The organism is Shewanella vaxholmensis, assembly GCF_031932135.1.
Lineage (GTDB): Bacteria > Pseudomonadota > Gammaproteobacteria > Enterobacterales > Shewanellaceae > Shewanella > Shewanella hafniensis.
This window is the reverse complement of the sequence record NZ_JAUOEV010000015.1, coordinates 1-57671: the sequence shown is the minus strand read 5'-3', so window position 1 is coordinate 57671 and position 57671 is coordinate 1. Positions and strand designations below refer to the sequence as shown.

Sequence of the window (57671 nt, the reverse complement as noted above, 5' to 3'; positions counted from 1 at the left end):
CACCTTCATAAATTGGCGCTTTCGTTTTGTCAGCGCCAATTTCACTGCCTATGATGGGATATCCGAGTAACAAGCTAAGGTATTCCAATGGGCGCAGCCACACTACTTACGGGCAAACTCCTGTACGAACACCAGACCATTGCCGCAATGGTGGCGATTTATTGCAAAGCGAAACACCAAGGCCAAGATTCAACAGGTCTATGTGCAGATTGCATCGAGCTATTGGATTATGCCGCGACACGCCTAGATCGCTGCCCCTACGGACAAAGCAAACCCACCTGCAATAAATGCCCAGTACATTGCTACAAACCCGCGCAAAAACAAATCGTCAAAGAGATCATGATCTTCTCCGGTCCTAGGATGCTGTTACCGCATCCCATTCGCGCAATCAAACACTTACTCGCGGAACGCATTCCCGTTCCCAGCGTTGTGCCAGAGGCGGCTTCAAATCGTCATCGGCGCATAGCAAGCCAGCAGAAAAACTAACAGCGATACTTTTACCGAGCCGATTTCCCTGATATAACAGGGCTCGAGGTATCGCATATGAACGATTTTAATACTTTTTTCGCTCAAGCTTACTGGTGGTTGTCGTTATTCGGAGGCGTACATTGCCTCGCGTTAGCTATTTATATTCGCTATTTCTATCACCCAGACGGTAACCAAAAACTCCTCGCCGCTTTCTTAAGTCTCATCGCCCTGTACTTCCTAACGGGTTTGTTGAACCGCGATAACAGTCCAATTCCGATCCATATTCTATTCAACCTGATTAACCCTATCTATTTTTTGCTTATGCCTTTGCTCTATCTCTATTGCAAACGCAGCTTAGTACCAACTAATAAACCACTAGGGTTTTCAAAACATTACTGGCCATCGGCTTTTACCTTGGTTTTCGCCATTCTAGATATCGGCCTAAGATTAAGCGCACATCCCAACGGGGAGTGGCAACCTTTAACCCAGATGCTGAAGGAAATTAGCATTAGCCAATGGGGCGCCATACTGCCCGCACTGCTATCAATACAAACCTGTTGTTACTTTATCGCGCTGTGGGTGCTGTTTCGTCGGCATAAACGCAATCAAAGCGATGCCACACTAACCCAAGAGGCGCTCGGTACCATTCGGTTTCGGTGGCTGATAGGTTTGACTTTAGCCATGTTGTTGAACTGGCTGATCCGCGTGTTTGTGGTGATTTTGCCCTTCTATCTTGGTGATCACTTATCGTTGCTATCCCATGCGTTGCCAAGACTCACCTTACTGCTGAGCATGTATATGTTGGCCGTATACGGCCTGAAACAAATCACCCGCTCTGCCTACCTAAAAGGTCGCCTAGCTAAACCCCAACCACAGCCACGCCCGATCGCGATTGAAAATGTGCTCACCCCTGAGGAGTATGAATTCTTACATCAAATTCAGCAGGACGACGCAGAAAAACCCCAAGCTTCTTCACCACCTAAGAACTAATTGGCGAAACCACACTCCAATAATCACCATCAATATCACTCCAACCATTGAGTCGAACACTGAACCTAAGCTGACACAGGAGTCACTTTGGGCTGTCATTTGTGTAGATAAAGGCTAGTCTGGAGCAACTGAAGACTTGAAGAGGCGTTACCATGAAATCATTTTTAACTGCCATTGCGGCATCGACATGCCTTATCGTGAGCCTATTTGCGGCGCCCACTGCACATGCGGATGAAAGCTATGATCAGGCGGTAGTCAATTTCCAAAAAGCGAAAGAAACCAGTAAGTTTTTCGACACAGCCTATGGCTATGCGTTATTCCCGACTGTGGGTAAAGGCGGCATAGGCATTGGCGCAGCCTATGGCAAGGGCCGAGTCTACCAAGGCGGTGTTTATATGGGTGATTCGAGCCTGACTCAATTATCCATCGGTTTTCAATTAGGTGGCCAAGCCTACAGTGAGATCATCTTTTTTAAAGATGCGAAATCATATGAAGCCTTCACGAGCGGCAGTTTCGAGTTTGATGCCCAAGCCTCAGCAGTTGCCATCAATATGGGTGCAAGTGCTCAAGCGGGAACTACAGGCAACTCAGCAGGCGCAGGCCAATCGGGTGGCAATCGCTCGGCCAGTGGCTCTTACATTAACGGTATGGCGGTATTTACCGCAGCGAAAGGCGGTTTGATGTTTGAAGCAGCACTCGCGGGTCAAGCCTTTAGCTTCGAGCCTAAAGCTAACTAACACGAGCCATTAAACGGTTAAATCAAACGGCGAGCCTCAGTGCTCGCCGTTTTGTAAGATATGCTCTAACCTATGGTGCAAAAGTGCGCGCGACACTACTCATGCCCCCAAGGTTTTGGCGGTAATGCGACGGGTTGAGTGAGATCAAAATCGACTTTGAAATCGCGGTTTTCGCGCGTGAGTTGATAGCTAAACGTCGTTGGGGTGATTTCCATGTGCCACACATTCGTGATCGACTGGGTTAGCCCATTCTTAACGAAATTATCGATAGATTCCCTATCAATGGGAAACGACTGTTTCAGCACTGTCCCGTCATTCATGGTATCGCCGCCATACATAGTCACAGCATCTTCGCTGCCATCTTGATGGCGATGGTCGTGTTTCAACTTAAGCCCTTGCTGCGTTTTAGTTAGCACCCAAGTACGTGAATGGTCATCACCCACATGGAACGGGATCTTAAGCTCAGTGTCGCCGCATTCGCGCACGTGCATAACTAAAGACTTACCGCTAAAGGCCGAGTCCGCAGTGTCACCCGAAACTACTTTGCCCGCAAAGGCTTGGCCGCAATGGGCGGCGATTTGCGCAAAGAAAGTATGCTGCGTTTCAGTGAATAAGGGCTCAGCTTGAGCCGCTATGGATGGTAAGGCAATCGAAGACAAACTGGCGAGCGCGAGACTCTGTAAGGCAATTCTGGACTTCATCTTGTTCTCCATTTTTTAGATGAAAAACACCCTAACACTAGGAAATAAATTCAAACTGAATTTTCCCTAGTGTTAGTGATGATAAGCCAAGTGATTACCAGCCGATGTAGGTACGTGAACGGTTACCGAGACGCTTTTTGATAAAGCGAGCCGCCATAATACTGCCTACCATCATGAAAATGAAAATCCCAGCGGAAAAGAGCACGCTAGTCACAGCAGAACCTGGTGGGAAGCGGAAACGCATTAAGGTCGCGGTGGCGTTAAACATCATGTCGAACAGCGGATGAATAAAGAAAATTGCAAAACTCATCTCAGCCACTTCCACTAACCAAGGCAAACGACTTCGTCCCGACAACCATTCACAGAAATTCAGCACTAATACACATAAACAAAGTTTCTGAATAAACTGCCAATCGATACCGTTATACTCAAACGGTGCCTTATGATAATTACCAATATGCTGCACTATGTAAGTTTGCTCGACTAAGCTCACCACTAAAAAAATCATCGCGAGGGCAGTAAAGATAGACCCAAAGCGCGTCACAATATGTTCATCTTGTGAATATAAAATACCAATCAAATAGAAAGGCATAAAATACACCACTGAGTGGATGAAATTGACGTTGCCTATGGGTCTATGCAGCAGAATAGCCACCACACAACTCAGTACAAATAGCGTCCAGCGCATCTGCTGTGAGCAACGGATAAACCATAAAAATATCGGCGAGAATAAAAATACCGCCATGATGAATGGAATATACCAATGCGGATACAGGATATAACCGTTACGTACCGTATAAAAAATACTCAGCAAGAGTTTGTCGAGCGACTGGTGCTCCATAAAAATCCAGCGCAAACACAAACAGAATAAACCGATCAGAGAGACGACTAAAAAAGGATAAAGTACGTTCTGTACTTTGTTCTTCATGAACTTGCTGTAGTCGAAATCCTTATAAAAAATACGATGGAAAAAGTATCCCGAGATAAACACGAACAAGGCCGTGCCACCGCGTAATAGGTTTTCCAATAACAGCGGGAAACCTTCTCCAGAGTTGTAAATACTGTGGCCAAGCACGATAAAGATAATCGCAATGCCACGCATGTAGGTAAATTCGAGCTGATTTTTTCTCATTATTAATTCATCGCACAGTAGAGGGTTCTTCCATCAACAACACTCGCAGAAACCCTAATAGTTCCATGGACTTCTGCTTCATTGAATACCAGATACTGACCCTCACGCTGAAAGGGGAATGCCAAAGGTAACAGAGTTGCAGCCTCAATGCCCTCACAATAATTTTGTACAGGAACATCGAGTAATGGACTGCCACTCACTGACAAGTTACTAAATTGCGCGCTCATCCCTAGGTAGGCTTGTGTCATTTCATCTTGGTACGGCACAACATAAAAACCAGAACGCACATCACCCACATCAATAAAACTACTGCTATCGCTCACGCTCGGCATAACCAATAACGGCACCCTAACGTCCTGCGCATTCAATAATAGCTGAGACAATTTCGCTTGAGTGGCAGGATAATACGCTAGCATTTGCTGTAACGGCTTCTTCTGTTTATTGTCTTTTCTTTCCACCGGCGGCACTGGTTTCACGCGATTTAACAGTAAATCTAGCGGTAACATGCCCGACATGACAGACTCTTTCCACACATAAGGGTCTTGAGTGCTATCCAACAATATACCCGCCAAGGCGCCGATATTTTCCGCCTCCGCCGTCCAACCACCCAACATTTTCCTCTGCTGGTAATAGTCGTGCACATATTGGGTCAGTATTTGCTGATAACCGAGTAAGGTTTGATTTTGGCTTAAGATACGTGCGCCAGCGGCCAATTCCACATACTTAGCGCTGCCTTCGACGAGGTCGTTGATGTAACCGACTCTATCCTCGTTCGGCGCAATTTGACGCCATTGCAGCAACCAATAGGCCGCATGGCTCAAGTGTAATGACTGCTGTTCGGGCTGTGCCAGCGCCGCCATTAAGGTATCAAATAACTGTAAACGGTAATAGCGGGCATCGAGGCTGAGCGGGAACACTTCGCCCTCGTAACGCCTCCCCTCTTCTAACACGCGCCATTCGGATTGTGCATAAAAGTGGAAAGCTTCATGCAGACCATTACTGGCCCAGATTAAAAAGGCTAAATCCGTGGGCTTAGTGTCAGCGCTAAATTGGATGTTTGGCGCTTCGAGTTGGATTAACACCCCAGGTTGACCTTGATATTGCGGGAAGCCGAAATTAATCGACAAGCCAGACTGTAGGTTAACCGACTCTAAGACGCTGTTATCTTGGATGATTTCACCGCCTGGCTGACGTAGCCAAACGTTGCCGCCATAACTAAAGAGGTGCACTTTATCTTCGAGGCGAAAACCCGGCCACAGAGCTTCGCTCTGGCGACTATTCTGCGCCATAAAATCGAGGTAAAGACGGGCGAGTTGTTCCGGAGAGGCTTCATCGGCAAACGCGGGGGTAGCGGCAGAGACACCTAAAAGCCATAGGATCACTACCATAATATTTTTCATTTATCTGCCTAAACAAACACAAGGGGTTTACAAAACAGCGCTAGCATATAGCGCAATCAAGCAATAGTGAAACGTTTGCAAAAAAATATTTTTCCCTTAAAAAAGCTAAGGTAAAACCAAATCAACGACTCCTAATAAAATCATATTTTTAGCGCAATTTAGTATCACTTAGGTCTTGGCGAGCACATTAGGCTTAAACCTTAGGTTCCGTCGGTTTATCGCCAAACCAGAGTGCCAGTTTATCCGCCGCGAGGGATTTGACTTCGTCATCAATATATAAGGTCACCATAGTCAAAGCGGCGGCAAGCGCCCCTAAATCGTCGGTAAAACCCACTAAAGGTGTGAGATCGGGGATCGCATCTAAGGGAGAAATAAAATACGCCAAGGCGCCGAAGATGACAGACTTGGCCCATTTAGGGGTATTTGGCTGCTGCGCAGCATAATAAAGCCACAGGGCACGCTCGATCACTTCCCTGCCCGCCTGACGGCTAAAAAGTTTAACCTTGTTCCAAAATCCGCTGTCGGTAAATTGTTCATCCACCATCATATCGCTCCTGCAGCTTGAGATTGTTTGAGTATCAATCTATTCCTTCTCACAGTGTACGACGATAAGCCGCTGGGGTCAGGCCAAATTGCTGCTTAAAACGTAAGGAAAACTTTTCCGCCGATTGATAACCACAAGCTAAAGCCACTTGTAGTAATGGCTCGCCCGAGTTTTGCAACATGGCCAAACCATGGCTCAGCCGGACTTCAACTAATAATTGCCTGAAACTGGTGTCTTCTAATGCCAATTTACGCCTAAGGCTGGCCGTGCTCATGTGTAACTTGTCGGCAATATCCTCCTGCTGCCATGACGCCGAAGGACTCACACTCATCAAGGCCAAGGCCGCTTGAGTCACGCTGCGTTGGGTGTGTCCATACAACCAGTTCACACTGCGTTTATCTGGCAAACTTAACAGTAATGCAGCCAAATAATGCAGTTGAACAGGATCGGCCAGAGACAAGGTCAAACTCTGTAATAGCGCATTCCAAGCTAAGTCCACCGCGCGTGATATATTTTGGACTGGCATAGGGTCACGCCAATCGGTAGCACTTGATAAAATGCCTTGGGGTAAATCGTGGGGGAGTAATAACTGCACCGCCCGATAACGCCCAAGAAAAGGTCGATTAACAAAGCTAATATGCGAACCAGCAGGAATTAACAGTAACTGCCCTTGGCCTACTAAAACAGATTCATCTTGCCAGAGCAGAGACTTTTCACCATAGATAACCCGAATAATCGACGGCTGATGTACAGGGACTTGAGATAAAGATTGTGCCTGCTTCGAATCATATTCAAACATACGGATCATGACACCAGCCTAATTATCAATGGATTATCGATTATATACCGCAGTCAACTTGGCGCTGCCGAGCGCTTGTGCCCTGAGCATAAAGCCCAATAAGGCAGGGCTAGCATCCTTTGGCAATTCTAAAGCACTGGGTAATGCCCACACAGTAAATTCATACCTGTGAACGCCATGACCTTGGGGCGGGCATGCGCCACCAAAATTTGTAGTGCCAAAATCGTTCTTCAAGGCAATAGCACCTTTGGGCAGTGCATCAACATGCGAGCCCGCACCTTGTGCGAGCGAAGTTTGCGCTAAGGGTAAGTTATATACGGCCCAGTGCCACCAACCGCTGCCCGTTGGTGCATCAGGATCATAAGCTGTCACTGCAAATGCTTTAGTTCCTGTGGGCACGTCAGTCCAAGTCAGTTGCGGCGAAATATTTTCCCCTTGGCAACCAAAGCCATTAAACACTAATTGCGATGTCAGTTTATTGCCCTCGCTCATATCTTTGCTCGTTAATGTCATAGCACTTGCCTGTCCAACGAATAACCCAAGCACTAAACTCGCCCCTAACCACCCTTTATTCATGTCTATCTCCTATTCATGTTCGACCTGACTCACTTTACGTCAATCAAAAAAATAACATCTGCCCTAAAACGACAACTTTCTGCCCCAAATGCTCAAATGTGAGAAAAAAACTGTCATTTTTGCAATTTTTTAGCATGAAGGTGATTTTGAAAAGAGAATTTATGCATAACCATGCAAGGGTGGCATGCGGTATAAATCGAGATACTTATTACCACAGCATGTTAATTAAGATTAGAAAAAAGCAATAAGAAAATTTATGCAAAAAAATATTACTTAAATAACACTGACAATATTTACTTTCATAATTTAGATAAAGATACTTAAGTATGATTGACTCAATTTAATATTGATAAAACAAGTTAAATTTAAGTGCCAATTATTAAAAAGTAAGACATAGGTCATGATTTTATTTATAACTCGCATATAAACTTCACTACGTAATAAAACCTAACTGTTTTCTCTAAGTCATAATGGAGTCGTATATGAAGAGGAAATCTAAAATAATGGCGCATATCCGGCGCACGCGGCATATCATGATGCCTAGTCAACGTGACTATTTCGATCATTCCTTTATCTTCCTCCGCTAATCTCAGCGCAGGTTGTAGGCCAATAAACAGGTCTAAAGTGCTATTGCTCTAAATTTTGCAAACACTTAATGTACTGTCTTTTTTTTGGTTTATTATCTTGCGTCACTATCAAAGCATTCTTTTATCAGTGCAGTTTTACTGCGGCTAAGCTATTTGTACGCCCAATAAATATATTTTAGTTTTATTTATTTCGCGACATTGGCATAACCACATCTAATTTGCACACGGAATAGCTATATCTAATTTTCATGCCATTAATGTTTTTAATTAGGTATAGGCACACTTGTATCTATTTTTTAAAAAGTAAAAGGGAAATTAACTATGAAATCATTAAAAGTAGCCGCTAGCTTATCTGTTAGATCTTGTTTCGATATCGACAGAGAAGTCGTCAATGTACTAACCACAGATTTTTGTGATGTGGGCGCGGCTGTAGTCTCTGTTGATGATGTTAGAAATGGTATTGTTGAAAAGATTAAAAACACCGGATTGAAACTACCGATATTCGTTTCAGTTTGCTGTGAAGAAACTTTCCCGGACGATGTTTGCTCATCGATTACTGGGGTATTTGAACTCTGCGGCGATAACACTGACTTCTACGGAAAACAGGTTGAAACGGCAGTCAATAAATATGAACAAGCACTATTACCGCCTTTCTTCGGCACCTTGAAAAAGTACGTTGAAATGGGTAATTCCACCTTTGCTTGCCCGGGTCATCAGGGCGGACAATTCTTCCGTAAGCATCCTGTGGGCCGTCAATTCTTCGACTTTTTTGGCGAAACGATTTTCCGCGCCGACATGTGTAATGCCGACGTGAAATTAGGTGATTTACTGATCCATGAAGGCGCACCACTCGATGCACAAAAATATGCAGCCAAAGTCTTTAATGCCGATAAAACCTATTTTGTACTTAACGGCACTTCATCCTCAAATAAAGTGGCGACTAATGCGTTATTAGCTAAGGGCGATCTCGTTTTATTCGACCGCAATAACCACAAATCAAACCACCATGGCGCGTTAATTCAAGCAGGTGCCACGCCGATTTATTTAGAAACCGCGCGTAACCCCTTCGGATTTATTGGCGGCATCGATGCCCATTGCTTCCAAGAATCCTATTTAAGAGATCAAATTCGCGAAGTCGCCCCAGAAAGAGCCGATGAAAAACGCCCCTTCCGTTTAGCGATTATCCAACTCGGCACCTATGACGGCACTATCTACAATGCTCGACAAGTTATTGATCGTATTGGCCATCTTTGTGACTATGTCTTATTCGACTCGGCTTGGGTCGGTTATGAACAGTTCATCCCTATGATGAATGACTGCTCGCCACTCTTGCTCGAACTGACGCCTGAAGATCCTGGCATTATCGTGACTCAGTCGGTGCATAAACAACAGGCGGGTTTCTCGCAAACATCGCAAATCCATAAAAAAGACAAGCATATCAAAGGACAAGATAGATATTGTAACCATAAACGCTTCAACAACGCTTTTATGATGCATGCCTCTACTAGCCCCTTCTATCCATTATTTGCGGCGCTAGATGTGAACGCGAAAATGCACGAAGGCGCGAGTGGTCGTTATCTGTGGCGTGAAGCGGTAAAAGCGGGTATTGAAGCACGTAAGCTATTGCTCAAAAAGTGTAAATATATCAAACCATTCGTGCCAACAATGATCGACGGCCGTCTATGGCAAGACTATGAAACCGAACAAATGGCCGATGACTTACGTTTCTTCGAATTCGAACCCGGTCAGAAATGGCACTCCTTCGAAGGTTATGAAAAAGGCCAATACTTTGTTGACCCTTGTAAATTCCTATTAACGACACCCGGTATAGATGCAGAAACCGGTAAATATACCGAATTCGGTATTCCAGCAACTATTCTGGCTAACTTCTTACGGGAAAATAATATTATTCCTGAGAAGTGCGACTTGAATTCAATTTTATTCCTGATGACACCTGCAGAAGATATGGCCAAGATGCAACATCTGGTCTCGCAAATATCTCGTTTCGAGAAATTAGTCGATGAAGATGCGCCTTTATCTGAAGTATTACCTAACGTCTACAACGCGAATAAAGCACGTTATCAAGACTATACCATCCGCCAACTTTGCCAAGAAATGCACAATCTTTATGTCAGTCATGACGTAAAACAACTGCAGAAAGAAATGTTCCGTAAAGCGCATTTCCCAACCAAAGTGATGGACCCACAGGAAGCAAATCTAGAATTTATTCGTGGCAAAGTCGAACTCGTTCCGCTGTCGCAAATTGAGGGAAGAATTGCCGCAGAAGGCGCGCTTCCTTATCCACCAGGTGTGCTGTGTATGGTACCGGGTGAAATTTGGGGCGGTTCGGTGCAACGTTATTTCCTCGCTCTCGAAGAAGGTATCAACCTATTACCTGGATTCTCGCCAGAACTGCAAGGTGTTTATCTTGAAAATACCGCAGACGGCAAAATTCAAGCTATGGGATATGTATTAAATAAATAATGAAAACTGACTGCAGAGTTAATTAACCCCGCTCTGCAGTCAATTTCAAACCTCCTATAATAAGTCACCTAAATTAGGTTATTAATATGAGTAAATCAGCAAATAAAATTGGTGTAATCCAATTAACGATTATCACCATAGTCAACATGATGGGCTCAGGCATTATTATGCTGCCAACCCAACTCGCTCAAGTCGGTACCATTTCAATTTTATCTTGGCTAGTCACAGCGGCGGGTTCTACAGCCCTCGCGTTTGCTTTTGCCAAGTGCGGTATGTTCAGTAAGAAATCCGGCGGTATGGGCGGTTATGCTGAATATGCTTTCGGCCGCTCAGGCAACTTTATGGCCAACTATACCTATGCCGTCTCGCTGCTCATCGCCAACGTCGCGATTGCGATCTCGGCTGTGGGTTATGCCGCCGTATTGCTCGAAGTCAACTTAAGCCCTATGGCAATTTGTCTTGCGACCATTGGCGTACTTTGGCTAGCAACCGTTGCCAACTTTGGCGGTGCTCGCATCACGGGCCGTGTGAGTAGCGTGACGGTATGGGGGATCATTCTGCCCGTGATTGGCGTGTCGTTAATTGGTTGGTTCTGGTTCGACATCGACCTCTACAAAGGCGCATGGAACCCGCATGATATGCCATTCTTCAAAGCGTTAGGCGGTTCTATCGCGATGACTTTATGGGCATTCCTCGGTCTAGAATCGGCCTGCGCCAATTCAGAAGCCGTCGATAATCCAGAGAAAAACGTCCCTATCGCTGTGATGGGCGGTACCTTAGGTGCGGCGGTGATTTATATCGTCTCTACTAACGTGATTGCAGGTATCGTACCAAACGCTGAACTTGCCATGTCGAATGCGCCCTTCGGTTTAGCCTTCGCGCAAATGTTTAATCCTGTGGTCGGTAAAATAGTGATGGCCTGTGCCATTATCTCTTGTACTGGCTCACTTTTAGGTTGGCAGTTCACTATTGCCCAAGTGTTTAAAGCCTCTGCCGATGAAGGATTCTTCCCTAAAATCTTCTCTAAAGTCAGCAAAGCCGATGCGCCAATTTGGGGCATGACAATTATTGTTTCTATCCAAACCGTCCTTTCATTAATGACTATTAGTCCATCGCTAAGTAAGCAATTCGAAGCCTTAGTGAACCTCGCCGTTGTCACCAATATTGTGCCTTACATACTGTCGATGGCAGCCCTTGGGGTAATGCAAAAACAACTTAAAGTGCCTGCCCATAAGGCCCGTATTGCTAACGTAATTGCCGTGATCGGTGCTTTATATAGCTTCTATGCCCTGTATAGCTCAGGCGAAACTGCAGTAATGCTTGGCGCCATGGCCACCTTCTTCGGTTGGACTATCTTCGGTGTGATTTCCAACAAAGCAACGGTTAACGATACACGTCCAGCCTAAATCCGGCTAACGCACTATCAAAACGATTAACAACAGCATCTAAAAGAACGGTTACTCAGGGATCATAGGCTAAGCCTATGATCCCCTGGAGAATACTTGCTCATTATCGGGGGATTTATGAATAAGACTTGTCTTGCTTTAGTGTTACCTATGCTATTAACGGCCACCAGCAGTCAGGCGGTTGAGCTTTATAAAGATCAAAAAAACACATTAGATTTAACCGGTTGGTTGGGGTTTGCCGCCTTGAATGACAGCCACGACACCTCGGTTATCGACGATTCATCACGCTTAAGATTTAGCTTCGAGCGCAGTGAGAGAAATGGCTGGACTGCCTTTGCTACCACGGAGTGGGGGATCAATATGGTCTCCAGCGACGATGGTTTAGTGATGCAAGGGGGCAAGCTCGCCGCCGAAAAGACCGATGATTTTCTCTATAACCGCTTAGGTTATGTTGGCATGTCCCACGATGTCTGGGGGAGTTTGAGCTTTGGTAAACAATGGGGCGCCTATTATGATGTCGCCGGCACCACAGATTTACCCAACGTTTTCGCAGGTTACAGCGTTGGCGCTTACACCTTTGGCGATGGCGGCCTCACAGGCACAGGCCGTGCCGACTCCGCCTTTATTTACCGCAATAGTGTCGGCCCAGTGCAAATTGCCCTGCAATATGCCGCCAAAACCAATGGCGATGTCAGCTTAAAAAATGATGACGGCAGCGAGATGAGTAACTCTGAGCTGAGTTTCGACAGCAGTTATGGCGCCAGCATCACCTATGCGGCAACCGACAAATTCAAGCTACTAGCAGGCTTTAACCGCGGTGATTTTGAAGGCCACTTAGGTAATACCCAAGTCGATGAAACCAATGAAATCATCGGCATTGGTGCCATGTATGGTGACTACTACCACTATGCCGAAGGACGCGAAGCCAGCGGTCTTTATGTGGGTTTTAACGCTCACCAAAGTAAGAGTAATGAACTGGTCAATGGTGATCTCTACGACGCCACTGGTGCCGAGTTGATGACAGCCTATCAATTCGACAACGGTTTTGTGCCTATGGTCGTGCTCAGTTATTTAGATTTAGACACAGATGCAACTACGCCCATCCAAGGTAATTGGACCCGCCAATTTGCCATGCTGGGACTGCACTATCGCTATAGCAAGGATACTGTGATGTTTGCCGAAATGAAGTTAGATTTCAGTGATATGGATGATGCCGCACTCGAAGCACAGGAAGACAACAGCTTCGCAGTCGGGATTAACTACTTCTTTTAAAGCTTAAGGAAATCTAGCCAAGGTGACGACAGCACTTATTCGACTTTGACATTCCTTGGTCGTAAATAGCAGGACTGTTTTGAATAACAGTCTTAAGTGGCTGTTTTAGTCACATGTTGAATTGAACCATGTTTTGCAGGACAGGCAGCTCGCGTCATCGCTCATATGCGTGGGCTTATTTGAGGCTGAGGTGCGGCGCACGTTCCGTCTACAACGCTCGCTGTAACACTCATTGGATGGTACCGCAGGCTTACCATTATCTCTACGCCACTCCAAGTCAGTTTCTGGAGTGGCTTTTTTTCAATAAAGAACTGCCAGATCCACGTTTGCTACGATCTTCAGCGGTACTTTAAATCCCGACGACTGTCGTTCAGCTCCCCTTCGCGTTAAAGGCTAATCTGCAACAGATTGATAAAGCAGCCAAGCCTAGCTTTAAGAGCCAATGACTTGCCTAGGCTTCGCCATTTATCGCATTGATACAGCGCTGAACCACGTCTTCAAAAGTACCATCTATGCTGACTTGGATAACGTCAGCTTCATCGGTCGCGGGCATCTCCAGCGTGTCGAACTGACTCTTGAGTAGTTCAATCGGCATGAAGTGGGCTTTTCTGGCAAACATGCGCTCTTTGACTAATTCAAAATCTCCGTATAGATGAATAAACACCAGCTTGCTGTTGTTCTGACGGATCAAGTCACGATACTGGCGACGTAGCGCAGAGCAAACAATCACCCCCTGTTCACCTTTTTGTTCAATGCTATACACAGCATCATTGATGCGCTCAAGCCAAGGAGCCCGATCGCTGTCATTAAGCGGTGAGCCAGATTTCATCTTGATGATATTGGCTCTAGGATGCAGATCATCACCATCAATAAATTTCGTCTCTAACGCCTTTGCAACCGCGGCACCTATCGAAGATTTGCCACAACTAGAGACGCCCATGAACACATAGCTATTGCCTTTTTTTCTCTCAGTCACTTTGTTAACCTCAAGCCCATTCTCGAATTTAGTCACTTCCCACTCTACCATATTACGGGTAACATGTTACCGGTAACCTACAAAAATGTGGACAACTTAACTAACAAGGAAAAGTCCTCTTATGTCTGATATGTCATTGATTCTGACAGCGCTGGGTTCAATCGCCCTGCTACTGTTCTTAGTGATGAAAGTGAGATTACATGCAGTGGTATCACTGATACTGGTGTCGATCATTGCCGGTCTTTTCTCTGGCATGAACCCAGCCGATATCACTAATACTATTCAACAAGGTATGGGGGGAACACTGGGCTTTGTGGCGGTGGTGGTCGCTTTGGGGGCGATGTTTGGTCGCGTCATGGAAGAGACTGGTGCACTAGATCAGATAGCCCATACACTGCTGAATAAATTTGGTAACGACAAAGCCCACTGGGCGATGACCTTTACTGGTTTTATCTGTGCATTACCCCTCTTCTTCGACGTTGCTGTGGTGCTGCTGATTGGCATCGCCTTTGCCGTGGTTCGTAAAGGGGGTGGCAGCGTGGTTAAAATTGGTATTTCGTTGCTCGCGGGTATTGCCACCTGTCAGGCGTTTCTTATCCCCGCACCAGGGCCTATTTTGGTCGCTTCCCAGCTCAATGCCGACTTTGGCTACATGATAGTCTTCGGTCTGCTGGCATCGATTCCGGCGATGATTCTAGGCGGTCCACTCTTTGCCAGTCTCATCTCACAAAAAGTCCATGTTGAGCTACCCGCCCACGAGCAGCAAGAAAAAGGCGAACGAGAAGGCGGACCTATCCCCTCATTCGCGCTATCAATCAGTATTGTGGTGTTCCCACTGCTGCTTATCGGTTTAAAAACCGTTGTGTCGCGCTTTATTGATGAAAAATCCGATCTGCATAACTGGCTCGCCTTGATTGGTCATCCCTTCACCGCCATTTTAGTAGCCTGTTTAATCGCATTCTATGTGCTGGGCGTGAGACGCAATATTCCCAATGAGCGCATCATGGAAATCTGTAGCAGTGCGCTCCAACCTGCTGGGGTCATTATTCTCGTCACCGGTGCTGGCGGCGTGTTCAAGCAAGTGCTGATTGATTCGGGTGTCGGCGATGCGTTAGGGAATATGCTGGCAGGTTCGGGATTACCGATTGTGATACTGGCATTTATTTTGTCGGCTTCAGTGCGCGTGATCCAAGGGTCGGCAACCGTGGCCATGTTAACGGCTTGCGGCCTTATCATCCCGATACTTGAACCACTAAACTTAGATGGTGCTCAATTGGCGGCGATTACGATTGCCATTGGCGGTGGTTCGATTGTGCTCTCGCACGTCAATGACTCAGGCTTCTGGCTCGCTAACCGTTTTCTTGGATTATCAGAAAAACAAACGCTGCAAACCTGGACGGTAATGGAAACCATTATTGGTACGACGGGCGGCATAGTCGCAGTCATCATCTCTGCGTTTCTTTAACGCTAGCCTGTGATGACAAGCATTAGCCGTTAAGCGAAAGATCGAGGGGAAGTCTACAATGTTTCCCCTAAATCAATACGATAGCCCAGATCGATAACCGATTCTGCTCTCTCTTTGCCATTTAACCTGTCTAATAGCTCAGTGGCAGCCATTCGACCAATCTCTTTTCTCGGGGTAATAATGCTCGCCAATTTTGGCGTCATAGATTGGCCGATATCATGGCCATGAAACCCTGCAACGCCAATTTGTTCAGGGATCTTAATGCCTTGTCTTTGGCACTCAAATATCACCCCCGCCGCTAAATCATCGTTGGTGCAAAAAAAGCTATCCACATAGGGATATTTCGCTAAGGTTTGTTGCAATAACGACGCCCCCAACGAAAACGACGAGGCCTCATTGGTGGTCATAGTCAAAGGTGTGAGCTTGGCTTGCTGCATCGCTAATTCGTAGCCTCGCATCTTAAGCTGAGTGCGAATATCCATGCGCGCGCCTAAGTAAGCAATGTGGCGATAGCCTTTTTCAATCATGGCCTTAACCATTTCGCATGCGGCCGCTGTGTTATCAAAACCCACACACTGTTGAATCGAAGGCGACACGCTATCCATCATTTCGATGACCGGAATGCCCGCCGTTTCAATCATTCGCACGGTACGCGGAGTGTGGTAACTTTCAGATAAAAGTAAGCCATCGATATTGTAAGAGAGCAGTGATGCCACCCGCTCCTCTTCCAATTCAGCTTGATATCCGTAGTGAGCCAGCATGGTTTGATAACCTCGTTTGCCGGTCACATTCTCGATACCGCGCAGCACTTCGGCAAACACTTGGTTGGTTAACGACGGTACTAACACGCCAATGGCGCGGCTGGTCGCTTGCGCCAAAATTTCCGGCGCGCGATTAGGTATATAACCTAAGGTTTCTAGCGCGATAGCTATCTTTTCTTGCGTGCTTTGCGCCACCCTTGTTGGATTTTTTAAATAGCGGCTCACCGTCATTTTGGTGATCCCAACTTGATCGGCAACGTCTTGAAGAGTGGGTCTACGCTTTTTATTCATAGTATCTAATGTTAGTTAACAAGCCGCGGGTATGGGTGAGATGTATAGCTAAAATATCGAATATAAACAAATAGTAGACATAAGCATCAGACGAGATTTTATAATAGTTCGCCCTGCGATACCAGTTAGGACTCTTTTATCGCGGCGCCGCTCATTGTAAGCATTTATCGGTAAAGATGATGAGGGGCTGATAACAAAAAGCTCAAGTGCTAGCCCGTATATGCATTAACTTATTTCAGACTGAGCTAAGGTGAACATACTGGCAAAATTGTGGCGAAATCAAAAAGGATTGTAAAAAAGGAGAATAAAAAGAAAAGTATCGCGGGATGATCGTGCTAGCTAGGCCGCTCCAAACTTATGTCAGGAGCGGCCTTTGCACATTATTTGTGATGGCTAAAAAAGTGATTACTTAGCCTGTTGGCGACCCTGAGCGGACTTACCAGCAGGTTTACCACCACTTTTTGATGGACTTCCACCTTTAGCCTGAGAGCCGCTGGCCTTAAAACCAGACTGGCCGAAAGGCGCTTTCGCTCCTGGACGGCTCGAATGGGCTCCGCTGGGTTTAGAGCCACTTGGTTTACTTCCCGCTGGCTTAGCGCCATTCGCTGCAGGTTTTACACCTTTAGCGGCCGGTTTTGATTCCGCACCAACTTGAGCTTGCGCGCCGCCTTTAGCTGCACCTTTAGATTTGCCATCGCCCTTGCGGTCATCAAATTGATTACCCGAGAAGCGCGTAAAGGCTTTTTGGCCTTGGTTGGCATCTTTCATCCACTTAGGTCCGCGCTCATTTCGACCTTCTGGCGGCACTAACTGATGCGGACTATTACCGATTAAGTCTTCACGCCCCATGGCGGTTAAGCCTTCACGGATTAATGGCCAACCTGCAGGATCGTGATAACGCAGTAATGCTTTATGCAAGCGACGTTGACGCCCTTTCTTCGGCACTGATACCACTTCACTGGTGTGCTTGACGTTTTTCAGCGAGTTTAACTCGGTATGATAAATCGTGGTCGCATTCGCCATCGGTGACGGATAGAAGTTCTGCACTTGGTCGAGCTTGAACTTACGTTCCTTCAACCACAGCGCTAAGTTCACCATGTCTTCGTCAGTCGTGCCTGGATGCGCCGAAATAAAGTAAGGGATCAGGAACTGTTCTTTGCCCGCTTCCTTCGAAAACTTGTCGAACAATTCTTTAAACTTATCGTAGGCGCCCATGCCGGGTTTCATCATCTTACTGAGCGGACCTTCTTCGGTATGCTCAGGGGCTATTTTTAAGTAGCCGCCCACATGGTGCTGCACTAACTCTTTAACATAAGCCGGATCTTCGATCGCCAAGTCGTAACGCACGCCAGAGGCGATCAATACTTTCTTGATGCCAGGTACCGCACGTGCCGCGCGGTACAAATCGATAGTGTGTTTATGATCTGTGCCTAAGTGGCCGCAAATCGATGGGAACACACAAGAAAGACGGCGACAGGTTTTTTCGGCCTTTTCGCTAGTACAACCTAAACGATACATGTTGGCGGTTGGGCCGCCTAAATCGGAAATCACCCCAGTAAAGCCTGGCACTTTTTCCTGAATATCTTTGATTTCTTTAACAATCGATTCTTGTGAACGACTCTGAATGATTCGGCCTTCATGTTCGGTAATCGAACAGAAAGAACAACCACCAAAGCAGCCACGCATGATGTTAATAGAAGTCTTGATCATGTCATAGGCAGGGATTTTTTCCTTGCCATAGATAGGATGAGGAATACGCTGGTAAGGTAAATCGAATACCGCATCCATCTCATCGGTATTGAGCGGCCATGCGGGCGGATTCACCCAAACGGCGCGATCGCCATGGGGTTGGAATAACGCACGGGCACAACCTGGATTTTGCTCTTGGTGCAAAATCCGTGAAGCATGGGCATATAAATATTTGTCTTCAGAGACTTTTTCAAACGCTGGCAGCAGCACATAGGTTTTATCCCATGGTTTAGGTTTAGGCGGCTGAACGCTAATTGGTTTAGGGGCTTCGTTATCGAATATCTTCACATCCGACGGGCCAGACAAGTTAGCACAACCCACATCATCGGCACCATAAGGATTCGGTAGCGGCTCTATCTTATGCAGTTGGTCAATCTTGCGCGAGTCCATACCGCGCCATTCGGGCAGCGGCTCTTTACGGATAACAGCAGTGCCGCGCACATCGTGCAGCGAGCTAATCGGTTCGCCGGCAGCTAAGCGGCGTGCCACTTCAACTAAAGGACGCTCGGCGTTGCCGTACATCAGAATGTCGGCCTTGGCATCGAAAATCACACTGCGACGCACTTTGTCCGACCAATAATCGTAATGGGCGATGCGGCGTAAACTGGCTTCGATACCGCCAATGATCACGGGCACATCTTTAAAGGCTTCTTTACAGCGCTGGGTGTACACAGTCACAGCGCGATCTGGGCGCTTACCGCCAATATCGCCCGCGGTATAAGCATCGTCAGAACGTAAACGACGGTCAGCGGTGTAACGGTTGATCATCGAATCCATGTTGCCGGCGGTGACGCCAAAAAACAGGTTTGGACGACCCAATTGCATAAAGGCGTCTTTGCTCGACCAATCAGGTTGGGAAATAATGCCGACTCGGTAACCTTGGGCCTCTAACATACGGCCGATCACTGCCATGCCAAAGCTTGGGTGATCCACATAAGCGTCGCCTGTGACTATGATAATGTCACAGCTATCCCAGCCAAGCTTATCCATCTCCTTGCGGGACATAGGTAAGAAAGGCGCAGTGCTGTCGCCTGTAGCCCAATACTTGGGATGACTAAAGAGTGTGGATTCAACTTGCATCGATTGTGACCCGAAAACGTAATGTCAAATAAAGGCGCCACTGAAAATAAGTTACGCCAATTTAGGGACGCGGAGTATAGCAGGCAATGGGGGATAAGTGCGATTAAAAAAACACCAATCGAGGCATTTTCAGGGGTATTTGAGCCAGAAGCGTAATACCCCTAAATCCGCTATGGATATGGCTTAGGGCGGAATTGACCGCCCAATTCCAAGCGTCTAGAGACCCTTTCCTAATCCTTGGGCAAAATGCAGCAAATTCACCAACGCCAGACTGATGATCACTATCCAAGTGAGCAATACGCCCCAGAAACGTCCAAAATGGTAACCGCCTTGGCCTTGGGTTAAACCGATAGCATGGAGTAGGCGCGCCACTATCCACACAGTTCCAAAGCAGTGGAGATAAAATACGGGTAAGCCACCGGCTTCGGCCACCAGCATGAGAATCAATACGATAGGCGCATTTTCGATCAGGTTTACATGGACGCGATTCGCTAAGGCAAGCGCATTGTTACCGCCATCCCCTAGGCCAATCTTGTGACTTTTTCTGACCTTCACTACGCGATAGGCTAAAGCGACAATTAATAGCCCAGTGAGGCTAGCGTAAAGACCCGTTACCATCAAAGACATATCTATTTCCCCTTATCAAAAAGCTGACTATAGCCCGAGCTGCAAAAATTCAGCAATTTATTTGTATTAAGGTTAAAAGCCGTTAACCTTTTATAGACAAGATAGGTTAATATGCGCGCGTTAATCCCTACAACTTTTTATACAGTGAATACCCCGATTGGATAACGACGAGTTTATCGAAAAACGCAGATTTATCATCAAGCTAGGCAAGGCATTGCATAAGTTTGGCACACCCGCTTATCGCCTAGAAACCCACTTACAAACCGTTGCGCGCACCTTAGGTATCGAAGGCTACTTCCTTATCTCGCCAACTTCGATGACCTTCGTTTTACAACACGATACAGATCAAGAATATAACCATGCCGCTCGAGTGAAGCCCGGCGAACTCGATTTAGGCTCCCTCGCCCGCACTGATGAATTAGTTGACGAATTAACCTCAGGTAAGCGCACTTTGGCCGAGGCCTTAGAGCGCTTAGAAGAAATCGCCAACAAACCCAATCCCTATGGCCCAGTGTTAACTTGTTTTTCATTTGGTACTTCTGCCGCAGCCTTTGCCATGTTGATGGGCACGGGTTGGAACGATGTATTTTGGTCGGGGTTATTAGGCTTATTCGTTTATGGTTTGGTATACCGCGCCGAACGCTCGGCACGCATGGCCGAAGTGCTCGAACCCTTCGCCACCATTCTTTGTGCTATCGCCGCCTGCGGCATAGCGCGCATCGATCCCAACATTAATATCCCAGTGGTGATCCTCTCCTCGATCATTATTTTTATTCCCGGCTTAGCCTTAACCTTAGGTCTGGCCGAACTCGCTGCGCGGGATTTGATTTCCGGCACGGCGCGCATCATGGATGCGATTATGCAATTGTTTAAACTGTACTTTGGTGCAGTGCTCGGCATGGCGATTGGTAAAGCCGTGTTTGGCGAAGCGATTCATATCGAGCCAGAAGGGTTGCCGCGCTGGGCAATTTGGTCGGCGGTGCCGATTTTATCTATGGCGTTAGTGTTTATCTTCAAGGCACGGATGCAAGATTCACCTTGGGGCGTATTAGCTGGAATTGTGGCGTTTTTCTCGGCCATGCTCGGCGGGCATTATTTTGGTGATTCGGTGGGCATTTTCTTTGGCGCCTTGGCTGTCGGGATTTACTCCAACCTCTTCGCCCGCTGGATGAAAGCTCCCGCCTCCATCGCCCTGTTGCAAGGCATAGTGATCTTAGTGCCCGGCAGTAAAACCTATATCGGACTCAATGCCTTAATCTCCGGTGAGACCATGCTCAATCAATCCCATATTGGCTCGCAAATCTTTTTGATTTTTATGTCGCTGATCGCGGGATTGATTTTTGCCAACGTCGCCGTGCCGCCAAGGCGAACATTGTAACAATTGTGAATTCGGCTGGAGCCCACGCCCAGCCGCCACCTCAAAACAATCTTAAGCTAACCTTAAGTAAAATCAGAAACTTATTAAAATGTTTTCTTGACTAACCTCCACTTTTTATGTGTTATTAAATTGTGAATTGCAGAGTGAAGTTATTTTCGCTGCAGTCGTCAATTTCATGGGAGTGGTCTTTTATGCAGAAATTCATTCAGTATGCATGCATCCTACCTTGTTGTGTTGGCAGCCTTATCAGTGCTGCCCAAGCAGAAGACGCTAAGCTCGCCGATCCCGCAACACAGGCTCAAGAAACCAAAAAAGTCAGCAAGATTGTCGTAGTTAACAATCCTATTTTTGATGAATCCGATCCCGATGCTTTTTTCATCCACCGCTGGGCGAACGCCCTGCATATCAACACTAAAGAATACGTGGTGCTCGATAAACTGACCTTCGGCGAAAATGATACTGTCACCCAGAAAGATCTCGATGAATCGCAACGGCTATTACGGGCCGTGCCCTATATCCGCGACGCCAAAATTTATGTTGCCGAAAAAGATCCCCTCGCCGATACCGATCCCACGGTTGAATCCGTTGTCGTCGAAACATGGGATAACTGGTCATTACTGCCAACTGCGAGCCTGAGTAGTTCAGGTGGCGACACTCGCTATTCCTTCGGCGTTAAAGAAGATAACTTACTCGGAACAGGTATTCGCACTCGACTCAAGTACCAGTCCAACGAGTCCCGCAATGGCTATAAATTTGCGTTCGAAGCTCCGCTGAGCATTATCGAACACGGCACAGTTGCTGCCGAGTTTTACGACAATAGCGACGGCCAAGCGAAGCACGTTTATGTCAGTAAGCCCTTCTATTCACTCGATACCAATACCATGTATTCGGCTGAGTTTTTAGACGATAACCGTATCGATACGATTCGACAAAATGGGCAAGATATAAATGAATTCGAACACACAGTCGACTACCTCAATCTAAAATATGGTTGGTTAATCAATAAAAACAGTGAGCATCTTTCTCGCTTTATTACTGGTGTTACCCAAGACAAACATGAGTTTGCCAATTCAGATCTCTACCCCAATTCGATGCTGCCTCAAGACAGGGACTTTATGTACCCTTGGGTCGCATACGAGTTTATCCAAGATGATTTCCACGTACTGAATAACGTTCACCTGATATCTAACAACGAAGACTTTAACTTAGGCTGGCATCACTATGTGCAACTCGGCATAGAAACCAACGACATAGGAGATAACAATCCTGTCGGCTACCACGTCAATTGGCAAAGCACTGGCGGCTATAAGTTCGACGACCAACTGTGGCTGTTAGAAATGGGCGGCACTAGCACAATCGGCACAACCCAAAAAGACACTTACAAGGTCGATATCCAAGCCGAATACTTCTATCAAATCAATCCTAAGTGGACAGCCTACGGCAAAGCATGGGCTAGCCTTTCAAAGAACACTTATCTGGATCTGAGCAAAGGGCTGGGAGATGAAACTGGCGTACGCGGCTATCCCAACGAATACCAACAAGGGGACAATCAGTGGTTATTGACCGCCGAGATACGTAATTACCCCAATATCAACTTATATCAATTGGCTGAATTGGGTTGGGCAGTGTTTGCCGATCTGGGTCAAGCCTCCGGCGGACAATTTGCCGAGAATAACGAAGTCAGCGGTCCACTGGGGAGCATAGGCATAGGCGCGCGAATTTATTCCTCTCGCTCCAGCTATGGCAACGTCGCCCATATCGATTTTTCACTCCCTTATACAGGCGGCGAGTCAGTCAACAGCTGGGAATGGCGATTCCTAGTAAAAAGCAGTTTTTAGTCGCTGATTTAGGAACTGCGAATCCGACAAAGCCAAACGCTAACCGCCATAGGAAGGCTGGGCAGTTAGAGTTTGGTCATCCAACGCAAACCAAAGGTGCTACGCAGCAGTTTTACTGTGCTGTTGTGGCGCATTTGAAACAGACAGCCAAGGCTAAAACTGACGATTAAGCCAGGTGTCGACCCAATAAAAGCACGACCGCTTTGCGCTAGTTGTTGTTTCCTCACCTGCAATAACTCATGCTGCAGCCGACCTTGCTCCGTCAGTACAGTGAGCTCTAATTGCTGCTTTTTAAGTAACTTTTGCACTAGCATTGTTGATCTTCCTGTTGTTTGTTGGCTGACTTTTGAGTAGAAAACAACAACCGTAACTGCTGCCAAGTCTTTGAAAAACCGGCTTGCGACAGCACATAGCTCAGACTACGCCAACACCAGATCAATAACACAAACTGCAATACCACTAACACGCTCGCGGTAATCAACAACGAGCCGCTCAGTTGAAACAACATATAGCCCAGCAGTAATAAAACACTGCCCCAGAATAGGGTAATACCCGTCCCAAAACAGACAACCAAAGCCGCAGCAATAATCAAGCTGCGACCCGTTAACTGCCATTCTGCCGTTGCTATTTTTCCTGCCAAATTTAACTGATTGATATAGGCTTGCTTCACCGAGCTGCTCAGTGCCGCTATCTCAGCCAATTGCTCAATGGCCTGATCAACCACTTTATTCTGGGCAGCGGATGCGGGCTGCCCAGTGGATTCAGCATGCTGGACAGGTCTTTGCTCTGGCGCCTCTGACTGTGCACGGTTTTGCATAACCCCACCTTAGCGACGGCGTAACAAGGCAGTCAACACTACACCAGCAGCAAACGCTATCCCGGCTGTAGCCAGAGGATTCTGCGCTGCTAGCTCACGGGTTTTACTGTAAGAGCTTTGCAGTTGCTGTTTGATTTCCTCTTGCTTGTGCGCCAGTGTTTCCTGCGAGCTAGCGGCGGTTTTACGCAAAGTATCCTCTGCAACAGCGGCTTTCTCTGCCACAGCGTCAACGGCATGATGCGTCACTTCGCTGGCTTTCGCTGTGGTTGGCGAATTTAACGCGCCGTTATCTTTACTGTTAGTTTGTTCTGTTACACTTTTTGAACTGGCCATTAGCAGACTCCTTGATGAACTGAGTGCAATGCAACAAAATGCTGCACTTTGCATATAAACCAATGCAATGGCTAAGCCAATTGATATAAACAAATAAAAACAAATATTTAGACTAAAATACTTTATATCCGTGCCCTCAGTTAACGGTAGATGTTACCTACATAGGGTAATTTTTACCTGCAGCGAAGGCTGATAAAGAGAGCGACAGAACAGACAACTAAATAGGATATAGATTGGATACGGACGGGGAATTCAACACTTTGATTTTTAATTATTTAACAAGTAACGGTCGCTTAAAGCTGCAACAGTTAAAAACAAAAAGCCCGTTTGTCATTACGACAAACGGGCTTTTTATTGAATGAGGTGAGTTGGCCGATAAGCCGGGTCCTGTCTTGGACAGTCATTCATCTAGGCCTGCAATCGCTCACAGGCTCAAGCGACCTACCCGGTTCCAACGCGAGCCACGCCATACGGAACCCTATTTGGTCTTGCTCCGGGTGGAGTTTACCTTGCTACGAACTATTGCTAGCCGCACGGTGCGCTCTTACCGCACCCTTTCACCCTTACCGACCTGATAAAATCAGGCAGGCGGTCTACTCTCTGTTGCACTTGTCGTCGGTTCGCACCGCCCAGGCGTTACCTGGCACCCCGCTCTTTGGAGCCCGGACTTTCCTCCCCGTTCTTGCGAACGCGGCGACTGTCTGGCCAACTCGGCGCGGATTATAGCCTAAGCCACCCTGATGCACCACAGATAATCCGCTCGCGGCCGTTTTAGCGCTTATAAATCAGACTCTAGGCCATATTTATACAGAGCATTCTTTTTAAGTCCATGAATTTGCGCGGCAATTGCAGCGGCTTTCTTCAATGGCAATTCTTCACATAAGAGCTTGAGCGTGTTGATGGCGACCGTGGGAATCGCTTCGTCATCACTCAAATGGTAACCATGCACCATAAGCACGATTTCACCCTTCTGCTGATTCGGGTCAGTACTAACTGTGGCAAGCACTTCTGAGACAGGACCAGATAAAAAGGTTTCGAAGGTTTTGGTCACTTCGCGCGCCATCACCACATGGCGATCGCCGCCCAGCACTTCGACCATAGTCGTTAAGCTATGCTCGATGCGGTGCGGTGATTCATAAAAAATCAGCGTGCGCGGATCTTCTTTCAGTGCCAATAACTTATCGGCACGGGCCTTTTCTTTTGATGGCAGAAAACCTTCGAAAGAAAAACGGTCCGATGGCAAACCTGAGGCGCTCAGGGCGGTAATCGCCGCGCAAGGGCCGGGCAGAGGGATCACATTAAACCCAGATTGGCGCACATGGGAGACTAAGTGGTAACCAGGATCGGAAATCAACGGCGTACCCGCATCGGAAATTAATGCTATCGACTGTCCAGCGGCAAGCTGATCGACAATCCACTGGGCACGCGCACGCTCATTGTGGTCATGCAAGGCCGTGGTTTTAGTGGTAATGCCAAAGTGGCTCAATAACTTACCGCTGTGGCGAGTATCTTCACAGGCGATCAATGAAACCTGATTCAGCACTTCTATTGCCCGTGAGCTCATATCGCCCAAATTACCTATGGGAGTAGGAACTATGTAGAGTGCGACGCTTTGGTCCATATATACCTCTGTAATGACAGTGCCAAGACTTTCGTCAAGCGCGAGAGAAGGTTAAACTAGAGGCCGCATCTTACCAGAGTGAAGCCCAGTGTTAAAAAGCCTGAATACAACTAAGTTCGTTTCCGTGGCCATTTTATCGGTAATCTTGGCGGGTTGTGGTGTTTCATCGCCCAATTCCACTGGAACAACCGCCACAGTGGCTACCTCATTAGCATCCGCACCTTTGGCGGCAAATGTCTATTTGGCGCAAGCGGCCAATAGCAAAGACCCGCAGCAGCGCGATACTTATCTGCTGCTAGCAGCCCATGCCTATATTAATGCCAATGACTATGCGGCGGCGCAGAAGCTACTCAAATCGATACAGCCGAGCTTAACTCAGAGCCCTACATTACTGGCCGAACATAAATACTTGACCGCGCGTGTACTTGAACATACGTCCACCTACAGTGATGCCCTTAAAACCTTAAATTATCCAAGTAGTTGGAGCCTGCCAAGCTGGCAAATGACGGCCTATCACCAATTCAAAGCGCATTTATATCAATTGAATAAACAGCCAATTGAACAAGTGCGCGAGTTGAGTTTGCTGACAACTTACTTGCCACCCGCCCAAGCCAACGAAGTGAATAACACCATTTGGCAAGTGCTGCAGCCGATGCACGAACAAACCATAAAGACGTTTACCCAAGATGCTAAAAGTCCAGTGTTTGCGGGCTGGTTACAACTGGCTTATATCGCTAAGCATTATGCCGTCGATCCCACTCAGTTAGTGCGCTACTTAGGTGAATGGCAGAAACAAAATCCTTATCACCCAGCTGCAGCCAAACTGCCCGCCGATTTGGATAGAGCCTTAAACGCTAAACCATTTACGCCGAAAAATATTGCCGTGCTGTTGCCGCTGACGGGTCCAAGAGCGAACGCCGCCAATGCGATTCGCCAAGGTATATTAGCCAGCTATATGGCAAAGCAAAACGATCAAGTCGCAGTGAATTTTTACGATACGGCCAACGATGCGGCGAGCGCCTATCAACAGGCACTGACAGCAGGAGCCGAGTTTATTATTGGCCCATTACTACCGACTGAAATCGAACAAATACAAGTGATGAATGCAGCAAATACTGCCACCACTAATGCGCTGACCAATACGGCTAACCCAGAAAAAAAAGCTAATACAGTTACAGCTGCGCCTGTACCACAACTGTTTTTGAATCAAGTTGATAAATTCACCCCCGATCCAAACAAATTCTACTTTGCGCTATCACCAGCCCAAGAAGCAGCCGATGCCGTCGAGCATTTATATCAAGATGGCGTCACTATGCCATTGCTGCTCGCCAGCAATGATGCCCTTGGCAAACGTATGGCCGAAAGCTTTATTCAAGCGTGGAAAAAGAAGAGCGATAACGTCGTCGAAGTCTATTACTACGATGGTGGCGACCAAATGAAAACCACAGTGCAAGATGCCCTTGGCGTACGTGATAGCCAAGCCCGTATCGCACGCATCAAGGAGCTGCTGGGTAACTCAGTGCAGGCTGACTTCCGTTCACGCCAAGATATTGATGCCATTTATATGATTTCAACGCCGCAGGATCTGACTCTGCTCAAGGCCTTTATCGATGTTAACTTCAGCGTGTTCACTCAACCTGTGCCCTTGTATACCTCAAGCCGCAGCCGAGTTGAGAACGAAAGCACACAAACGGCGCAGGATTTAAATAACCTCACCCTCAGTGATGCTCCTTGGCTGATGCAAAACGGCGAAGAAAACCTAATGGTCAACACGTTATTTTCGGGCTGGAATAACAGTCAGAAACGTTTGTTTGTTATGGGTTATGATGCAATGGACTTGATCGGCCGTTTAGCACAAATGCGCTCATTTACGGGTTACCAATTCAATGGCCGCAGCGGCGCTTTATCGGTTAGTCCAGATGGCATAGTAAACCGCCAATTAAGCTGGGGACGTTACCAAAGAGGCAGCTTCCGCCAGCTATGACACTCGGACAGCAGGCAGAAGCGCACGCACAACGTTACCTTGAACAGCAAGGGTTAACTTTTGTCGAACGTAATGTCCGCTATCCGTTTGGGGAAATTGATTTGGTCATGCGCCATAAAAGCCATTGGGTATTTGTTGAAGTGAAGTATCGCTCGGCAACCCAATATGGCGGCGCATTACAGGCTTTAAGCACGGCGCAAATCACGCGGATTCGTAAAGCGGCCAACCATTATTTGCAACTCAATAGACTCGATGTGCCCTGTCGTTTCGATGTCATCGCCATGGAAGCCGATCAAATTCATTGGCTCGTCGATGCCTTTTAAGCGCCAATAGTGCGAGAGTAGCGACACAAATTATTTTTAACGTCTGTGCCTCAACACGCTTGTGGAAATATGGCATGATAGCAACACTTTATCCTGAAAGGATTTATCCATGTTAGAACGCATTAAAGACAGCTTTACTGAATCTATCCAGACAAAAATCGATGCAGCCGAAGCACTGCCAGAATCAATCGCCAAAGCGGCCGAGATGATGGTGCACTGTCTTTTGGGTGGCAATAAAATCCTTGCTTGCGGTAACGGCGGCAGTGCTGGCGATGCACAACATTTCTCAGCCGAACTGCTAAACCGCTACGAGATTGAACGTCCACCCTTACCGGCCATTGCCCTGTCTACTGACACTTCAACCATCACAGCTATCGCCAACGACTATAGCTATGATGAGATTTTCTCAAAACAGATTTTTGCCTTAGGTCAACCGGGCGACATTCTGCTGGCGATCTCCACCAGCGGTAACTCAGGTAACGTGATTAAAGCCATGGAAGCCGCATTAAGCCGTGACATGACGATCGTTGCACTAACAGGTAAAGATGGCGGCGCTATGGCAGGCCTGCTGAGCGTGGGCGATGTGGAAATCCGCGTGCCTTCAAACGTCACCGCACGTATTCAAGAAGTGCACTTACTGGTGATCCACTGCCTATGTGACAACATTGACCGCACACTCTTCCCGCAGGACGAGCAGCAATGAGACACGCTGCCCCGCTGTTAATGGTTTGCTTGCTGCTACAAGGCTGCGCCGGTGCCGTTATGGTGGGCGCAGTGAGTGGCGCTATGATGGCCAACGATGAGCGCACTGTTAAGACACAAATTGATGATACTAATACGGATTTTAGGATCACTAGTGCGCTACTAGAGCAAGAAGATCTTAAAAAACAAACTAATATCACTGGTGTGTCCGTCAATGGCAATGTGCTTATGATAGGCCAAGCCCCTAACTCCATGTTAAGGGATAAAGCCATCAAGGTCGTACAAGATCTTAAGCTAGGCGGCAAGATCCACAATCAGATCCGCATTGGCAACCCAACTTCTTTCACCACACGTAGCAACGACACTTGGATCACCACCAAAGTGAAGGGCCGCATGCTAAACGAGAAAGATTTGGATATGACTCGGATTAAAGTCATCACTGAAAATGGTGAAGTCTTTTTGCTCGGCGTGATCCATCGCTCGCAAGCAGACTTAGCCGTTGATATCGCCCGCAATACTGCAGGCGTGCGTAAAGTGGTAAGAGTATTTGAATATACAGAGTGATTTTACAATTTGAGCAGGTTGTAATTTGAGCGTAGTGGAAGTTAAGCCTAAGTCGCGAGTCAACTCGTACACTTAGGCTTAAACGCTCACCATTATTTCCCCGCTAGCGTATCCGCTATCTTAGGCGTCGATTTTGATAACAACGACCCTAGCCAAGGTAAAAACAACGAAGGCAACACAATCAAAGCGGCGCCAAGCCAGCTTAAATTATCCAACCATTCATCGAATAATAACCAGCCTAAAAAGACAATAAATAACAAGCCACTATATTCCGCAATCGCGATATCGCTCGCCTGTGTTTTACGGTAGGCCAGCACACAAAACCAGTGATATACAAGTAAGAATACGTTGCTCAGCAATGCCACGCCCACCAGCTCCCAACTCAAACCTTCAATGCCCTGAAACGCCGCAATCACTAACGTCGCCGGAATACCCAGCAAGTTATACAACATCAGCGTTAATACGGGATGTTCAGCATGGGGCACTTTTTTCAGCGCTAACTGATTCACTGCAAAGGTAAAAGCAGAAAATAGCACAGCAATGCCATACCAGTTCATTTCACTCGGTCGCAGGATAATCAAAATACCGACAAAACCTAAGCCTGTGCAGATGGTCTGGGCAGCAGTGATCCGCTCTCTCAGGAAAAAATACCCCATCAAGATGATCATCAAAGGTGCCGAATAAAACAATGAACTCACTGTCGCGAGTGGCAATGCCATCAAGCCAATAATTAAAAAAAGCGCGCCAACTGAGCCTATGTTGGCACGCCAAAGGTGAACTGAAATATGTGTTGTCATTGGCCGCTGTGAATACAGCCACACTGGTAACAGCATAAAGACTGAGGAGATTTGCCTGACAAGGAGGAAAGTCGAGGCATTTGCATCGTCCGGCAACCACTTGATCGACACATCATAGAAGGCACTGAATAGATTACCTACTATCAATAAAATCAAACCGATAACAACTGGGCGTTGCATTTTTTAACATCCATAAATCTCAATGGCGGCATGATAATCCTCGCAAAACTTAAGCTGAAATGATGCTTTCTCATGCTAGATGAATTAGATTCATACTAAAGCCTTTAGATATTGAAAATAATGAGAAAGCTCCCACCATTACGCGCTCTGCAAGTGTTCGAAGCCGCCGCCAGACAACAGCATTTTTCTAAGGCGGCCGATGAACTGTGCATCACCCAAAGTGCGGTTTCTCACCAAGTGCGGGTATTAGAAGAGTATTTTGGCGAGCAACTGTTCGACCGTCAGGGGCGTAAACTGCAGTTAACCCCAAAAGGACACGGACTATTTCTAGAGTTAGAGCGGATATTCAACGAGTTAAGTGATCTTAATTTGAAGGTTCGCGACACGCCCAATCAGCAGCTGTGCTTAGCCGTTTATAGCTCCTTCTCGGTGAAATGGTTGATCCCCAGACTCACCGATTTTCGCCGCCAATATCCGAGCGTGAAAATCCGCCTCGAGATGATCACCCAAGATCCTGATCTCAGCACTAGCACGGCGGATATCTTCATCGCCGGTAAACTGAATCAACGCGGCTATTGGCAACAGTTACTCCATAAAGAGCGGTTAATCCCAGTGTGCAGCCCAAATTTCTACCTTAAATGGCGCGACATTAGCCTGAGCAATTTCCAGCAACAAGCCCTGCTGGTTGTCGATGAAGGCCCACTCGGACTCGACTGGCACAAATGGTCATCGGCACACCAGATCCCACTCGATAACGAACAACAGCATGTGTTTAGTCATATTGTGATGGCAATTGAGGCGGCGATTGCAGGCCAAGGCTTAGCCCTAGCGCCGGACTTTATGGTGGCTGGCGATATCACCACGGGGCGTTTAGTCGCTTTGAATCTTCCCGATGTGCATACCGGATTTGAATTTACTTTCTTTTGTAAACAGCGCCGTTTATCTGAGCCTGCGATTGCCGCCTTCTCATCTTGGCTAAAATCACAGGCCTAAGGTGAACGTCCAGACACAAAAAAGCCGACGCTGACGTCGGCTTAATTTATCGATATCGATTGATTACACTAACAAACCAATCTTCTCGTACACTTTTTTCAATGTCACTTCGGCGCGCGCCTGCGCACTTTCAGCGCCAGCTTTCATCACTTGGTCTAAGTAAGCACGGTCGGCACGAATCGCGCGGTAACGCTCTTGCAGCGGCGCTAACATGCTCACAACCGCTTCGCCTGCTGCACCTTTCAAATGGCCATACATCTTGCCTTCAAACTCGGCTTCTAGGCTTGCAATGCTTTGTCCCGTCACACCCGACATGAGACTCAGCAGGTTAGAAACGCCTGGCTTATTGTCCATATCGAAACGCACGACTGGCGGCTCATCACTGTCTGTCATAGCTTTTTTCAGCTTCTTCAGCACGGCTTTTGGATCTTCTAGCAGGCCGATGACGTTGTTACGGTTCTCGTCTGACTTAGACATCTTCTTCAGCGGCTCCTGCAACGACATCACTTTCGCGCCATGTTCAGGAATAAACGGCTCAGGAATGGTGAAAGTATCACCGTAGGCATTGTTGAAGCGAGTCGCGATATCACGCGTTAACTCAAGGTGTTGCTTCTGATCTTGACCAACTGGGATTTCGTTCGCTTGATAAATCAGAATATCCGCCGCCATCAGCACAGGGTAACCAAACAGACCCACGTTGATGTTATTAGCATGCTTTTGTGACTTATCTTTAAACTGCGTCATACGACTCAACTCGCCCATTTGGGTGTAGCAATTTAATGCCCAACCCAATTGCGTGTGTTGTGGCACCTGTGACTGGATAAACACTGTGCTCTTTTTAGGATCGACGCCACAGGCCAAATACAGGGCTAAGGTGTCTAAACAGGCTTCGCGCAACGCTTTAGGATCTTGACGCACGGTAATGGCATGCAAGTCGACCACACAATAGAGGCAGTCGTGGCTATCTTGCATCGCAACCCATTGACGCAATGCACCCATGTAGTTACCTATGGTTAATTCGCCGGACGGCTGTGCACCGCTGAGTACTATGGGTTTGGTCATTACGTCATTGCTCCACTATCTATATATAAAAAGACTATAAAAAAATCGACTAAAAAACGGGTAAACACGCATTACTTAGTAGGTTTTACCCAGTTCAAAATCTCACTAAATTGCTCACATACGGCATCTGGGCCACTGAGCCCAATATCTTCACCGTAGTTGTAGCCGTAGGTCAAGCCGATTGACGCTATCCCAGCCGCTTTCGCCGCTAAAATGTCGTTTTTAGAGTCGCCGACCATCAATAACGCCTCTTTATCCAATTGCCACTCATGTAATAAGTGCTGCAGCGGCAAAGGATCGGGCTTCATCTTAGCTAGGGTATCGCCACCTAACACTAAGCTGAAAAAGTCATTAATCCCAAAGGCATTGAGTAATGGCAAGGTAAAACGATAGGGTTTATTGGTGACAACGGCGAGCTTAAAACCTGCATCGAACAAGGTTTGCAGTACTTGATGCACGTCACTATACAGCGCACTGTGTTTTTCAAGATTTTCTTGATAATGATGCATAAAAATCGGCATGGCCGCATCCAGTGGGGTTTGCTCAACATCCGCTCCCAAGGCATGGGTCATGGCGCGGCGCATTAACATTTCGGCACCGTTACCGACCCAAGTACGCACTTGGGCCTCAGAGCAGCTCTTCAAACCTAACTCGGCTAAGGCTTGCTGCGTGGCAACGGCTAGGTCCGGCACACTGTCGATCAGCGTGCCATCAAGATCAAACGCTATCGCTTTAATCTTATCCCACATGCCTATGCCCCAACTTTAGCAAGTTCGGCACGCATCTCATCAACAACAGCTTTGTAATCTGGCTTGCCGAAAATGGCAGAGCCCGCAACAAACATGTCGGCACCGGCGGCGGCGATTTCAGCAATATTGTCGACCTTAACGCCGCCATCCACTTCTAAGCGAATATCGAACCCACTGGCATCGATACGCGCACGCACTTGACGCAGTTTATCTAAGGTCGATGGGATAAAAGATTGACCGCCAAAACCAGGGTTCACTGACATCAACAGAATCACATCCAGCTTATCCATCACATGGTCGAGATAATGCAGTGGTGTGGCAGGATTAAACACGAGACCCGCTTTACAGCCACATTCTTTGATCAACTGAAGTGTGCGATCGACGTGCTCTGAGGCTTCTGGATGGAAAGTAATAATAGATGCGCCCGCTTTAGCAAAATCAGGCACGATACGGTCAACTGGCTTAACCATCAAATGCACATCAATATCGGCGGTAATACCGTAGTTACGCAGCGCTTGGCACACCATGGGGCCAATTGTTAAGTTAGGAACATAGTGATTATCCATCACATCAAAATGCACTACGTCGGTCCCCGCATCTAACACGGCTTTTACATCATCACCCAAACGGGCAAAATCGGCAGATAAAATCGATGGAGCAATCAAGAATGGACGCATAAAACACTCGCTGCTATTTGGATAAAAAGTGCCTTATTTTACCCTGAGCCAAGCTAAGCCTCTATAGCTAAAGCCACATTTCTGGCAATTGATACGCGATGCCCGTGTCAGCAAAGCAGCACATTCTGTAACTATCGCAGTCAATTGGGGCTTGGATTCGGTAAAATAAGCTAATATTTTCGAGCATTTTGGCGGCAATTGATAAATTTTTGTTCATAAACTAGGCGAGTTTGTTATACTCGAGGCGCAATGCTGGTTCATTTCAAAGGAAGCGTTATGAAGGGGCGGTTTAGTTTGTTTTCACACTATGTTAAGTCAGTGACATTTAAGTCATCTATGATGTTGGCATTCACTGCTGTTGTCGTGGCCACGTTAGCTTTTGGCGTTGAAAAACTTACGGAAAATACCGAAACAGCTTCATGCGCTTGTAGCAGTGACATCCGTTACAATAATGCTCTGCCTAGTAGTCATCCTAATAATCGCTGCGCCGATCAAGCACAAACCCTAAGCTGGAAAACGTGGCTCACAGGAAAAAACCGTTCAAGTCAGTTCCACTTTGTCGATTTGCTTGAGCTATTACACGGCCATCAAGATAAACCTATGGATGACCTCAAGCCCACTACATCTCATCTTGCCTATTAATGCTTAGCCGTATCTGGCAGGTATTCCACAGCACAGTCGCCGCCTTTTTCGGGGTACAAACTGACGAGAATCGAAAAAAAGATTTCCAAACTAGCTCACCATTACCTTATATCGTAATGGGAATCGTATTGGCAGTCGTCTTAGTGGCAAGCCTGATGTTTCTCGTAGGACAAGTGCTTAGCTGAACGTAGGCTATGTCGAACCTAGTCATCCTTTGGATCGTAATTTTCATCATATAACGCCATCAACTCATCCACTTTGTTACGACCACTACCATTTTGGCTAATGTTACGTTGCACTTGGATTTTCGCTAAGTGAGCGCCGCGGTATAACTCGCGAGTCAATGGAATATCGTGATTACTGATCAACACAGGAATACCACGTTCTAGTGCTGTATGGCGCGAATGACGAGCCAGCAGCGCTTGGTCGTCTAGACTAAAGCCCGCACCGACATACGTAGTGAAACTGGATGTGGTAGATAATGGCGCATAAGGTGGATCGCAGTAAACCACATCGCCGCTACGTGTCTGCTCAAAGGCTTTTTCGTAACCTATGCATTTAAACTCGGCACGTTGCGCTTTTTCAGAAAAGGCCCAGATTTCCTTTTCGGGGAAATACGGCTTTTTATAGGAACCAAAGGGCACATTGAAGCCGCCTTTACGGTTATAACGGCATAAGCCATTAAAACCATGGCGGTTTAGATAGAGGAAATACACGGAACGTTGGAAAGGGTCGCGACATTTATTAAAGTCGGTCCGCACCTGATAGTAAGCGTCTTTTTGATTCATCTCATCAACAAACATTGCCTTAGCCGCGGCAATGTAAGCTTCTGGTTGATGCTTCACAATCTGGTATAACTCAATCAAGTCCTGATTAATGTCACAGAGCAGGTAGCTAGGATAATCCGTATTTAAGAAAACGGATCCTGCACCCACGAATGGCTCGACCAAACGGTCTCCTGTGGGTAAATAACTGGCCAAATCATCCACCAATTTAAATTTACCGCCAGCCCACTTAAGGAAGGCTCTGTGTTTTTTTATCATTTAACTTGATGAATGCCGACAAAAATAAAGGCCATGATTGTACTCTGTTTATTCTGAAATTTCACGATTTGGCAGACTTTCTTCTAGTTGATAATCTTTTAAATCCGCCCACTTTCTTACCCAAGGTTGCTCGAAACGATACTCTTTAACCAATTGTGCCGCCGCATTCGAAGCTGATTTGCTACTGCTGTAGTTGCCAACGAGGACAACCCAACGCTGCTTATGTTGTGCAACGCGAACGCCCTCAAGATGCTCAATACTCTTTAATGTTGCACGCAGGGTATCCAACTGAGCAACACTGGCAATCTGTATTGTGTAACCTTTGAGCGGCTTTTGCGTATCCAAGCCCGCTTTAGCTACCGGCTTATCGGCCTTTGCAGCATCAATGGTTGCGGGTTGAGTCTGAGCCGCTTTAGCTTGTGGTTCAGTATCCTCAGGCGGCTTATCCTCACCAAAAGACTTGCTACTCACCTCACCCACACTCACTAAGGCAGCATCGTCAGGCATGGGATGTTGCGCTTCACCGTGGAATTCACTTAAGGGATCGACGGCTTGTTCAGCTTTGGCTTCTGCCGTCTCGATTTCAATAACTTTCGCAGTCTCCGCGGCGAGCTTCAGTTGCTCAGCGCGCAGCGTAAAATACGGCGTTAAGACTTTTTGCCCGTAGGACAAGAAGGCGGGTGAATCTATCGATGGATAAGTTACGACCTCAGGAGCTTGCTCTTCAGAAAATGGTTGAGTAACACCAAGCCAAATACCTAAGGCGAGTAACATACTCACAGCCGTCACCATCACGGCTTTATACTTCATCCAAGAAGATGTTTTCTCTGGCGTGCTATGCAAGGCTTTATCTAACAGATTGACCACTTCCTGCGGCGTACCGGTTTGCTTCTCAAGCTGACTGCGCACAATTTCCCTTGGCGTAAAAGGATTTTGCTCGCTGTATCTCAGTAACGTTTGATATAAGGCCTCACGCTCGGGCATGGTTAACGGCTCAATATTGATAGGCAATATCTGCCGCCGTAACTGCTCAGGCAATTGGGGTAATAGGTCGGCTAAAAATGCCGGTGGAACCGTGAGCGTGACGGCAATATTCTTACCCGCACACTGAATTTGATTGAGAATAATACACTCTGCCCATAATGCCTTAGGCAATAAATGCGCATCATCGATAATAATATGTAGGGGTTTAGTTTGGGTACTCGCAAGCCGCAACAAGGTATCGGCAAGGGGAATATCGTCGTCAAAAATCGGGGATGAAATTAACTGGACTAGAATTTTGCGCCGTATCTCAGCGTTATCAGCATGCATAGGACAAATCACAAATGCCACATTGGATTCGTCAAAATCGGTCGCTAATCCGGTCACTAAGGTGGTTTTGCCTGAGCCGCTGACACCAGAAAGCACCAGCAGCTGATCGCTATAACTGGCAACATGATGCATTCTTTGTATGAGGGCTTCCTGAGAAGGAAGCAAGACAGAACCTTGAAACGTCACTCGCCCACCACACAGTGTTTATGCGCAGCGAATAACCTGTTCAAGGGTAGATTCTGTGACTTGACTAAACACATCCGCGCGGCCTATTGCCGTTGGGAGCACCAGTCGAATCTGACCGCCTAAAACTTTTTTATCGCGTCGCATATGTTGAATGAAACTGTCGAAATCCATAGATTCCGGCGCACTCACTGGAAGATCAAAAGCTTGTAGTAACTGTATGATACGACAAACTATTGACTCATCGATAAGCCCCAGTGCTTTAGCTGTTTGAGCAGCAAGGACTGTGCCAGCTGACACTGCTTCACCATGCAACCAATTACCGTAGCCCATTTCGGCTTCAATCGCATGACCAAAGGTATGACCTAGATTCAATAAAGCACGTACACCCTGCTCAGTTTCGTCTTGGCTAACCACATCGGCCTTAATCTCACAGCAACGGGAGATAGCATAAACCAATGCTTGGGCATCTAAGGTTTTTAGTGCCGTTACATTATCTTCAAGCCATTGAAAAAAATCAGCATCCCACATGATGCCATACTTGATGACTTCCGCCATTCCCGCCGCAAACTCGCGCGCTGGAAGCGTATGTAAACATAAAGTATCGATAAGCACGATTTGTGGCTGATAAAAGGCCCCAATCATGTTTTTACCAAGAGGATGGTTAACAGCCGTTTTACCGCCGACGGAAGAATCCACCTGCGACAATAAGGTTGTCGGAATTTGAATAAAATCGATCCCACGTTGATAACATGCCGCGGCAAAGCCCGTCATATCACCAATTACGCCGCCACCCAAAGCCACCAGCACAGAATCTCGACCATAGTTTTGCTGCAGCAATGCAGTAAAAATAACATCTAGATGTGCTAAATCTTTGAATTGTTCGCCATCGGGGAGGATAACACTCTCTACCTCACCAAACGAAGCCATCGTCTCTTGTATCTGTTTTAGATACAAAGGCGCGACAGTTTCATTGGTGACGATAAGAATACGTTTTTTAAGCAGGTAGCGAGACAAGGTCTCGCCATCACTCATCAAATTCTGGCCAATGTAAATGGGATAACTACGTACATCTAAATCAACCTGAATTTGCTTCATAAATTCTGCCTAAAAACCTAATTGCTCAATGATCTGATTGGCGACAATCTTTGCGCTTTGATCATCAGTTTTGACAATCACATCGGCAATTTCTTCGTACAATGGATTACGGATCTCTGCAAGATTCTCCAACACTTCTCGAGGATCATCCACTTGCAATAATGGGCGTCGCTTGTCTCTTTGAGTACGAGCGACCTGTTTGTCGATAGTGGTTTCCAGATAAACCACAATGCCACGAGCAGACAGATGATTACGGATATCTTTGCTTTGTACTGAACCACCACCGGTGGCAAGGACAATACCTTGTTTCTCAGACAAATCAGCAATAACCTGAGCTTCACGACGACGGAAGCCTTCTTCACCTTCGACGTCAAACACCCAAGCAATATCAGCGCCTGTGCGTTGCTCAATCTCTTGATCTGAATCGTGGAATTCTAAATGCAGCATTTGCGCCAGATGGCGACCAATTGTGCTTTTACCTGCGCCCATAGGGCCTACCAGAAAAATATTACGTTTTTCAGCCATTTCTTGTACGTCTGAATCTTATTGAAAAGTATGCCTATATCGACTCAACATCAAGCCGACCTATATGTTACCTTGCTCTTATGAGACTTGACCGAGGATTATCTCAGCTTAAGGTCTACTATGGCAAGCCATGTACGCTATTTATGCAAAGAATTGTATACCAGTAATAATAAAGCCAGCAATTACTGCTGGCTTTAGTCGATACATAGCAAGTGCTTAGATCTTCTCACCGACAATTTTCGGGGTGACGAAAATAAGTAGCTCTTGACGCTCATTTTTGTCTGTTGTGTTCCTAAACAAGAAACCAACTAAGGGAATATCACCTAGGATTGGCACTTTACTGACACGGCTAATGAGATTTTGCTGATAAATACCACCAAGTACTATGGTTTCGCCGTTATTAACGAGCACTTGGGTACCAATACGTTGAGTATCGATGGCCACAGCAGGACCCGTTGGAGTATCAACGGTTTTACCCTGAGAATCTTGAGTAATTTCTAGATCTAAAATGACTCGGTTATCAGGCGTAATTTGTGGTGTAACCCGTAGAGATAACACCGCCTTCTTAAACGTGACTGACGTTGCACCACTCGAAGTCGACTGCACATAAGGGATCTCGACACCTTGCTCAATATAAGCCGCCTTTTGGTTAGAGGTGGTAATACGAGGGCTGGCGATGATCTCACCTTTGTTTTCTTGCTCTAACGCGCTTAATTCCAAATCTAGAATGGTTCCATCAGCCAATTTAGCTACGCTAAATGCAATACTTGTTGCATTAGCTGCTGCTGCAGGCAAATTGACATTAAGACGATTATCTAGAGCAGGAATAATGCCATTAGCGATACTATTTGCTCCCTCTAAACTTCCTGAAGTACCTTTACTGCCCTGTTGATCTGTAATCCCCCAACGAATACCTAAGTCTTCGGAGACATCATCTTTTACAGTCACCATACGTGACTCGATCAACACTTGGCGGATAGGGATATCGAGCACTTCAACTAAGCGGTGGATGTTCTCAATCGTTTCAGCCGTATCTTTCACCAGTACAGTGTTGGTACGTTCATCGACCGCGACTGAACCTCGTGGTGAAAGTAAGCTCGAATCCGTGCTTTTTAATAACTCTGCAATATCGACCGCTTTCGCGTAGTTAATTTGCAAATACTCGGAATAGAGCGGTGCTAACTCTTTAACCTCTTGTTTGTTTTTGAGGTTTTGGCTTTCACGAATTGCCAGTTCTTCGCTCGGCGCCACCATTAAGATATTACCTTCGATACGCTTATCTAATCCTTTGGTTTGAAGAATTAATTCTAAAGCTTGATCCCAAGGCACATCATCCAATCTTAAAGTGATATTGCCTTCCACAGTATCACTGGTGACTAAGTTAAAATTGTTATAGTCGGCGATGATCTGTAGCACAGTCCGTACAGGGATATTTTGGAAATTAAGCGACAAGGTACGGCCATTGTATTTTTTAACGTCTTTCTTGGCGGCGACTCTCTCGACTCTATTCATTGAAAGTCTAAAGAGATTATCTTCTTGCTTATAAGTGAATTCATAGTTACCCGCAATATCAATTAATATGCGCGTAGTTAAGTCCTCTTTAAAGGTCTCGAAACTTTTTACTGGCGTGGAAAAGTCTTTCACATCCATAACATACAGAAGTTCACTCTTAATATCTGTGTTATACAACTTCACCTCAAGCTTAGCGCCCACTTGCGCTACATTAGCCGCAACCGAGCGATTATTGAGATAGACCAATAACTCACCGCCACCATTATCATTACGACGGAAATCAATATTTTTAATGCTATTAACGAAGGGGTTTTCAGCTTGGGCTTGAGTCCCTGGCACTTCATCGTTAATCGTGAGCCGATATGAATTGCCCATTACTGAACCTTGGTAAGGTTTCACTTTGGACATACCTAAGATGACTTTTAGGTGAGTGTCTTGCTGCTCAGTGGTGATATCTGCAACCCCAACCTGATTAATAGGTAAACGATCCTTAGATAAACCCGAGATACTATTATCGAAGGTCAACACTAGCTCGGCGGGCGAAGCATTTGAATCTATTGCAGGCGGAGCGACCGCATCTTCAAAGACCAGTTCTAGCTCCAATTGATGATCAACCAAGGTATGGTATTTAACATCCATTAATCGATTTGCCGCAAAACTCGATGGCAAAATTCCAAATACCAGTGCGATCCCTATAACAGACTTGATTAAGCCTGAAGAAATTAACGGGACTTTTATCGCGGCAGAAGATTTCATTATACCCTCATCCTTCGCTCGTTATTCTCCAGAAAGTTCTAAATTGCTTGTCCTTTCGGACCAACAACCAGAACCATCTGGAATTAATTCTACTACTTCGACATTTTGTGAAGTAACTTTAGAAATGCGTCCATTAAACAGACCTAAATACTCACCAACGCCCATCCGATACACACTGCCATCATTTGTTTCGACTAGTGCCCAAGTCGTATCTGCTTCACTTAAGGTGCCACGCATTTTTAAATTATCTAAAGGATAAGTTTCTAATCGTCCTTTTCGACGCTTTAAATCTGGTTGTAAACAATCTTTGCTGGTATCAACAACCTCTTCAGTTAGTTCACGTGAAGGTGGTACAAATGGGCTACGCATTAGCTCAGCCTGATAGGCAAAGTGCTCAAACTTTGGCGGTTCTTTTAAAGGTGGAATATGAGCAACGTGTTGCGCTTTAGTTGTAGTAACAAATAGCTCTAAATCACTGCGATCGCCAACACAACCCATTAAAAAAAGACTCAACGCCAATAGAGGTAAGAATTTCATTATTTCTTCCCCTTCTTAGCAGGCTTTTCAGGCGGTAATTCAGCCCCTTCTTTAAAGCGATAGGTCTTAGCTAAAATATCCATGGCTAAGTTACCAGCATCGTCGCGCTTAATCGTAAAATCATGCAGACTGACAATACGCGGCAGTTTTGCTACGCCACTTACCATATTACCTAGCTGATGATAATCACCTGTAACAGACATTTTAATGGGGAATTCAATATAAAAATCCCGCTGAATTTCCGGCTCCCAATCTAAACTCTTAATTCTGAGTCCTGCATCGGTGGCGACAAAGGTTAAATCATCTAGCAAGCCTGGCATTTCATTCTCTGAGGGGAGCATCTTCAGTAACTCGGCAAATTGCACTTCCATCGTTGCTAACTGCTCACGATAAAGTTTTAAATTTGCTGCGAGTTGATACTTATTCTTAAAATCATCTCTGAGTTGAAATTCCCTATCTTGCTCTGCGGTATAGGTGTCAATCGAATCTGAAACGACTAAGAAATAACCCGCTGCAAAAACACACAGTGCCAATAGGATCGCGAAAAAACTTTTAACTTGGTTAGGCCAACCACCAATATTTTCAAAGTCGATATCATTAAATTGACTTAGATCGAGTTTCATTTACTCGCTCCTTTTGTCATTTTCTCAGGCTCGTCCACATTCGCGCCTTTAATCGTGACTCTTAAACTGAATCGCTGTAATTGCCGTAATTCCTCATTTTGAGTCACAATCGACTGCATATTGGGATCGGTTAGCCACTCTGAGGTCTTAACCTTACGCATCATATTGGCAACGTTATTATTTGATTCACTACGCCCTTCAATCAGTAATAAGCTACCCTTTTTCTCTAAGCTAGAAAGGTAGATTCCTGGGGGCACAATTCGCACTAACTCATCTAACACATGGGTCGGTAAATTACGGGATTGTTGTAAATTCAAAATAATTTCGGTGCGGCGTTCAATATCCTTCTTACGCTCGGTAATCTTCTTAATCTCAGAAATTTGTGTTTCTAGCAGGCTAATTTCCGATTGCAAATAGGCATTACGCGCTTTTTGCTCGTCAGTCATTACGTCCAAAAGAGATACAGCCACATAGACCAAGATTACCGACGCTAGAAATACCGCGGCTAAAATGCCAATATAATCGCGCTTTTGTTTTTCTCTCGCCTCTTCTCGCCAAGGGAGTAGGTTTATGTTCGCCATTGACCGTAACTCCTCAATGCTAAGCCACAAGCAACCATATATTTGTTGATTGTAAGTTGCAGCGAATTTTTAACCGACTCATCAGCATGCAGGCACCCTTGAAAAGGATCGGCAATAATAGTGTGTACCCCCAATTCATTCGTCAGTAAATTGGCCATACCTTCTAATTTAGAGGTCCCACCACATAATACGAGGTAGTCAACTTTATCTTTTCCACTCGAAGTACAATAGATTTGCAGCGTACGTTTTATTTGTTGTAATAGCTGAGTTTGGAAAGGTGATAGGACTTCAAACATATAATTTCGTGGTAGGTCGCCTTCAATTTTTGCTTTTTCGGCTTGATCATAAGACATGCCATAGAAGGATAATATTGACTGAGTAAATTGCTCACCTCCGAAGGCCTGCTCACGAATAAAAGTCGTCTCTCCCGCTTCAACTACAGAAAAAGTCGTCATATTGGCGCCAATATCGACCATAGCAACGGCCTTATGTTTCGCTCCTTCGGGTAGCTGCGCCAGAATTAATTCAGCTGCACGACCTAAAGCATAACCTTCTACATCAACCACTTTAGCCTCAAGTTCTACACTATCGAGCGCATCGACTCTGACATCAATATTGTCGGTGCGGCATGCACTCAGCAACACATCCACTTTGGTAGGATCTGTACTATTTACGCTGAGGGTTTCAAAATCTATGCTGACTTCATCGAGTGAATACGGAATAAGGTTGTCGGCTTCAATTTCTATCTGCGCCTCCATTTCTTCCTCGCTCAGCGAAGCATCCATGTAGATCACTTTGGTCATCACTGCAGAGCCTGAAACACAAACCGCCGCATATTTAACCGATTTAGGTAAATTGCGTTTTATTTGCCTAAGGCATTCGACAACGGCATCAGCATCACGAATATCATGATCGTTAACGGCCCCCTTTTTAATGGGTACCGCCGCATGACTCAATATCTTGTATCCATCAGCAGTCTTGCTCAACAAAATGGCCTTAACTTCATGGGAACCTATGTCAATTCCCACCATCTGCGGAGCCTGACGCTTCCATAAATTTGAAAGCATATCCATTGTCACTTTTTTATTTATATTTCAGTAAAAGAGATTAGCACAAAATCAACTTGTTATACTTACTTGTATCGAATGTTTCATCATTTTACAAACGCTATTTTAAGCTTCTCACGTTTTTACTTCACCAAGAGGTGTACGCCTTATATACTGTCGCACTTAACGGAACATTAGGATAAATTTTGGTGAAGTGGTTAAAACGTATTGTTATAGCACTATTCAGTCTAGCCCTTTTGGGAGTAGGCGCCATTGTGGCAGCATACTTTTATGTTTTGCCGGATTTGCCGGATGTTTCAACACTAAAAAATGTGCAACTTCAAACACCTTTACGCATCTACAGCAGTGACGGCAAACTTATTTCACAATTTGGTGAGAAGCGTCGCATTCCATTGAAGTTAGACGAAGTGCCAAAACCCCTACTTCAAGCGTTTATCGCAACTGAAGATGCGCGTTTTTACGAGCATGGTGGTATAGATCCTGTAGGTGTACTTCGCGCCGCATTAGTGATGTTGACCACAGGTGAGAAAAAGCAAGGTGCCAGTACCATTACCATGCAGGTTGCGCGTAACTTCTTCTTAACCCGCGATAAAACCATTATTCGTAAAGTGAAGGAGATTTTTATCTCCTATCACATTGAAGAATTACTCACCAAAGACGAGATTTTAGAACTCTATGTGAACCGCATTTACTTAGGCCAACGCGCCTATGGTGTTGGTGCCGCTGCACAAGTTTATTTCGGTAAAGATGTTAAAGACCTTACACTCTCAGAAATGAGTATGATCGCAGGCTTACCCAAAGCGCCTTCGACACTCAACCCTGTGACCTCACCTTCTCGTGCCATCGCTCGCCGTAATGTCGTCCTCATGCGGATGAATGAAGTGGGTTACATCAGCCAAGCTGAATACCAAGCCGCACTACAAGAACCGCTGGTCGCTAAATACCACGGCGCCGAAATTGATCTCTATGCCCCGTATATTTCTGAAATGGCTCGGGATTATATGGTGCAAAAGTACGGCGAAGAAGAAGCCTATACCAATGGCTACAACGTCTACACGACCATTTCATCGGATATACAACTGAAAGCTCAGCAAGCATTACGTAATAACGTTTATGCCTATGATGAGCGTCATGGCTACCGTGGTCCTGCCGCCGTACTGTGGACAGACGAAAAACCAGATCAAGCCCAAATCAAGGCTGAACTGTCCAAGGTGGCTTCGATTCAAGAACTGCAACCCGCAGCCGTCATCAGCGTTGCAGATCAACAAGCCAGCGTCATGACCGCCAAGGGCGAGACTAAAGTCATTACTTGGGATGGTTTGAAGTGGGCGCGTAAATTTATTACCGATAAACGTCAAGGCAGTGTACCTAAGTCAGCTTCTGACATACTCAAGGTTGGTGAGCGTATTTGGATCCGTGATAACGGCCAATATTTGCAGTTATCGCAAGTACCAGAAGTTGCCAGCGCGACTGTGTCACTCGACCCACAAAATGGTGCGATTCGTTCTTTAGTCGGCGGATATAGCTTTAGCCAAAGCCAATACAACCGTGTCACTCAAGCAAAACGCCAATTAGGTTCGAACATCAAACCTTTCATCTATGCTGGCGCATTAGAGAAAGGCTTTACCTTAGCGACCCTCATCAACAATGCACCGATCAATAAACCCGATATCAGCCAAGGCACCGCATGGCGCCCTAAAAACTCGCCTGATATCTATGGCGGCCCAACCCGTTTACGTGTGGGCTTAGCGCAATCAATCAACGTGATGTCTGTGCGTGCAATGCGCCATGTCGGACTCGATGCCACCATTGCAGAATTGATTAAATTTGGTTTCGACCCTAATGACTTACCGCGTAACGAGTCGATTGCATTAGGTTCGTCTTCAGTAACGCCATTACAAGTAGTCACGGCATTTAACGTGTTTGCTAACGGCGGTTTCTTACTCGAACCTTTCTATATCGATCGCGTCGAAGATGCCTACGGTAATGTGATTGAAAAAGCGAATCCAACATTGGCCTGTAAGCCTAGCCAAAGTCTTAGCCAACCAGTTACACCGAGCGATCCTATGGCGTTCAGTGTTAGTGGAGACTCTAGTGCTGAACCGAGTACACCTGTTGCCCAGTGTTTCGAGCAAACGGGTCGCTTTGCACCACAGATCATTTCAGAGCAAACTGCATTCCTCATCACCGAGGCGTTAAAGAGCGTGATCTGGGGTGGCGGTGATTGGAGTCACGGCACTGGCTGGCAAGGTACGGCTTGGCGTGCTGCAAGATTGATTAAACGCCATGATATTGCGGGTAAAACAGGTACAACCAACGAATCTCGCGATACGTGGTTCAGTGGATTTAGCCCTGTGCTCACCAGTACGTTCTGGGTCGGTTTCGACGATCACGGTCGACAACTGGGTAGAACAGCATGGAATGCCAGCGCAGAGAAAGATCAGATAACCGGCGCCGAAGCTGGCGCGAAAACGGCAGGTCCGGGTTGGAACGAGTTTATGAACAGTGTCTTACAAGGCACACCTGAAACCACATCGATTCCACCAGAAGGTATTGTCTCGGTACGAATCGATTTAGCGACGGGTAAACTCACTCGTAAAACCGACTATACCAGCGCATTCGAATACTTCATCTCGGGCACTGAGCCGAAGGAATACATCAGCGAAACTCAGGATGAAAATAACATCTTCATCGATGCGCCAACTGACGACTTATTCCAATAAACAACGCATAGAAAGTCATTGCCCATACGGATAATGACCTAATAAAAAACGCGACTTAAAGTCGCGTTTTTTATTAGCTTGTTGATTTGAACAACTTGCCTTAGCGGGCTTTCTTAGCCGCGATCGCCTGCTGAATTTGCGGCAGAGCTGTACCACCAAGCACATCGCGTTTCGCTAAACAGGCTTCAATGGTGAGGTTAGGATAAACGTCATCTTCAATAATAGCGGCAAAGGTTTTTAACTCGGCCAAGGAGAATTCCTCCAGCGGAATTTGCTTCGCTATCGCGGCAACCACCACTTCACCCACAACGTGGTGCGCCTCACGGAAAGGCATACCCTTAGAAACTAGATAATCAGCTAACTCAGTAGAGTTGGCATAACCTTGCTGCGCAGCTAACAGCGCATTAGGACGATTAACTTTCAGACCCGATAACACTAACGCCGCCATATCGAGGCAAATTGCCCAGCTATCAACTACGTCAAACAGGCCTTCTTTATCTTCCTGCATATCTTTGTTGTATGCCAAAGGCAGCGCTTTCATGGTGGTGAGAATGCCCACTAAACTGCCATAAACCCGACCCGTTTTACCACGGATAAGCTCTAATGCATCAGGATTTTTCTTCTGTGGCATCAAGGATGAACCCGAGGTGACTTCATCACTCAGAGAGATAAAGTTGGCTTCGCCCGAGTTAAAGAAAATCAAATCTTCAGCCATACGGCTTAAATGCATCATGCTGATCGATGCCGTTGAACACAGTTCTACCACGTGATCTCTATCTGACACACTGTCTAAACTATTGAGTGTCGGCGAGGCAAAATTAAGCGCAGCAGCCAGTGCATGCCGATCCATTTTATAGGCTGTGCCAGCAAGGGCGCCTGAACCTAATGGACAGGTATTAGCGCGGGTTAACGCATCGGCTAAACGGCTGATATCCCGCTCATACATTTCCACATAAGCTAAACACCAATGGCCAAATGTCACAGGTTGAGCGCGCTGCAAGTGAGTGTAACCTGGCATTACCGCATCAAATTCACGTTCAGCCAACGCCAGCAATTCAGCATGTAAGCTTTGAAGGCGCGCCAGTAGTGCAGCCCCTTCGGATTGACACCAAAGCTTTAAATCGGTGGCAACTTGATCGTTACGGCTCCGGCCGGTGTGCAATTTCTTACCGAGATCGCCCACTTTGGCAATCAAGGCCGACTCGACGAAACTGTGAATATCTTCAGCGCCCGACGCGAGAATAATCGCTGGATCGCCATTCACTTCCACTAGCAAATCATTGAGTGCTTTTTTCAAGTCGCTGCATTCAGTGGCTGTGATAATACCCACGCTAGCAATCGCATCAGCCCAAGCGATAGAGCCGACCACATCCTGTTCGAACAGGCGATAATCCACGGGTAGCGAATCGTTGAATAATTTGAATAGCGCGCTCGTTTCGCCCTGAAATCTTCCACCCCATAAAGCCATGCTAACTCTCCTTACTCACTGCTGATTTGAAATCGACTCATCTGAATCAAAAAACTTGATCAAAACCTAGAAACAAAAAAGGGCGCTAGGCGCCCTTTTAAACGACCTATTACTTAGACTTAACGTCATTAGCGTTGAGTGCGCGGATGCGGCTCGCTAATGAGTACAGGCGGATAAAGCCTTCTGCATGTTTTTGATCGTACACTTGATCTTCACCGAAGGTGGCAAACGCTTCGGAGTACAAGCTGTTAGGTGAACGTTTCTTCACTGCCGTCGCTTGACCTTTGTAGAGTTTAACCACGACTTCACCGTTAACTGATTCTGCCAGTGACTCAGATGCTGCCAACAGTGACTTGCACAGTGGCGTGAACCAACGGCCGTCATACACTAAATGCGCCATTTGTGCGGCAACTTGCTCACGCCAGTTACGGCTAGTTTTGTCGAGTACAAGCTCTTCAATCGCACGCAGCGCAGCGAACATCACAGTGCCGCCCGGTGTTTCGTAACAGCCACGAGACTTCATGCCGACTAAACGGTTTTCAGTGATGTCGATACGACCCACACCGTGTGGCGCAGCAATCGCGTTTAATGTCATCAGTGCAGCATAAGGCGTTAGGGCTTCACCATTCACTTTAGTGATACGACCATGTTCCACTTCTAGCGACACATATTCAGGCTTGTTCGGTGCATCTTCAGGATCGGCTGTCAGAGTCCACACGCCTTTGCTTGGCTCGTTCCATGGATCTTCTAACTCACCACCTTCATGGGAAATATGGAAAGCATTGGCATCACGGCTATAGATTTTAGTCGCTGACGCTGACGTCTTAATGTCACGTTCGGCTAAATAGGCCAGTAGATCTTCACGGCTCTGCATGGTCCATTCACGCCATGGTGCAATCACTTTTAAATCAGGCGCTAATGCAGCGAAACAACCTTCGAAACGTACTTGATCGTTCCCTTTACCGGTACAACCGTGGCATAAAGCATCGGCGCCCACTTTACGGGCCACTTCAACCTGTGCTTTGGCAATGATAGGACGCGCCATTGACGTACCGAGTAAATAAGTGCCTTCGTAAATCGCACCGCTCGCAATCGTTGGGTAGATATATTCTTTAACGAATTCTTCTTTCAGGTCGACGATATGACACTCAGACGCACCCGAAGCTAAGGCTTTTTCAGTCAAGCCAACCAGCTCTTCTTCGCCTTGGCCAACGTCGGCGCAGAATGCGATGATTTCGCAGTTATCGTAGTTTTCTTTTAACCAAGGAATAATGGCCGAGGTATCTAGACCACCTGAATAGGCTAAAACCACTTTTTTCACACCAGTATTTTTTATCTCGATAGACATCTTAAATTCCTATGACTCGTTTCTCACCGAGGAGAAAACAGGCTGCTAAACAGGGTTAATTTAACTAAATAAGGTTACCAGTACCGCATTTTGGGCATGCATCCGATTTTCGGCTTGTTGCAGAATTAAGGAGCCTGCACCGTCCATCACTTCATCTGTTACTTCTACACCACGGTGGGCGGGCAAACAATGCATAAAGAAGTTAGCGCCCGCTTTCGCCATCAAGGCTTTGTTTACTTGGTATGGCGCAAACTTCGCTTTGATATCCGCCAGCGGCGTTGGATCGCCCATTGAAATCCAAGTATCGGTATAAATCGCATCGTGACCTTCAATCGCATCGATATCTGAAGTCAGTACCAGCTTACCGCCATATCGCTTAGCAAGCTCTTGCACTTCTGCCACTACGTAGCCATCAGGAAAGTGACCCGCTGGGCAGATCACTGTCATGGTAGCACCGAGAATAGCCGCACAGTACATCAGCGAGTTAGTGACATTATTACCATCACCAACATAAGCTAATTTGGCTTTGCTGACATCCTCAAACTGCTCGGCCAGTGTTAAAAAGTCAGCTAATGCTTGGCAAGGATGATAAAGATCCGACAAGGCATTAATCACGGGCACTGTGCCGAACTCGGCTAATTGCTCAATGGTGGTGTGCGAATAAGTTCTCGCCACAATCGCATCGGCCCAGCAAGACAGGTTAGCAGCAAAGTCAGCAACCGATTCCCGTTGACCTAGCGCACCATTTTGTTGGTCTAGGTATAAACAGTGGCCACCAAGTTTATTAATACCAATATCAAAGCTAACCCGTGTTCTGAGCGAGGGCTTTTCAAACAACATCACCACACTCTTGCCATCCAGCGCGTGGCGGTACTCAGCCGGATTAGCTTTGATCGTTTTTGCTAAGGCAATCAGATCGAGTAACTGCTGCTGGGTTAACTCTTTTATCGATAGTAAATGCTTCATAACCTACTCCACTTATGGTTGGATTTGTGTTCCTACGGCTTCACCTTTTGCTAATGCGATTAATTGGCTTGCATCACGCCACGAGGCAACTTGAACCGCCTGCCCCATCCACTGTGCGACTTCGAGCGCAGCTTCAACTTTGACCTTCATTCCCTTTTCGATCACACCTTGTTTAACCAGGTCTGCTATCTGCTTGCCATTTAAACTGTGAATGAGCTGGCCTTTACCATCGAGTACACCAGACACATCCGACAGCAGCACTAACTTGCCGCCTACTAATTTGGCTAAGGCCGTCGCAGCTTGGTCAGCATTGACGTTGAGCATTTGGCCATCGTCCATCATGGCGATAGAGCTACAAATCGGCATCCAACCTTGGGCGAGGATAAACTTAAGATAAGCGCCATCTTTTGGTGTCACTTCACCCACTAGGCCTAAACGTTCATCTTTAATCTTTGCCGATACAGTATTGCCATCGGCGAGGCTCATGCCCACACTCACAATCCCAGCTTTAGTCGCTGCGCCTTGGAGGATCTTGTTCGAAGTACCTGCAAGTGCGCCGGCAATAATCGGCATTTGCTCAGGCGGAGTCACACGTAAACCTTCTAACTTGACGGTTTCCATGCCGTTTGCCGCTAACTGTTCATCCACTAAACAGCCGCCGCCATGCACCATCAACACTTGCTGACCATTGGCTAACATAGCCGCAGCCGTATCCATTAACCGCGCCATCCCCATTTCACACTGCAGCAGCGCGCCGCCCACTTTAAGAACTAATACTGAGTTGTTTGTAGACATCTTGACGACTCTCTTAAATAAGGATGAACAATTAAAGGTTAAAATGAATCTTTATGCATTGCAGCGCTTGGCTGGCAGCACCTTTCATCAAATTATCGATTGCACTGGCTACCACTAAGTAACCGCTATTCTCATCAAACTTCCAACCTAAGTGGCAGTTAGGTGTCAGCACCACATCGTCCACTTTCGGGAACTGATTGTGCTTCACGGTTACCAATGGCGCCTGGTCATACACGCTATAGGCCGCAGCGACATCGGCAGTTGTAGTGCCTGGTTTTAGCTGCACGGTAATAGTCGCTAAAATGCCACGCTTAAAGTTGCCAAGGTGCGGGGTAAATATCACTTCTTGACCAAGCTGAGTGGCGATCTCGGGTTGATGTCTGTGGCCTAATACGCCGTAAGGTGTCAGGCTCACTTCACAAAAACTGGTGTGTAACTGCGCTTTGCGACCCGCACCCGTTACGCCGCTCACGGCATTGATCACCGGATAAGCTGATGTCAGTAAACTCGCCAGCGGTTTTAACGCTGTAAGTGATGCGGTTGGATAACAACCTGGCACGGCGATCATCTTAGTCGCAGCGATTTCTTTAGCATTCCATTCGGCAAGTCCGTACACGGCTTTGGCTAAAACTTCAGGATATTCATGCTCAAAGCCATACCACTTAGGATATTGCGCCACATCGCTAAAACGATAAGCACCGCTTAAATCGAATACCGCTAACCCTTGGCTATAAAACCAAGCGGCTAAATGTAAGCTCACTGAATGCTCAGTCGCTAATACCACAGCATCGGCTTCGGCAACGATTTTTGCCTTAGCGTCTTCGGACAATGGCGACAGCGTTAATGCGATATGGCTATAGCTAGGGTACAAATCCGCTAAAGGCTTACCTTTATCTAAACTGTTTTCAGAAACATACAAACCCTGAATCGTCAGATCTGCTTCTGCATGGATTAAAGCGGTCAGTTGTGCGCCTGTGTAACCACTGGCACCAATAATGGCGATATTTTTCATGTGTTGTTGTCTTATTAACCGAATCAAAGAAACTTAAAGAATAGATGAATAGCGTACACGCAACTGCGCATATCTATGATGACAAGATTATCGTCGCAGGAAATCGTAATTGGTTGTTATTTTATTCACTGTCAGGTTAATGCTCTGAATCATGATATTTACTCTACAGGTCACAGGGGGTGACTCATCTCAACTGCAGGCTAGACTACCACAAAGATCTACTTATGCAATATATGTGAATATATATTTTTAATTTATTTTTATATTTCTTACTGAAATGCAGATCTCGCCCGCCTATCATCCGTTCAGCTAACTCGTTAATAACTCAGTTATCTAGGGTTAATTTCCGCCAAAATCAGTCCTTTTTATTAACAGCTAAGATACATGCCTGCAAAGCCTAAAATGATGCACTTCATATTCACTTACGCTAATCATCACAAAATATTGCGTAGCTTCGCATTTATATTGAATATTCCTCAACGATCATTGCGATTAGTTGCATATTAGATAAGCCAGTCGTATAAGTTATAAGTTCTTCTGTTGACCATTGCCCCAAGTGATAGGTATTGTGCTAACGGGCTAAATGTACGGCAGGATTTTCATGTTTTTCTATTCGGAGTAACTATGGTTGTAACCAAGGCAGACAATATGACCGATATGTATGCGTCATTAAGATCGAACGTGAGTATGTTAGGCCAAATCCTTGGCGATACTATGCGTACCCATCTTGGGGACTCTTTTCTTGAGAAGGTAGAACAGATCCGTAAGCTTGCTAAAGATTCACGCCGGGGCGATCAAGCCGCCAGAGAGCAAATGCTCGAGTTACTGACAGCTTTGCCAGACGAAGAATTAGTCCCTTTTGCAAAAGCTTTTAACCAATTTCTTAACTTAGCTAACTTATCCGAGCAATTTCATACTATCAGTCGTAATTGCGACGAACTTGTCTGCGTACCAGACCCAGTGGAACAACTCCTAGGCCGCATGCTCAATGGTCGTGTCGACCAAGCTAAAATGCTCGACTGTCTAAAAACACTGGATATCGATCTGGTGCTAACAGCGCACCCCACTGAAATTTCCCGTCGTACCCTGATCCAAAAATACGCCGCCATTGTCGACTGCTTAACAGAGCAAGAAAACGACCAACTGTCAGATAGAGAACGTCAACAGATCAATCTGCGCCTACGCCAATTAATCGCACAAATATGGCACACCAATGAGATCCGCCGCGAGCGCCCAACTCCAGTAGATGAGGCTCGCTGGGGATTATCCACCATTGAAGAGTCACTCTGGCATGCGGTGCCTGACTTCTTAAGACAGCTTAACGATCGAGTGCAGCAACGCACAGGGCAGCAATTACCGATTGATATAGCGCCAGTGCGCTTTTCAAGCTGGATGGGCGGCGATCGCGACGGCAACCCGTTTGTTACCGCAAAAGTCACCCAAGAGGTGCTCGATCGTAACCGCCATGCTGCCGCCAGATTATTCTTAAAAGATATCGTGCTGCTGGTCGGTGAACTGTCGATGGAAGAAGCCAATGATGAGTTAAAGGCTTATACCAATAACAGCTGCGAACCTTACCGCCACGTGTTGCGCTCCATTCGTCAAAGACTGCGCGATACCATAGATTATTTGAATGCACGTATCGAAGGCCACAATCCTGAAGTCGATAAGTCGAGTCTGATTTGGCAAGAAAGTGATCTCAAAGCGCCGCTAGAAATGCTCTATAAGAGTTTAACCGACTGCGGTATGCGCTTAATTGCCAACGGTTTATTGCTCGACATTCTCCGCCGTCTCGCCTGCTTTGGCATTCATATGCTCAGGCTCGACATTCGCCAAGATGCCAGCCGTCACAGCGATGTGCTCGCCGAGTTAACTCGCTATCTCGGCATGGGTGATTTCAATCATTGGGATGAAACCGAGAAGCAAGCCTTCTTATTACGTGAACTCAGCAACCGTCGTCCACTGATCCCAAGTAACTGGCAACCCTCGGCCGATGTGGCCGAAGTGCTTAATACCTGTCGTTTGATTGCTAAACATCCGGCAAAAGCACTCGGATCATATGTGATTTCGATGGCAGGTAAACCATCGGATGTCTTAACGGTTTTACTGTTACTCAAAGAAACGGGCTGTTCGCACCCAATGCGTGTGGTACCGCTATTTGAAACCTTAAGTGACTTAAACAACGCCGCGGCCTGTATTACCGATTTGCTCGATATCGACTGGTATCGTGGCTATACCAAAGGCATGCAAGAGGTCATGATTGGCTACTCTGACTCTGCCAAAGATGCTGGTGTCATGGCGGCGGCTTGGGCTCAGTATCACGCTCAAGAGCAGTTAGTGGCGGTCTGTAAACAAGCAGGCGTCAAGCTTACGCTATTCCATGGCCGTGGTGGCAGCATTGGTCGCGGGGGTGGTCCTGCACACAAAGCAATCCTATCGCAACCACCTGGTTCGGTAGATGGCCGCATTCGTGTGACTGAGCAGGGCGAAATGATCCGCTTCAAGTTTGGCTTGCCAAAACTCGCGGTTCAAAGCTTGGCCCTGTATACCTCGGCCGTATTGGAAGCAACCCTATTACCACCGCCAGAGCCGAAGCAAGAATGGCGCAATTGCATGCAACGTATCGCTGAAGAATCAGTGGGTGCTTACCGTGGCATAGTGCGTGATGAACCTGATTTTGTGGCTTATTTCCGCGCGGCAACGCCAGAAGTGGAATTAGGAAAACTACCACTCGGCAGCCGTCCAGCCAAACGTCGTGTCGATGGTGGGATCGAAAGTCTGCGAGCCATTCCATGGATTTTTGCTTGGTCGCAAAACCGTTTGATGTTACCCGCATGGCTCGGCGCAGGTGAAGCACTACAAGCCGCCAGTGAACGTGGTGAGATGGGCTTACTGCAAGATATGGAGCGGGAATGGCCCTTCTTCAGCACTCGCATTTCAATGCTAGAAATGGTCTACGCCAAGGCGGAACCTAATTTGGCCCGCTACTACGAAACCTGTTTAGTACCTAAGGACTTGCATCACTTAGGCGAAACCTTGCGCCAACGCTTAGATCTGGGCATTAAAGTCGTGCTTGAGCTGACAAAATCGGATAGTTTAATGGCGCATACACCGTGGAATCGCGAATCAGTTAAACTGCGAAATCCGTATATCGATCCATTAAACTTCTTACAAACCGAGCTATTAGCGCGGACACGTAAGGAAACAACCGAAACTCCTGCGTCTGAACATGTACAGTTAGCACTAATGCTGACCATTGCAGGTGTAGCAGCGGGTATGAGAAACACTGGTTAATGAAAAAACTTTCCCGCACGATTTGCTTGGGACTGACTGTACTGCTTGGCGGCTGCGTCTCGCAGTACAGTATCAGCGAGCATGAAATGGAGCAGTACCTCAGTAAAGAGATCCACTTTGAGGTTAAACAAGGCAATCAATTAGTTGGCGCTGAAGTGCGCATTAACGACATCAGTGTCAAGCTAGGTGTAAAACCTGACACTATGAGCGTAAGTGCCGCAACTCAAGTATCAATTAAGAATCCGATCTTTCCATTGAGCGCCAAACTCACGACGACTTTTGAGGCCAAGCCTTGGTATGACAGCGCAACGCACAGTGTCTATCTGCGCCAACTCGAATTAGTCAAAGTGGAATCAACGCCCAAGGATATTGAAAAAGCGATTAGCAGTGCCACACCGCAGGTGATGGGTTATCTAAGGCAATTCTTAGAAAACCAGCCTGTGTATGTGCTGGATACCAAGGACAGTAACCAAGCACTGATGGCAAAAATGACCGAAAGCATTCAAGTTGCCCCAGGTAAATTAGTGCTTAAGTTCACTAAATAATCTGCCATTTTTGTATCTCTGTAGAAGTTAAAATGCTCCCTCGGGAGCATTTTGTTGGCGGGCATAAACGGATATATACCAGTATAAGAGTTACTTACTGAATCGCCCTATCGACTGATAATCGACGATCACTGCTTCAGCTAAAAGCTCACGTCTTAGCATATCGTAAGCTACAGCAGCACTTAAACTGCGTACCAGATCCCGTGAACGTCTCGGTAGTTTAATCATCTGACTATAAACACCGCCGCGAGTTGCTAAAGCGATCGCCACAGTGCCCACAGGTTTCTCATCTGTGCCACCATCGGGCCCCGCAATTCCACTGGTTGCCAGCGCATAATCACTGTCTAAAATTTGCCTTGCCCCCTTAGCCATTTCTTCCACAGTCGCAATGGAGACAGCACCATGATCATCTAAGGTTGAAGGATTTACACCTAACACGCGAACTTTAGATTCATTACTGTAAGTCACTAATCCGTGCTGTAAGTAAGATGAACTGCCTGGGAAATCAACTAACTGACTGGTGATCATGCCGCCAGTGCAAGACTCGGCAACGCTTAAGGTCAAGCCTGAGTTAAGCAGCTTATAATGAATTTCTTCGGCAAGGGTGGCTTTATCTTCCGCCACAACCGCAGTACCCAGCACCATTTTGATGTGCCCAGCGACGCGAGGTAATACCGCAATCGCCTTCTCGCCACGGGCGAAAATCTTAATCTCAATATGCGGCATGGAAGAGCGGTAACCAATAGTAATGCCTTCTGGCAGCTCTAGCGGTTCTAACTTATCTGCCAAAGCGGACTCACCTTGGCCTATGGTCAATAGTTTCTTTAAGGCAACCTTAGCATCAAGGTTAAACTCTTCGCGAATAAAGGGAACAAACTGCTCTGTAACCATGTGCTTAAGCTCAAAAGGCACACCAGGCGTAAAGAATAACCAAGCGCGATTAAGTTTAACTCTAAAACCACAAGCGGTTCCCACTGGGTTATCAATCATCACAGCTGACGCTGGCAGCATAGCTTGCTTGAGATTACTTAAAGGCATTTCACGGTTATTACGGGTAAACCACTCCTCTAAACGCTCACGCCACTCCGCATTCTCAACCAATGGTTCGCCCTTCGCCTTCGCCATCGCTAAAGCAGACATATCATCACTCGTCGGCCCGAGACCACCATTAACGAGAATCACATCGGCATGTAAGCTACGTTCTTGGAAAACCGCAATCAGATCCTCGAGGCGATCGCCGACGGTTACTCGACGCTGGATCTCGACACCATGATCCATCATAGTACTGGCAAACCAAGCGGCGTTGGTATCAACAATCTGTCCCGCCAACACCTCTTCCCCAGTGCAAATCATCTCTAACTTCATCTCAGATCCTTATCTACCCCAATAAATTAAAACATAAGGTAAGTAACCGCTTAACTAATAGCAATAGCGAGGATCGATCTAGAACTCAGATCACTGTAGCGAAATCGGAGCATTGTCAGAATAACGGCTGAAATAAAATCCAAACGGCATGGATTATTAATGTCGTGGAGCGTGAAAGAGGGAGTTTTGGAAAGAAAATAGGAGAGAAATTTAT

Annotated in this window: 53 protein-coding genes and 1 other RNA gene; 20 read left to right on the top strand and 34 right to left on the bottom strand. The window is 46.5% G+C overall.

The genetic code is table 11. The annotated features are described in order from the left end of the window. The first annotated feature begins 87 nt into the window (after nt 1-87). The 3 genes from Q4Q46_RS13725 to Q4Q46_RS13715 all read left to right on the top strand — a co-directional run bounded on the left by Q4Q46_RS13725 (nt 88) and on the right by Q4Q46_RS13715 (nt 2195). The gene (locus Q4Q46_RS13725) at nt 88-486 is read left to right on the top strand and encodes a nitrous oxide-stimulated promoter family protein (protein ID WP_311906232.1); all 399 of its coding nucleotides are present in this window, start codon (nt 88-90) and stop codon (nt 484-486) included. A gap of 57 nt (nt 487-543) precedes the next feature. Next, nucleotides 544-1458, top strand: a complete 915-nt coding sequence (locus tag Q4Q46_RS13720) for a hypothetical protein (protein WP_311906231.1) — start codon at nt 544-546, stop codon at nt 1456-1458. Between the two features lie 152 nt (nt 1459-1610). After that, a complete protein-coding gene (locus tag Q4Q46_RS13715) occupies nt 1611-2195 on the top strand; it encodes a YSC84-related protein (RefSeq protein WP_006083498.1) in 585 nt (194 codons plus the stop codon). 95 nt (nt 2196-2290) lie between these two features. On the opposite strand, the gene Q4Q46_RS13710 is transcribed toward Q4Q46_RS13715, so the two are convergent. The 6 genes from Q4Q46_RS13710 to Q4Q46_RS13685 form a co-directional block, all read right to left on the bottom strand. Continuing rightward, nucleotides 2291-2896: a hypothetical protein gene (locus Q4Q46_RS13710; RefSeq protein ID WP_311906230.1), complete on the bottom strand. Its 606-nt coding sequence runs from the start codon at nt 2894-2896 to the stop codon at nt 2291-2293. Nucleotides 2897-2990: 94 nt separating this feature from the next. Next, entirely contained in the window at nt 2991-4028 is a 1038-nt protein-coding gene (locus Q4Q46_RS13705; RefSeq protein ID WP_311906229.1) for an acyltransferase family protein, read from the bottom strand. Nucleotides 4029-4030: 2 nt separating this feature from the next. After that, a complete protein-coding gene (locus tag Q4Q46_RS13700; RefSeq protein WP_311906228.1) occupies nt 4031-5428 on the bottom strand; it encodes a hypothetical protein in 1398 nt (465 codons plus the stop codon). 193 nt (nt 5429-5621) lie between these two features. Then, nucleotides 5622-5972: a YkvA family protein gene (locus tag Q4Q46_RS13695; protein WP_220593088.1), complete on the bottom strand. Its 351-nt coding sequence runs from the start codon at nt 5970-5972 to the stop codon at nt 5622-5624. A gap of 49 nt (nt 5973-6021) precedes the next feature. Next, on the bottom strand, nt 6022-6780 hold the full coding sequence (locus tag Q4Q46_RS13690; RefSeq protein ID WP_311891198.1) for a helix-turn-helix transcriptional regulator: 759 nt from the start codon (nt 6778-6780) through the stop codon (nt 6022-6024). 24 nt (nt 6781-6804) lie between these two features. Beyond that, nucleotides 6805-7347 carry a YbhB/YbcL family Raf kinase inhibitor-like protein gene (locus tag Q4Q46_RS13685; protein ID WP_113941436.1) on the bottom strand — a complete coding sequence of 181 codons (543 nt, stop codon included), beginning with the start codon at nt 7345-7347 and terminating at the stop codon, nt 6805-6807. Nucleotides 7348-7817: 470 nt separating this feature from the next. Between Q4Q46_RS13685 and speFL the strand changes: the two genes are divergently transcribed. The 4 genes from speFL (at nt 7818) to Q4Q46_RS13670 (ending at nt 13096) form a co-directional block, all read left to right on the top strand. Next, the gene (gene speFL, locus Q4Q46_RS21335) at nt 7818-7934 is read left to right on the top strand and encodes a leader peptide SpeFL (RefSeq protein ID WP_100199882.1); all 117 of its coding nucleotides are present in this window, start codon (nt 7818-7820) and stop codon (nt 7932-7934) included. A gap of 321 nt (nt 7935-8255) precedes the next feature. After that, a complete protein-coding gene (gene speF / locus Q4Q46_RS13680; RefSeq protein ID WP_220776812.1) occupies nt 8256-10418 on the top strand; it encodes an ornithine decarboxylase SpeF in 2163 nt (720 codons plus the stop codon). An 86-nt stretch (nt 10419-10504) separates the two neighbouring features. Next, on the top strand, nt 10505-11824 hold the full coding sequence (gene potE / locus Q4Q46_RS13675) for a putrescine-ornithine antiporter (RefSeq protein WP_106649127.1): 1320 nt from the start codon (nt 10505-10507) through the stop codon (nt 11822-11824). A gap of 117 nt (nt 11825-11941) precedes the next feature. Next, on the top strand, nt 11942-13096 hold the full coding sequence (locus tag Q4Q46_RS13670; RefSeq protein ID WP_311906227.1) for a porin: 1155 nt from the start codon (nt 11942-11944) through the stop codon (nt 13094-13096). A gap of 451 nt (nt 13097-13547) precedes the next feature. Here the strand turns inward: Q4Q46_RS13670 and Q4Q46_RS13665 are convergent, their stop codons facing one another. Beyond that, complete coding sequence (locus Q4Q46_RS13665; protein ID WP_371833782.1) at nt 13548-14123, bottom strand: gluconokinase; 576 nt, start codon at nt 14121-14123, stop codon at nt 13548-13550. 70 nt (nt 14124-14193) lie between these two features. On the opposite strand from Q4Q46_RS13665, the gene gntU reads away from it, so the two are divergent. Further along, nucleotides 14194-15537, top strand: coding sequence for a gluconate transporter (gene gntU / locus Q4Q46_RS13660; protein WP_311906226.1), 1344 nt, complete (start codon nt 14194-14196; stop codon nt 15535-15537). 53 nt (nt 15538-15590) lie between these two features. On the opposite strand, the gene gntR is transcribed toward gntU, so the two are convergent. The 3 genes from gntR to Q4Q46_RS13645 form a co-directional block, all read right to left on the bottom strand. Then, a complete protein-coding gene (gntR, locus tag Q4Q46_RS13655; protein WP_311906225.1) occupies nt 15591-16589 on the bottom strand; it encodes a gluconate operon transcriptional repressor GntR in 999 nt (332 codons plus the stop codon). A 405-nt stretch (nt 16590-16994) separates the two neighbouring features. Next, nucleotides 16995-19418 (bottom strand): YgiQ family radical SAM protein, encoded by a 2424-nt coding sequence (locus tag Q4Q46_RS13650; protein ID WP_300480456.1) that lies wholly within the window; start codon nt 19416-19418, stop codon nt 16995-16997. 216 nt (nt 19419-19634) lie between these two features. After that, nucleotides 19635-20045: an MAPEG family protein gene (locus tag Q4Q46_RS13645; RefSeq protein WP_063884632.1), complete on the bottom strand. Its 411-nt coding sequence runs from the start codon at nt 20043-20045 to the stop codon at nt 19635-19637. Nucleotides 20046-20202: 157 nt separating this feature from the next. On the opposite strand from Q4Q46_RS13645, the gene Q4Q46_RS13640 reads away from it, so the two are divergent. Both Q4Q46_RS13640 and Q4Q46_RS13635 read left to right on the top strand, forming a co-directional pair. Then, complete coding sequence (locus Q4Q46_RS13640) at nt 20203-21423, top strand: threonine/serine exporter family protein (protein ID WP_311891195.1); 1221 nt, start codon at nt 20203-20205, stop codon at nt 21421-21423. A gap of 191 nt (nt 21424-21614) precedes the next feature. Next, on the top strand, nt 21615-23261 hold the full coding sequence (locus tag Q4Q46_RS13635) for a BamA/TamA family outer membrane protein (RefSeq protein WP_311899509.1): 1647 nt from the start codon (nt 21615-21617) through the stop codon (nt 23259-23261). A 65-nt stretch (nt 23262-23326) separates the two neighbouring features. Here the strand turns inward: Q4Q46_RS13635 and Q4Q46_RS13630 are convergent, their stop codons facing one another. The 5 genes from Q4Q46_RS13630 to rsmI all read right to left on the bottom strand — a co-directional run bounded on the left by Q4Q46_RS13630 (nt 23327) and on the right by rsmI (nt 26032). Further along, the gene (locus Q4Q46_RS13630) at nt 23327-23575 is read right to left on the bottom strand and encodes a hypothetical protein (RefSeq protein ID WP_220776805.1); all 249 of its coding nucleotides are present in this window, start codon (nt 23573-23575) and stop codon (nt 23327-23329) included. Further along, nucleotides 23569-24078 (bottom strand): hypothetical protein, encoded by a 510-nt coding sequence (locus Q4Q46_RS13625; RefSeq protein WP_311906224.1) that lies wholly within the window; start codon nt 24076-24078, stop codon nt 23569-23571. The genes Q4Q46_RS13630 and Q4Q46_RS13625 overlap by 7 nt, the downstream gene beginning before the upstream one ends. A gap of 9 nt (nt 24079-24087) precedes the next feature. Next, nucleotides 24088-24411, bottom strand: coding sequence for a DUF883 C-terminal domain-containing protein (locus Q4Q46_RS13620; protein ID WP_006083526.1), 324 nt, complete (start codon nt 24409-24411; stop codon nt 24088-24090). Between the two features lie 360 nt (nt 24412-24771). Then, nucleotides 24772-25124: RNase P RNA component class A (rnpB, locus tag Q4Q46_RS13615), an RNA gene on the bottom strand. A 65-nt stretch (nt 25125-25189) separates the two neighbouring features. Continuing rightward, complete coding sequence (gene rsmI / locus Q4Q46_RS13610) at nt 25190-26032, bottom strand: 16S rRNA (cytidine(1402)-2'-O)-methyltransferase (RefSeq protein ID WP_006084494.1); 843 nt, start codon at nt 26030-26032, stop codon at nt 25190-25192. An 88-nt stretch (nt 26033-26120) separates the two neighbouring features. Between rsmI and Q4Q46_RS13605 the strand changes: the two genes are divergently transcribed. The 4 genes from Q4Q46_RS13605 to dolP all read left to right on the top strand — a co-directional run bounded on the left by Q4Q46_RS13605 (nt 26121) and on the right by dolP (nt 29605). After that, complete coding sequence (locus Q4Q46_RS13605) at nt 26121-28016, top strand: penicillin-binding protein activator (protein WP_311906223.1); 1896 nt, start codon at nt 26121-26123, stop codon at nt 28014-28016. Then, nucleotides 28013-28339 carry a YraN family protein gene (locus Q4Q46_RS13600; protein WP_311906222.1) on the top strand — a complete coding sequence of 109 codons (327 nt, stop codon included), beginning with the start codon at nt 28013-28015 and terminating at the stop codon, nt 28337-28339. The genes Q4Q46_RS13605 and Q4Q46_RS13600 overlap by 4 nt, the downstream gene beginning before the upstream one ends. A 109-nt stretch (nt 28340-28448) precedes the next feature. Beyond that, nucleotides 28449-29042 carry a phosphoheptose isomerase gene (locus tag Q4Q46_RS13595; RefSeq protein WP_006083530.1) on the top strand — a complete coding sequence of 198 codons (594 nt, stop codon included), beginning with the start codon at nt 28449-28451 and terminating at the stop codon, nt 29040-29042. Then, nucleotides 29039-29605: a division/outer membrane stress-associated lipid-binding lipoprotein gene (gene dolP / locus Q4Q46_RS13590; protein ID WP_311906221.1), complete on the top strand. Its 567-nt coding sequence runs from the start codon at nt 29039-29041 to the stop codon at nt 29603-29605. The genes Q4Q46_RS13595 and dolP overlap by 4 nt, the downstream gene beginning before the upstream one ends. A 92-nt stretch (nt 29606-29697) precedes the next feature. On the opposite strand, the gene Q4Q46_RS13585 is transcribed toward dolP, so the two are convergent. Then, on the bottom strand, nt 29698-30582 hold the full coding sequence (locus Q4Q46_RS13585; protein ID WP_006083532.1) for a DMT family transporter: 885 nt from the start codon (nt 30580-30582) through the stop codon (nt 29698-29700). A 120-nt stretch (nt 30583-30702) separates the two neighbouring features. On the opposite strand from Q4Q46_RS13585, the gene Q4Q46_RS13580 reads away from it, so the two are divergent. After that, nucleotides 30703-31575, top strand: coding sequence for a LysR substrate-binding domain-containing protein (locus Q4Q46_RS13580; RefSeq protein ID WP_006083533.1), 873 nt, complete (start codon nt 30703-30705; stop codon nt 31573-31575). Between the two features lie 63 nt (nt 31576-31638). On the opposite strand, the gene trpS is transcribed toward Q4Q46_RS13580, so the two are convergent. The 3 genes from trpS to rpe form a co-directional block, all read right to left on the bottom strand. Then, nucleotides 31639-32637 (bottom strand): tryptophan--tRNA ligase, encoded by a 999-nt coding sequence (gene trpS, locus Q4Q46_RS13575; RefSeq protein ID WP_107946270.1) that lies wholly within the window; start codon nt 32635-32637, stop codon nt 31639-31641. A gap of 71 nt (nt 32638-32708) precedes the next feature. Beyond that, nucleotides 32709-33386, bottom strand: a complete 678-nt coding sequence (locus Q4Q46_RS13570; RefSeq protein ID WP_311906220.1) for a phosphoglycolate phosphatase — start codon at nt 33384-33386, stop codon at nt 32709-32711. Between the two features lie 2 nt (nt 33387-33388). Next, complete coding sequence (gene rpe / locus Q4Q46_RS13565; protein ID WP_012090481.1) at nt 33389-34063, bottom strand: ribulose-phosphate 3-epimerase; 675 nt, start codon at nt 34061-34063, stop codon at nt 33389-33391. A gap of 276 nt (nt 34064-34339) precedes the next feature. Between rpe and Q4Q46_RS13560 the strand changes: the two genes are divergently transcribed. After that, nucleotides 34340-34705, top strand: a complete 366-nt coding sequence (locus Q4Q46_RS13560) for a hypothetical protein (RefSeq protein ID WP_311906219.1) — start codon at nt 34340-34342, stop codon at nt 34703-34705. Further along, nucleotides 34705-34890: a DUF2970 domain-containing protein gene (locus Q4Q46_RS13555; RefSeq protein ID WP_311906218.1), complete on the top strand. Its 186-nt coding sequence runs from the start codon at nt 34705-34707 to the stop codon at nt 34888-34890. Before Q4Q46_RS13560 ends, Q4Q46_RS13555 begins: the two co-directional genes overlap by 1 nt. 18 nt (nt 34891-34908) lie before the next feature. Here Q4Q46_RS13555 and Q4Q46_RS13550 read toward each other — a convergent pair whose 3' ends face one another. From Q4Q46_RS13550 to Q4Q46_RS13510, 9 genes are all read right to left on the bottom strand, one after another. Then, a complete protein-coding gene (locus Q4Q46_RS13550) occupies nt 34909-35748 on the bottom strand; it encodes a Dam family site-specific DNA-(adenine-N6)-methyltransferase (protein ID WP_012588791.1) in 840 nt (279 codons plus the stop codon). 48 nt (nt 35749-35796) lie between these two features. Next, nucleotides 35797-37245, bottom strand: coding sequence for an AAA family ATPase (locus tag Q4Q46_RS13545; RefSeq protein WP_311906217.1), 1449 nt, complete (start codon nt 37243-37245; stop codon nt 35797-35799). An 18-nt stretch (nt 37246-37263) separates the two neighbouring features. Continuing rightward, nucleotides 37264-38340 carry a 3-dehydroquinate synthase gene (aroB, locus tag Q4Q46_RS13540; protein ID WP_311906216.1) on the bottom strand — a complete coding sequence of 359 codons (1077 nt, stop codon included), beginning with the start codon at nt 38338-38340 and terminating at the stop codon, nt 37264-37266. Between the two features lie 9 nt (nt 38341-38349). Beyond that, on the bottom strand, nt 38350-38865 hold the full coding sequence (aroK, locus tag Q4Q46_RS13535; RefSeq protein ID WP_006083542.1) for a shikimate kinase AroK: 516 nt from the start codon (nt 38863-38865) through the stop codon (nt 38350-38352). Nucleotides 38866-39081: 216 nt separating this feature from the next. Next, complete coding sequence (locus Q4Q46_RS13530) at nt 39082-41133, bottom strand: type IV pilus secretin PilQ (RefSeq protein WP_311906215.1); 2052 nt, start codon at nt 41131-41133, stop codon at nt 39082-39084. A gap of 21 nt (nt 41134-41154) precedes the next feature. Further along, nucleotides 41155-41670 (bottom strand): pilus assembly protein PilP, encoded by a 516-nt coding sequence (locus Q4Q46_RS13525; protein ID WP_106649105.1) that lies wholly within the window; start codon nt 41668-41670, stop codon nt 41155-41157. Continuing rightward, nucleotides 41670-42293: a type IV pilus inner membrane component PilO gene (locus Q4Q46_RS13520; RefSeq protein ID WP_311906214.1), complete on the bottom strand. Its 624-nt coding sequence runs from the start codon at nt 42291-42293 to the stop codon at nt 41670-41672. The genes Q4Q46_RS13525 and Q4Q46_RS13520 overlap by 1 nt, the downstream gene beginning before the upstream one ends. Next, the gene (locus tag Q4Q46_RS13515; RefSeq protein ID WP_220776795.1) at nt 42290-42874 is read right to left on the bottom strand and encodes a PilN domain-containing protein; all 585 of its coding nucleotides are present in this window, start codon (nt 42872-42874) and stop codon (nt 42290-42292) included. Before Q4Q46_RS13515 ends, Q4Q46_RS13520 begins: the two co-directional genes overlap by 4 nt. Continuing rightward, a complete protein-coding gene (locus Q4Q46_RS13510) occupies nt 42862-43941 on the bottom strand; it encodes a pilus assembly protein PilM (protein WP_311906213.1) in 1080 nt (359 codons plus the stop codon). Before Q4Q46_RS13510 ends, Q4Q46_RS13515 begins: the two co-directional genes overlap by 13 nt. Nucleotides 43942-44129: 188 nt before the next feature. On the opposite strand from Q4Q46_RS13510, the gene Q4Q46_RS13505 reads away from it, so the two are divergent. Then, on the top strand, nt 44130-46664 hold the full coding sequence (locus Q4Q46_RS13505; protein ID WP_311906212.1) for a penicillin-binding protein 1A: 2535 nt from the start codon (nt 44130-44132) through the stop codon (nt 46662-46664). Nucleotides 46665-46764: 100 nt separating this feature from the next. Here the strand turns inward: Q4Q46_RS13505 and argH are convergent, their stop codons facing one another. From argH to argC, 5 genes are all read right to left on the bottom strand, one after another. After that, a complete protein-coding gene (argH, locus tag Q4Q46_RS13500; RefSeq protein ID WP_011848137.1) occupies nt 46765-48132 on the bottom strand; it encodes an argininosuccinate lyase in 1368 nt (455 codons plus the stop codon). A gap of 109 nt (nt 48133-48241) precedes the next feature. Further along, nucleotides 48242-49480, bottom strand: coding sequence for an argininosuccinate synthase (locus Q4Q46_RS13495; RefSeq protein WP_006083550.1), 1239 nt, complete (start codon nt 49478-49480; stop codon nt 48242-48244). Between the two features lie 60 nt (nt 49481-49540). Further along, nucleotides 49541-50446, bottom strand: coding sequence for an ornithine carbamoyltransferase (locus Q4Q46_RS13490; protein ID WP_311906211.1), 906 nt, complete (start codon nt 50444-50446; stop codon nt 49541-49543). A 12-nt stretch (nt 50447-50458) separates the two neighbouring features. Continuing rightward, nucleotides 50459-51241: an acetylglutamate kinase gene (gene argB, locus Q4Q46_RS13485; protein ID WP_011848138.1), complete on the bottom strand. Its 783-nt coding sequence runs from the start codon at nt 51239-51241 to the stop codon at nt 50459-50461. Nucleotides 51242-51272: 31 nt separating this feature from the next. Then, nucleotides 51273-52253: an N-acetyl-gamma-glutamyl-phosphate reductase gene (gene argC / locus Q4Q46_RS13480; protein WP_259544947.1), complete on the bottom strand. Its 981-nt coding sequence runs from the start codon at nt 52251-52253 to the stop codon at nt 51273-51275. Nucleotides 52254-52877: 624 nt separating this feature from the next. Here argC and ppc point away from each other — a divergent pair. Both ppc and Q4Q46_RS13470 read left to right on the top strand, forming a co-directional pair. Beyond that, nucleotides 52878-55547 (top strand): phosphoenolpyruvate carboxylase, encoded by a 2670-nt coding sequence (gene ppc / locus Q4Q46_RS13475; protein ID WP_311906210.1) that lies wholly within the window; start codon nt 52878-52880, stop codon nt 55545-55547. Continuing rightward, the gene (locus tag Q4Q46_RS13470) at nt 55547-56092 is read left to right on the top strand and encodes a YceB family lipoprotein (RefSeq protein ID WP_263140922.1); all 546 of its coding nucleotides are present in this window, start codon (nt 55547-55549) and stop codon (nt 56090-56092) included. The genes ppc and Q4Q46_RS13470 overlap by 1 nt, the downstream gene beginning before the upstream one ends. Nucleotides 56093-56182: 90 nt before the next feature. On the opposite strand, the gene Q4Q46_RS13465 is transcribed toward Q4Q46_RS13470, so the two are convergent. After that, nucleotides 56183-57457: a CinA family nicotinamide mononucleotide deamidase-related protein gene (locus tag Q4Q46_RS13465; protein WP_311906209.1), complete on the bottom strand. Its 1275-nt coding sequence runs from the start codon at nt 57455-57457 to the stop codon at nt 56183-56185. Nucleotides 57458-57671 lie beyond the last annotated feature (214 nt).

Excerpts from the sequence above, each read along its gene's own strand:
- rpe (WP_012090481.1), bottom strand. The coding sequence starts at position 34,063 with ATGCGTCCATTCTTGATTGCTCCATCGATTTTATCTGCCGATTTTGCC.
- Q4Q46_RS13510 (WP_311906213.1), bottom strand. The coding sequence starts at position 43,941 with ATGCTTTCAAATTTATGGAAGCGTCAGGCTCCGCAGATGGTGGGAATT.
- Q4Q46_RS13725 (WP_311906232.1), top strand. The coding sequence starts at position 88 with ATGGGCGCAGCCACACTACTTACGGGCAAACTCCTGTACGAACACCAG.
- Q4Q46_RS13635 (WP_311899509.1), top strand. The coding sequence starts at position 21,615 with ATGCAGAAATTCATTCAGTATGCATGCATCCTACCTTGTTGTGTTGGC.
- ppc (WP_311906210.1), top strand. The coding sequence starts at position 52,878 with ATGGTTGTAACCAAGGCAGACAATATGACCGATATGTATGCGTCATTA.
- Q4Q46_RS13560 (WP_311906219.1), top strand. The coding sequence starts at position 34,340 with ATGAAGGGGCGGTTTAGTTTGTTTTCACACTATGTTAAGTCAGTGACA.
- Q4Q46_RS13595 (WP_006083530.1), top strand. The coding sequence starts at position 28,449 with ATGTTAGAACGCATTAAAGACAGCTTTACTGAATCTATCCAGACAAAA.
- Q4Q46_RS13690 (WP_311891198.1), bottom strand. The coding sequence starts at position 6,780 with ATGATCCGTATGTTTGAATATGATTCGAAGCAGGCACAATCTTTATCT.
- dolP (WP_311906221.1), top strand. The coding sequence starts at position 29,039 with ATGAGACACGCTGCCCCGCTGTTAATGGTTTGCTTGCTGCTACAAGGC.
- Q4Q46_RS13585 (WP_006083532.1), bottom strand. The coding sequence starts at position 30,582 with ATGCAACGCCCAGTTGTTATCGGTTTGATTTTATTGATAGTAGGTAAT.
- Q4Q46_RS13625 (WP_311906224.1), bottom strand. The coding sequence starts at position 24,078 with ATGCAAAACCGTGCACAGTCAGAGGCGCCAGAGCAAAGACCTGTCCAG.
- Q4Q46_RS13645 (WP_063884632.1), bottom strand. The coding sequence starts at position 20,045 with ATGTCTTTGATGGTAACGGGTCTTTACGCTAGCCTCACTGGGCTATTA.
- Q4Q46_RS13530 (WP_311906215.1), bottom strand. The coding sequence starts at position 41,133 with ATGAAATCTTCTGCCGCGATAAAAGTCCCGTTAATTTCTTCAGGCTTA.
- speF (WP_220776812.1), top strand. The coding sequence starts at position 8,256 with ATGAAATCATTAAAAGTAGCCGCTAGCTTATCTGTTAGATCTTGTTTC.
- Q4Q46_RS13630 (WP_220776805.1), bottom strand. The coding sequence starts at position 23,575 with ATGCTAGTGCAAAAGTTACTTAAAAAGCAGCAATTAGAGCTCACTGTA.
- Q4Q46_RS13490 (WP_311906211.1), bottom strand. The coding sequence starts at position 50,446 with ATGAAGCATTTACTATCGATAAAAGAGTTAACCCAGCAGCAGTTACTC.
- Q4Q46_RS13695 (WP_220593088.1), bottom strand. The coding sequence starts at position 5,972 with ATGGTGGATGAACAATTTACCGACAGCGGATTTTGGAACAAGGTTAAA.
- Q4Q46_RS13705 (WP_311906229.1), bottom strand. The coding sequence starts at position 4,028 with ATGAGAAAAAATCAGCTCGAATTTACCTACATGCGTGGCATTGCGATT.
- aroB (WP_311906216.1), bottom strand. The coding sequence starts at position 38,340 with ATGAAGCAAATTCAGGTTGATTTAGATGTACGTAGTTATCCCATTTAC.
- Q4Q46_RS13720 (WP_311906231.1), top strand. The coding sequence starts at position 544 with ATGAACGATTTTAATACTTTTTTCGCTCAAGCTTACTGGTGGTTGTCG.
- Q4Q46_RS13650 (WP_300480456.1), bottom strand. The coding sequence starts at position 19,418 with ATGCAAGTTGAATCCACACTCTTTAGTCATCCCAAGTATTGGGCTACA.
- Q4Q46_RS13665 (WP_371833782.1), bottom strand. The coding sequence starts at position 14,123 with ATGGTAGAGTGGGAAGTGACTAAATTCGAGAATGGGCTTGAGGTTAAC.
- Q4Q46_RS13470 (WP_263140922.1), top strand. The coding sequence starts at position 55,547 with ATGAAAAAACTTTCCCGCACGATTTGCTTGGGACTGACTGTACTGCTT.
- Q4Q46_RS13715 (WP_006083498.1), top strand. The coding sequence starts at position 1,611 with ATGAAATCATTTTTAACTGCCATTGCGGCATCGACATGCCTTATCGTG.
- Q4Q46_RS13465 (WP_311906209.1), bottom strand. The coding sequence starts at position 57,457 with ATGAAGTTAGAGATGATTTGCACTGGGGAAGAGGTGTTGGCGGGACAG.
- gntR (WP_311906225.1), bottom strand. The coding sequence starts at position 16,589 with ATGAATAAAAAGCGTAGACCCACTCTTCAAGACGTTGCCGATCAAGTT.
- trpS (WP_107946270.1), bottom strand. The coding sequence starts at position 32,637 with ATGACCAAACCCATAGTACTCAGCGGTGCACAGCCGTCCGGCGAATTA.
- Q4Q46_RS13710 (WP_311906230.1), bottom strand. The coding sequence starts at position 2,896 with ATGAAGTCCAGAATTGCCTTACAGAGTCTCGCGCTCGCCAGTTTGTCT.
- Q4Q46_RS13525 (WP_106649105.1), bottom strand. The coding sequence starts at position 41,670 with ATGAAATTCTTACCTCTATTGGCGTTGAGTCTTTTTTTAATGGGTTGT.
- Q4Q46_RS13670 (WP_311906227.1), top strand. The coding sequence starts at position 11,942 with ATGAATAAGACTTGTCTTGCTTTAGTGTTACCTATGCTATTAACGGCC.
- argB (WP_011848138.1), bottom strand. The coding sequence starts at position 51,241 with ATGTCTACAAACAACTCAGTATTAGTTCTTAAAGTGGGCGGCGCGCTG.
- speFL (WP_100199882.1), top strand. The coding sequence starts at position 7,818 with ATGGAGTCGTATATGAAGAGGAAATCTAAAATAATGGCGCATATCCGG.
- aroK (WP_006083542.1), bottom strand. The coding sequence starts at position 38,865 with ATGGCTGAAAAACGTAATATTTTTCTGGTAGGCCCTATGGGCGCAGGT.
- Q4Q46_RS13495 (WP_006083550.1), bottom strand. The coding sequence starts at position 49,480 with ATGTCTATCGAGATAAAAAATACTGGTGTGAAAAAAGTGGTTTTAGCC.
- Q4Q46_RS13580 (WP_006083533.1), top strand. The coding sequence starts at position 30,703 with ATGAGAAAGCTCCCACCATTACGCGCTCTGCAAGTGTTCGAAGCCGCC.
- Q4Q46_RS13555 (WP_311906218.1), top strand. The coding sequence starts at position 34,705 with ATGCTTAGCCGTATCTGGCAGGTATTCCACAGCACAGTCGCCGCCTTT.
- Q4Q46_RS13685 (WP_113941436.1), bottom strand. The coding sequence starts at position 7,347 with ATGAATAAAGGGTGGTTAGGGGCGAGTTTAGTGCTTGGGTTATTCGTT.
- Q4Q46_RS13520 (WP_311906214.1), bottom strand. The coding sequence starts at position 42,293 with ATGAAACTCGATCTAAGTCAATTTAATGATATCGACTTTGAAAATATT.
- Q4Q46_RS13620 (WP_006083526.1), bottom strand. The coding sequence starts at position 24,411 with ATGGCCAGTTCAAAAAGTGTAACAGAACAAACTAACAGTAAAGATAAC.
- rsmI (WP_006084494.1), bottom strand. The coding sequence starts at position 26,032 with ATGGACCAAAGCGTCGCACTCTACATAGTTCCTACTCCCATAGGTAAT.
- Q4Q46_RS13600 (WP_311906222.1), top strand. The coding sequence starts at position 28,013 with ATGACACTCGGACAGCAGGCAGAAGCGCACGCACAACGTTACCTTGAA.
- argC (WP_259544947.1), bottom strand. The coding sequence starts at position 52,253 with ATGAAAAATATCGCCATTATTGGTGCCAGTGGTTACACAGGCGCACAA.
- argH (WP_011848137.1), bottom strand. The coding sequence starts at position 48,132 with ATGGCTTTATGGGGTGGAAGATTTCAGGGCGAAACGAGCGCGCTATTC.
- Q4Q46_RS13570 (WP_311906220.1), bottom strand. The coding sequence starts at position 33,386 with ATGTGGGATAAGATTAAAGCGATAGCGTTTGATCTTGATGGCACGCTG.
- Q4Q46_RS13550 (WP_012588791.1), bottom strand. The coding sequence starts at position 35,748 with ATGATAAAAAAACACAGAGCCTTCCTTAAGTGGGCTGGCGGTAAATTT.
- potE (WP_106649127.1), top strand. The coding sequence starts at position 10,505 with ATGAGTAAATCAGCAAATAAAATTGGTGTAATCCAATTAACGATTATC.
- gntU (WP_311906226.1), top strand. The coding sequence starts at position 14,194 with ATGTCTGATATGTCATTGATTCTGACAGCGCTGGGTTCAATCGCCCTG.
- Q4Q46_RS13700 (WP_311906228.1), bottom strand. The coding sequence starts at position 5,428 with ATGAAAAATATTATGGTAGTGATCCTATGGCTTTTAGGTGTCTCTGCC.
- Q4Q46_RS13515 (WP_220776795.1), bottom strand. The coding sequence starts at position 42,874 with ATGGCGAACATAAACCTACTCCCTTGGCGAGAAGAGGCGAGAGAAAAA.